This window comes from Exiguobacterium sp. s146, assembly GCF_018618415.1.
Lineage (GTDB): Bacteria > Bacillota > Bacilli > Exiguobacteriales > Exiguobacteriaceae > Exiguobacterium.
The window spans coordinates 1,025,879-1,082,325 of sequence record NZ_JACSMA010000001.1 but is presented as its reverse complement, the minus strand read 5'-3'; the positions used below and the strand labels follow the sequence as shown (position 1 = coordinate 1,082,325).

The 56,447-nt window shown below is 54.5% G+C and carries 62 protein-coding genes (1 of these 62 cut by a window edge); 13 read left to right on the top strand and 49 right to left on the bottom strand.

Annotation, left to right across the window (positions count from 1 at the left end):
* Positions 1-14: 14 nt before the first annotated feature.
* A complete protein-coding gene (locus KNP83_RS15045; RefSeq protein WP_251139191.1) occupies positions 15-161 on the bottom strand; it encodes a hypothetical protein in 147 nt (48 codons plus the stop codon).
* Entirely contained in the window at positions 151-978 is an 828-nt protein-coding gene (locus KNP83_RS05600; RefSeq protein WP_214761271.1) for a hypothetical protein, read from the bottom strand. Before KNP83_RS05600 ends, KNP83_RS15045 begins: the two co-directional genes overlap by 11 nt.
* An 89-nt stretch (positions 979-1,067) precedes the next feature.
* Here KNP83_RS05600 and KNP83_RS05595 point away from each other — a divergent pair, with 89 nt between their 5' ends.
* Together KNP83_RS05595 and KNP83_RS05590 are read left to right on the top strand one after the other, a co-directional pair.
* Complete coding sequence (locus tag KNP83_RS05595; protein ID WP_214761269.1) at positions 1,068-1,616, top strand: DUF4256 domain-containing protein; 549 nt, start codon at positions 1,068-1,070, stop codon at positions 1,614-1,616.
* 60 nt (positions 1,617-1,676) lie between these two features.
* On the top strand, positions 1,677-2,150 hold the full coding sequence (locus KNP83_RS05590; protein ID WP_214761267.1) for a hypothetical protein: 474 nt from the start codon (positions 1,677-1,679) through the stop codon (positions 2,148-2,150).
* 132 nt (positions 2,151-2,282) lie between these two features.
* Here the strand turns inward: KNP83_RS05590 and KNP83_RS05585 are convergent, their stop codons facing one another.
* From KNP83_RS05585 to KNP83_RS05470, 24 genes are all read right to left on the bottom strand, one after another.
* A complete protein-coding gene (locus KNP83_RS05585; protein ID WP_214761265.1) occupies positions 2,283-3,305 on the bottom strand; it encodes a hypothetical protein in 1,023 nt (340 codons plus the stop codon).
* A complete protein-coding gene (locus KNP83_RS05580) occupies positions 3,302-3,820 on the bottom strand; it encodes an RNA polymerase sigma factor (protein ID WP_214761262.1) in 519 nt (172 codons plus the stop codon). The genes KNP83_RS05585 and KNP83_RS05580 overlap by 4 nt, the downstream gene beginning before the upstream one ends.
* A gap of 97 nt (positions 3,821-3,917) precedes the next feature.
* On the bottom strand, positions 3,918-5,099 hold the full coding sequence (locus KNP83_RS05575; protein ID WP_214761260.1) for a glycine C-acetyltransferase: 1,182 nt from the start codon (positions 5,097-5,099) through the stop codon (positions 3,918-3,920).
* Positions 5,100-5,521: 422 nt separating this feature from the next.
* Positions 5,522-6,598 carry an L-threonine 3-dehydrogenase gene (gene tdh / locus KNP83_RS05570; RefSeq protein WP_214761258.1) on the bottom strand — a complete coding sequence of 359 codons (1,077 nt, stop codon included), beginning with the start codon at positions 6,596-6,598 and terminating at the stop codon, positions 5,522-5,524.
* Positions 6,599-6,767: 169 nt separating this feature from the next.
* Positions 6,768-7,028, bottom strand: coding sequence for a stage V sporulation protein S (locus KNP83_RS05565; protein WP_012726477.1), 261 nt, complete (start codon positions 7,026-7,028; stop codon positions 6,768-6,770).
* A gap of 26 nt (positions 7,029-7,054) precedes the next feature.
* A complete protein-coding gene (locus KNP83_RS05560) occupies positions 7,055-7,849 on the bottom strand; it encodes a TIGR00282 family metallophosphoesterase (protein ID WP_214761257.1) in 795 nt (264 codons plus the stop codon).
* A 48-nt stretch (positions 7,850-7,897) separates the two neighbouring features.
* The gene (gene rny / locus KNP83_RS05555; RefSeq protein WP_029595337.1) at positions 7,898-9,460 is read right to left on the bottom strand and encodes a ribonuclease Y; all 1,563 of its coding nucleotides are present in this window, start codon (positions 9,458-9,460) and stop codon (positions 7,898-7,900) included.
* A 186-nt stretch (positions 9,461-9,646) separates the two neighbouring features.
* The gene (recA, locus tag KNP83_RS05550) at positions 9,647-10,696 is read right to left on the bottom strand and encodes a recombinase RecA (protein ID WP_214761254.1); all 1,050 of its coding nucleotides are present in this window, start codon (positions 10,694-10,696) and stop codon (positions 9,647-9,649) included.
* 76 nt (positions 10,697-10,772) lie between these two features.
* Positions 10,773-11,999, bottom strand: a complete 1,227-nt coding sequence (locus KNP83_RS05545; RefSeq protein ID WP_214761252.1) for a competence/damage-inducible protein A — start codon at positions 11,997-11,999, stop codon at positions 10,773-10,775.
* Between the two features lie 69 nt (positions 12,000-12,068).
* Positions 12,069-12,647, bottom strand: a complete 579-nt coding sequence (gene pgsA, locus KNP83_RS05540; RefSeq protein ID WP_021067614.1) for a CDP-diacylglycerol--glycerol-3-phosphate 3-phosphatidyltransferase — start codon at positions 12,645-12,647, stop codon at positions 12,069-12,071.
* A gap of 31 nt (positions 12,648-12,678) precedes the next feature.
* Entirely contained in the window at positions 12,679-13,557 is an 879-nt protein-coding gene (locus tag KNP83_RS05535) for a helix-turn-helix domain-containing protein (RefSeq protein WP_214761250.1), read from the bottom strand.
* A 27-nt stretch (positions 13,558-13,584) separates the two neighbouring features.
* Positions 13,585-14,361, bottom strand: a complete 777-nt coding sequence (locus KNP83_RS05530) for a YmfK family protein (protein ID WP_021067616.1) — start codon at positions 14,359-14,361, stop codon at positions 13,585-13,587.
* Positions 14,362-14,458: 97 nt separating this feature from the next.
* Positions 14,459-15,154: an elongation factor P 5-aminopentanone reductase gene (gene ymfI, locus KNP83_RS05525; protein ID WP_214761248.1), complete on the bottom strand. Its 696-nt coding sequence runs from the start codon at positions 15,152-15,154 to the stop codon at positions 14,459-14,461.
* On the bottom strand, positions 15,151-16,410 hold the full coding sequence (gene yfmH, locus KNP83_RS05520; RefSeq protein WP_214761245.1) for an EF-P 5-aminopentanol modification-associated protein YfmH: 1,260 nt from the start codon (positions 16,408-16,410) through the stop codon (positions 15,151-15,153). Before yfmH ends, ymfI begins: the two co-directional genes overlap by 4 nt.
* Positions 16,407-17,645, bottom strand: coding sequence for an EF-P 5-aminopentanol modification-associated protein YfmF (gene yfmF / locus KNP83_RS05515; RefSeq protein ID WP_214761243.1), 1,239 nt, complete (start codon positions 17,643-17,645; stop codon positions 16,407-16,409). The genes yfmH and yfmF overlap by 4 nt, the downstream gene beginning before the upstream one ends.
* 8 nt (positions 17,646-17,653) lie before the next feature.
* The gene (locus KNP83_RS05510; protein WP_214761240.1) at positions 17,654-18,202 is read right to left on the bottom strand and encodes a cob(I)yrinic acid a,c-diamide adenosyltransferase; all 549 of its coding nucleotides are present in this window, start codon (positions 18,200-18,202) and stop codon (positions 17,654-17,656) included.
* A 53-nt stretch (positions 18,203-18,255) separates the two neighbouring features.
* A complete protein-coding gene (locus KNP83_RS05505; RefSeq protein ID WP_214761237.1) occupies positions 18,256-19,959 on the bottom strand; it encodes a sensor histidine kinase in 1,704 nt (567 codons plus the stop codon).
* Positions 19,959-20,675, bottom strand: coding sequence for a response regulator transcription factor (locus tag KNP83_RS05500; protein WP_021067622.1), 717 nt, complete (start codon positions 20,673-20,675; stop codon positions 19,959-19,961). The genes KNP83_RS05505 and KNP83_RS05500 overlap by 1 nt, the downstream gene beginning before the upstream one ends.
* A gap of 159 nt (positions 20,676-20,834) precedes the next feature.
* A complete protein-coding gene (gene ccsB, locus KNP83_RS05495; protein ID WP_214761235.1) occupies positions 20,835-22,019 on the bottom strand; it encodes a c-type cytochrome biogenesis protein CcsB in 1,185 nt (394 codons plus the stop codon).
* The gene (gene resB, locus KNP83_RS05490; RefSeq protein ID WP_251139190.1) at positions 22,019-23,566 is read right to left on the bottom strand and encodes a cytochrome c biogenesis protein ResB; all 1,548 of its coding nucleotides are present in this window, start codon (positions 23,564-23,566) and stop codon (positions 22,019-22,021) included. The genes ccsB and resB overlap by 1 nt, the downstream gene beginning before the upstream one ends.
* Positions 23,567-23,585: 19 nt before the next feature.
* The gene (locus KNP83_RS05485) at positions 23,586-24,167 is read right to left on the bottom strand and encodes a redoxin domain-containing protein (RefSeq protein WP_214761233.1); all 582 of its coding nucleotides are present in this window, start codon (positions 24,165-24,167) and stop codon (positions 23,586-23,588) included.
* Between the two features lie 137 nt (positions 24,168-24,304).
* Complete coding sequence (locus KNP83_RS05480; protein WP_021067626.1) at positions 24,305-25,063, bottom strand: pseudouridine synthase; 759 nt, start codon at positions 25,061-25,063, stop codon at positions 24,305-24,307.
* Positions 25,064-25,657, bottom strand: a complete 594-nt coding sequence (scpB, locus tag KNP83_RS05475) for an SMC-Scp complex subunit ScpB (RefSeq protein WP_214761231.1) — start codon at positions 25,655-25,657, stop codon at positions 25,064-25,066.
* The gene (locus KNP83_RS05470; RefSeq protein WP_214761229.1) at positions 25,635-26,402 is read right to left on the bottom strand and encodes a segregation and condensation protein A; all 768 of its coding nucleotides are present in this window, start codon (positions 26,400-26,402) and stop codon (positions 25,635-25,637) included. Before KNP83_RS05470 ends, scpB begins: the two co-directional genes overlap by 23 nt.
* Before the next feature lie 78 nt (positions 26,403-26,480).
* Between KNP83_RS05470 and KNP83_RS05465 the strand changes: the two genes are divergently transcribed.
* Positions 26,481-26,951 (top strand): DUF309 domain-containing protein, encoded by a 471-nt coding sequence (locus tag KNP83_RS05465; protein WP_214761227.1) that lies wholly within the window; start codon positions 26,481-26,483, stop codon positions 26,949-26,951.
* 12 nt (positions 26,952-26,963) lie between these two features.
* On the opposite strand, the gene KNP83_RS05460 is transcribed toward KNP83_RS05465, so the two are convergent.
* The 6 genes from KNP83_RS05460 to xerD all read right to left on the bottom strand — a co-directional run bounded on the left by KNP83_RS05460 (position 26,964) and on the right by xerD (position 32,192).
* On the bottom strand, positions 26,964-27,320 hold the full coding sequence (locus KNP83_RS05460; RefSeq protein WP_214761226.1) for a GCN5 family acetyltransferase: 357 nt from the start codon (positions 27,318-27,320) through the stop codon (positions 26,964-26,966).
* Between the two features lie 89 nt (positions 27,321-27,409).
* On the bottom strand, positions 27,410-27,850 hold the full coding sequence (locus KNP83_RS05455; RefSeq protein ID WP_214761223.1) for a peptidylprolyl isomerase: 441 nt from the start codon (positions 27,848-27,850) through the stop codon (positions 27,410-27,412).
* A 114-nt stretch (positions 27,851-27,964) separates the two neighbouring features.
* On the bottom strand, positions 27,965-29,266 hold the full coding sequence (locus KNP83_RS05450; protein WP_214761221.1) for a pyrimidine-nucleoside phosphorylase: 1,302 nt from the start codon (positions 29,264-29,266) through the stop codon (positions 27,965-27,967).
* Between the two features lie 28 nt (positions 29,267-29,294).
* A complete protein-coding gene (locus KNP83_RS05445; RefSeq protein ID WP_214761218.1) occupies positions 29,295-30,104 on the bottom strand; it encodes a purine-nucleoside phosphorylase in 810 nt (269 codons plus the stop codon).
* Positions 30,105-30,117: 13 nt separating this feature from the next.
* The gene (deoB, locus tag KNP83_RS05440) at positions 30,118-31,284 is read right to left on the bottom strand and encodes a phosphopentomutase (protein WP_214761216.1); all 1,167 of its coding nucleotides are present in this window, start codon (positions 31,282-31,284) and stop codon (positions 30,118-30,120) included.
* A gap of 23 nt (positions 31,285-31,307) precedes the next feature.
* Positions 31,308-32,192: a site-specific tyrosine recombinase XerD gene (gene xerD, locus KNP83_RS05435; protein ID WP_021067635.1), complete on the bottom strand. Its 885-nt coding sequence runs from the start codon at positions 32,190-32,192 to the stop codon at positions 31,308-31,310.
* Positions 32,193-32,418: 226 nt separating this feature from the next.
* On the opposite strand from xerD, the gene KNP83_RS05430 reads away from it, so the two are divergent.
* The 4 genes from KNP83_RS05430 to KNP83_RS05415 are packed head-to-tail and all read left to right on the top strand — an operon-like array spanning position 32,419 to position 35,830.
* Positions 32,419-33,411 carry an ROK family transcriptional regulator gene (locus KNP83_RS05430; RefSeq protein ID WP_214761214.1) on the top strand — a complete coding sequence of 331 codons (993 nt, stop codon included), beginning with the start codon at positions 32,419-32,421 and terminating at the stop codon, positions 33,409-33,411.
* Between the two features lie 11 nt (positions 33,412-33,422).
* Positions 33,423-34,604 carry an MFS transporter gene (locus KNP83_RS05425; RefSeq protein WP_214761213.1) on the top strand — a complete coding sequence of 394 codons (1,182 nt, stop codon included), beginning with the start codon at positions 33,423-33,425 and terminating at the stop codon, positions 34,602-34,604.
* Complete coding sequence (locus KNP83_RS05420) at positions 34,601-34,981, top strand: VOC family protein (RefSeq protein ID WP_214761211.1); 381 nt, start codon at positions 34,601-34,603, stop codon at positions 34,979-34,981. The genes KNP83_RS05425 and KNP83_RS05420 overlap by 4 nt, the downstream gene beginning before the upstream one ends.
* A 12-nt stretch (positions 34,982-34,993) precedes the next feature.
* Positions 34,994-35,830, top strand: coding sequence for a Cof-type HAD-IIB family hydrolase (locus KNP83_RS05415; protein WP_214761210.1), 837 nt, complete (start codon positions 34,994-34,996; stop codon positions 35,828-35,830).
* A gap of 48 nt (positions 35,831-35,878) precedes the next feature.
* Here the strand turns inward: KNP83_RS05415 and fur are convergent, their stop codons facing one another.
* Together fur and KNP83_RS05405 are read right to left on the bottom strand one after the other, a co-directional pair.
* Positions 35,879-36,358, bottom strand: coding sequence for a ferric iron uptake transcriptional regulator (gene fur, locus KNP83_RS05410; protein WP_016509373.1), 480 nt, complete (start codon positions 36,356-36,358; stop codon positions 35,879-35,881).
* 112 nt (positions 36,359-36,470) lie between these two features.
* Entirely contained in the window at positions 36,471-37,001 is a 531-nt protein-coding gene (locus KNP83_RS05405) for an NUDIX domain-containing protein (RefSeq protein ID WP_214761207.1), read from the bottom strand.
* Between the two features lie 76 nt (positions 37,002-37,077).
* On the opposite strand from KNP83_RS05405, the gene KNP83_RS05400 reads away from it, so the two are divergent.
* A complete protein-coding gene (locus KNP83_RS05400; RefSeq protein WP_214761205.1) occupies positions 37,078-37,908 on the top strand; it encodes an aldo/keto reductase in 831 nt (276 codons plus the stop codon).
* A gap of 3 nt (positions 37,909-37,911) precedes the next feature.
* Here the strand turns inward: KNP83_RS05400 and KNP83_RS05395 are convergent, their stop codons facing one another.
* Entirely contained in the window at positions 37,912-38,451 is a 540-nt protein-coding gene (locus tag KNP83_RS05395; protein WP_214720426.1) for a PadR family transcriptional regulator, read from the bottom strand.
* Between the two features lie 127 nt (positions 38,452-38,578).
* Here KNP83_RS05395 and KNP83_RS05390 point away from each other — a divergent pair, with 127 nt between their 5' ends.
* Positions 38,579-38,893 carry a thioredoxin family protein gene (locus KNP83_RS05390; protein WP_214761203.1) on the top strand — a complete coding sequence of 105 codons (315 nt, stop codon included), beginning with the start codon at positions 38,579-38,581 and terminating at the stop codon, positions 38,891-38,893.
* Positions 38,894-38,925: 32 nt separating this feature from the next.
* Here KNP83_RS05390 and KNP83_RS05385 read toward each other — a convergent pair whose 3' ends face one another.
* From KNP83_RS05385 to KNP83_RS05345, 9 genes are all read right to left on the bottom strand, one after another.
* Positions 38,926-39,855, bottom strand: coding sequence for an NAD(P)/FAD-dependent oxidoreductase (locus tag KNP83_RS05385; RefSeq protein ID WP_214761201.1), 930 nt, complete (start codon positions 39,853-39,855; stop codon positions 38,926-38,928).
* Positions 39,852-40,433: a CDP-alcohol phosphatidyltransferase family protein gene (locus KNP83_RS05380; RefSeq protein WP_214761199.1), complete on the bottom strand. Its 582-nt coding sequence runs from the start codon at positions 40,431-40,433 to the stop codon at positions 39,852-39,854. Before KNP83_RS05380 ends, KNP83_RS05385 begins: the two co-directional genes overlap by 4 nt.
* A complete protein-coding gene (locus tag KNP83_RS05375) occupies positions 40,433-41,320 on the bottom strand; it encodes an ABC transporter ATP-binding protein (RefSeq protein WP_214761197.1) in 888 nt (295 codons plus the stop codon). Before KNP83_RS05375 ends, KNP83_RS05380 begins: the two co-directional genes overlap by 1 nt.
* On the bottom strand, positions 41,317-42,018 hold the full coding sequence (locus tag KNP83_RS05370) for an ABC transporter permease subunit (protein ID WP_214761196.1): 702 nt from the start codon (positions 42,016-42,018) through the stop codon (positions 41,317-41,319). The genes KNP83_RS05375 and KNP83_RS05370 overlap by 4 nt, the downstream gene beginning before the upstream one ends.
* Positions 42,015-42,788: an ABC transporter permease family protein gene (locus tag KNP83_RS05365; RefSeq protein ID WP_214761194.1), complete on the bottom strand. Its 774-nt coding sequence runs from the start codon at positions 42,786-42,788 to the stop codon at positions 42,015-42,017. Before KNP83_RS05365 ends, KNP83_RS05370 begins: the two co-directional genes overlap by 4 nt.
* Positions 42,775-43,944, bottom strand: a complete 1,170-nt coding sequence (locus KNP83_RS05360) for an ABC transporter substrate-binding protein (protein ID WP_214761191.1) — start codon at positions 43,942-43,944, stop codon at positions 42,775-42,777. Before KNP83_RS05360 ends, KNP83_RS05365 begins: the two co-directional genes overlap by 14 nt.
* 33 nt (positions 43,945-43,977) lie before the next feature.
* Positions 43,978-44,724 (bottom strand): SDR family NAD(P)-dependent oxidoreductase, encoded by a 747-nt coding sequence (locus KNP83_RS05355; protein ID WP_214761189.1) that lies wholly within the window; start codon positions 44,722-44,724, stop codon positions 43,978-43,980.
* A complete protein-coding gene (locus KNP83_RS05350; protein ID WP_214761187.1) occupies positions 44,721-45,698 on the bottom strand; it encodes an MBL fold metallo-hydrolase in 978 nt (325 codons plus the stop codon). The genes KNP83_RS05355 and KNP83_RS05350 overlap by 4 nt, the downstream gene beginning before the upstream one ends.
* Before the next feature lie 101 nt (positions 45,699-45,799).
* Positions 45,800-47,236, bottom strand: a complete 1,437-nt coding sequence (locus tag KNP83_RS05345; RefSeq protein WP_214761675.1) for an NADP-dependent glyceraldehyde-3-phosphate dehydrogenase — start codon at positions 47,234-47,236, stop codon at positions 45,800-45,802.
* A 227-nt stretch (positions 47,237-47,463) separates the two neighbouring features.
* On the opposite strand from KNP83_RS05345, the gene KNP83_RS05340 reads away from it, so the two are divergent.
* The gene (locus KNP83_RS05340; protein WP_214720440.1) at positions 47,464-48,339 is read left to right on the top strand and encodes a chemotaxis protein CheV; all 876 of its coding nucleotides are present in this window, start codon (positions 47,464-47,466) and stop codon (positions 48,337-48,339) included.
* Positions 48,340-48,381: 42 nt separating this feature from the next.
* Here the strand turns inward: KNP83_RS05340 and KNP83_RS05335 are convergent, their stop codons facing one another.
* Positions 48,382-48,759: an Hpt domain-containing protein gene (locus tag KNP83_RS05335; protein ID WP_214761185.1), complete on the bottom strand. Its 378-nt coding sequence runs from the start codon at positions 48,757-48,759 to the stop codon at positions 48,382-48,384.
* Positions 48,760-48,900: 141 nt separating this feature from the next.
* Between KNP83_RS05335 and KNP83_RS05330 the strand changes: the two genes are divergently transcribed.
* The gene (locus KNP83_RS05330; RefSeq protein ID WP_214761183.1) at positions 48,901-49,836 is read left to right on the top strand and encodes a magnesium transporter CorA family protein; all 936 of its coding nucleotides are present in this window, start codon (positions 48,901-48,903) and stop codon (positions 49,834-49,836) included.
* Between the two features lie 38 nt (positions 49,837-49,874).
* On the opposite strand, the gene KNP83_RS05325 is transcribed toward KNP83_RS05330, so the two are convergent.
* The gene (locus KNP83_RS05325; protein ID WP_214761181.1) at positions 49,875-50,987 is read right to left on the bottom strand and encodes a PP2C family protein-serine/threonine phosphatase; all 1,113 of its coding nucleotides are present in this window, start codon (positions 50,985-50,987) and stop codon (positions 49,875-49,877) included.
* A 161-nt stretch (positions 50,988-51,148) separates the two neighbouring features.
* On the opposite strand from KNP83_RS05325, the gene ytzI reads away from it, so the two are divergent.
* The gene (gene ytzI, locus KNP83_RS05320; protein ID WP_021067657.1) at positions 51,149-51,316 is read left to right on the top strand and encodes a YtzI protein; all 168 of its coding nucleotides are present in this window, start codon (positions 51,149-51,151) and stop codon (positions 51,314-51,316) included.
* Positions 51,317-51,340: 24 nt separating this feature from the next.
* Here ytzI and KNP83_RS05315 read toward each other — a convergent pair whose 3' ends face one another.
* Entirely contained in the window at positions 51,341-53,467 is a 2,127-nt protein-coding gene (locus tag KNP83_RS05315; protein ID WP_214761179.1) for a DNA topoisomerase III, read from the bottom strand.
* Between the two features lie 126 nt (positions 53,468-53,593).
* Between KNP83_RS05315 and KNP83_RS05310 the strand changes: the two genes are divergently transcribed.
* Positions 53,594-54,463: a DMT family transporter gene (locus KNP83_RS05310; RefSeq protein WP_214761176.1), complete on the top strand. Its 870-nt coding sequence runs from the start codon at positions 53,594-53,596 to the stop codon at positions 54,461-54,463.
* Here KNP83_RS05310 and KNP83_RS05305 read toward each other — a convergent pair.
* Together KNP83_RS05305 and KNP83_RS05300 are read right to left on the bottom strand one after the other, a co-directional pair.
* Complete coding sequence (locus KNP83_RS05305; protein ID WP_214761173.1) at positions 54,458-55,840, bottom strand: MATE family efflux transporter; 1,383 nt, start codon at positions 55,838-55,840, stop codon at positions 54,458-54,460. The genes KNP83_RS05310 and KNP83_RS05305 overlap by 6 nt on opposite strands.
* Before the next feature lie 81 nt (positions 55,841-55,921).
* Positions 55,922-56,447: the 3' portion of a peptidase U32 family protein gene (locus KNP83_RS05300; protein ID WP_214761171.1), read on the bottom strand. Its footprint extends 728 nt past the window's final position; the window shows 526 of its 1,254 coding nt (coding positions 729-1,254); its start codon lies off the right edge, out of view; the stop codon is at positions 55,922-55,924.

Sequence of the window (56,447 nt, the reverse complement as noted above, 5' to 3'; positions counted from 1 at the left end):
TGAATCCCATTCACCTAGAGCCGCTCACGGAAGGCGGCATTTCGCTTCCTTGGATGGTCGGAGAGCTGTAAATTGAATGTCAGGTGTTTCGAACCGATGTCATAATGAAAACCAAACTCGTGCATCATCCCGTCATACAGGAACAAATCTTCAAATCTCATTGGAAACCAACTCTCCCGAATGTTTATACTGAAACACACCGTACCCATCCCCTTGCGTCAAATCGTCTCCGATGAACAATGAGACGGTTTCTGTCTCGGTCGGGATGAGGAATCGAATGCCTTCCCACTCTTCAGATTGGTTTATTATTGACACAAGCTCATACAAGGCGTGTTCTGAAAGTTGTGAGACATCACAGCTCACCTTATTCGTCTTCGACCACCTCCATTTCCCGATGCGTTCCATCGAATGATCGCATCCCGTCCGTTTCGCCCACGACTCAAAATCCGATAAAAATTCATTCTTTGATGAAACGATGTGAAATGATTGGACTCCAAGCGTAACCAATAAATAAGTCATGAATGAGGTAGGTTCTTTCAACTTCGGTAAATAAAACTCTCTCCATTGGCTATCCCGCAAATTGTCCCACGAAAAATCATAAAGTGATCCCATTTTTGCACAGAACGAATCCGGATAATGAAATGTCTGACTATGTGCTAATAAATAATCGAGAAAGGAAACATCGTGTTTAGATAGCTCGATGGACACAACTTTTTCTGTATATAATTTACGGTGATACGGGTCATACAAAAAGACTAGCTTTTCATCCGAATAGATGCCAATCGGTAACGTCAAATCGATCCATCGAATCTGAAGTAATTCCGGCTTCATCACATGGAAGTGCAGCTCTGAAAAGTCTGTCACGCGGTAAGAACCATGCGGCAGACAATCAGACCAAACCGTTTTGAGTTGAAACAAATCAATCGTTTGGAACGTCTGCGCGTGTAGCTGCTGAACATTCACCTCATCAAAGTTCATCGTACATTCCCCTTTCGCTCAATGAATTATGAATGGATGACAAAAAATATCTTATACTGATAAAAACTGCTGAAACGGAGTGAAGAGACATGATTGAGCTCTCAAGCGAAGACAAAAACAAGTTATTAGCCATCGTTGAATCACGCTTTCACACCCACATGGAGCGACATCCCGATGTCGTCTGGTCAGACGTGTTGACGAGGCTTGAGACGGATTCGAACAAGCTCATCACACTCTCTGACATGGAACGGACCGGCGGCGAACCGGACGTCATTCGACTCCCGAACGGTGACCTCACTTTTTGCGACTGCTCATCGGAAGCCCCGAGCGGACGACGCAGCCTTTGTTACGACGAGCAGGCGCTCGCGGCGCGGAAGAAGAATAAGCCGGACGGGAGCGCCGTCGCGTTGGCTGAAGAGATAGGCATTGAGCTACTCGATGAAGCAACGTATCGTCATCTGCAGACGCTCGGCACGTTCGACTTGAAGACGTCGAGTTGGATTTTAACCCCGGAAGCAATCCGCCAAAAAGGCGGCGCCTTGTTCTGCGACCGCCGCTATGACCATATCTTCGTCTATCATAACGGAGCCGACTCCTATTATGCGGCCCGTGGATTCCGCGGCATGTTCGTCCTCTAAGCAAGGCTACGTGCCTTGCTTTTTTATGTAACAAGCCAGTTGAAGACAATGAGGATATATTTGACGAAGAAGAGGCTTACAAAGAAAATAAAGACGACTTTTACCGGCCAGATGTACCAGTCATTATATTTTCGCGTCAGAAACAGCAGAGCAGCATATGTAATCGCATTCCCAGTGACATCTGGCTCCTCCATACTCTGTGACAGCAATTCTTTCCATCCTGGAAATGGACCGGGCGCAAACGAGGCCGCAAAGTCCGGCGTGATATTGTATTTTATTCGCACATACCAGGCAAACACGTACATCGAAATGAAGAACAGCGACCATATTGTTATAACAGCATTGAACAATCGACCTTTCCAGCTCTTGCTTCGGGAATATATCACGACAACCAAAGCTACAGCACTGAAGATGACGTTTATGATGAACGGCGGTGAAATCGTCAGGATGGAGAATGTTTCTGCGGACAGGGTCACGCCCATCACTAAAAGTGAGGCTTACATCCTCATCGCGCCGCCCTTTCTTTTTATATAATAAATTCGGTAGTTGAAATAATATAAACGTTAATCATTTGCTTCACCTTTTCAAATTCTAGAGTCATTCCCCCTAAATGTCTACCAAAAATTTCAAACTAAAACAGCATACCTGAGTCAGGCATGCTGTTAGTCACTTATTAACGGGGTGAAGCTTTACTTGACCAATGCCTTCTACAATCAGCATCAGTTCTGGACCGGCATCTCGTGACGTGAACGGCACTTGAAACACCAGATTTGTTTTTCCGGCACTGACCGATCGACTATAGCCAGATTCGATGTTGTACACGTTCCCATCCGCATCGCGGAGCTTCACATGGTCGATAAAATAGTTCTCATCGAAATCATCCCCGTTGACGGTAAGCTCGATTCGCATCGATGTTAGGTCGACAACCACATTCCCGACGTCAAGCGGGGAGACGGCATCGGCAGCTTCATAACGAATGGCGGCTTGCATCGTCACCTGTTCAATCGGTAAACGCCAGTCGCCCTCAATCGTATCGGTCTCCCCGTCACGGAACAGCCGAACCGTCTCAATCTCAATCGTCGCGCCTTCAAGTGACGGAATGTCCTCGTCCGCCGCCTCACTCAACACTTCATATACGAGTGACCCGCTCTCATCGACCATCACGTTCACTTGATGGTCACGCATTCCACCGTCTCCCTTCAACGGCAACGTATCCGATACCATCTCGTCGACATACGATCCGTCCGCACTACGAACACGGTAGTCGAGACTCAAATCCGCGACGTCTTTCCATGGTATTTCCTCTGTTGTCAGGACGAAACGGAGCGCGAGTTGATGGCGGTCGGCGATGACCCGCTCTAACTTGATGTGAACGTCTTGATTTGTGACGGTCGCGTCCGGCCGCTCTCCTCCGTTCGTCAACACGACTTGGTCGATGCCACGGTCCCCGAACTTAAACAAACGGTCGATAGCGGCGAATGCTGAACCGTCAAATGCCAGCATGAACGCGAACAGCGTCGCGGCCGCCATCATGACCACCCCGCCGACACGGCGCTGGCGTCTCCGACGCGCCCGGTTCGCCTGTTCTCTGATGCGGGCATAGCCGGCATCGAACGCCTGGCGCGCCCCATTCGATAGATTGGTTTCATTATGTAATTGTGTCAATCGCTTGTCGAACTCTTCATTCATACCGATTCACGCTCCTGTCGATAGTACGTCTGCTTCAACTGTTCTCTCGCCCGCGATAACCTTGCTTTGATTGTGCCTTCCGGCGTGCCGAGCACGTCTGCAATCTCACGGGTCGTCAGTTCCATCACATAGCGCAACGTGACGACTTCGCGATAAATCGGGGCTAGAGCGTGAATCGCCTCGTCGAGTTCAAGGTGATACGCATCATTCACCGCCGTTTCTATGATGGTGTCGTTCACGCTTGTCTCTCGCTCTCGCTTGCGGATGAGGCGATGACATTCATTCAACATGATTCGGTACAACCACGTATGCACAAATTCGGCGTCACGCAACGTGTGCAGTTTCGTATAGGCGAGGAGCACCGTCTCTTGCATCACGTCGGCGACATCTGCTTCATGGCGCAACATACGTAATGCGCCGCCATAGAGCGTCGACTCATAGTGTTGCATCAAGGTGATGAACGCCTCTACATCGCCCTTTTGCGCCCGTTTGACGAGGCGTCTTCGTTGTTCCATCCGGTCGACCCCCTTTTTCTTTGTCATCCATTAGAGTCGACAGCCTCGCGTTTCGTTGCATGAAAAAACTGCAGACGAGTCGTCTGCAGTTTCAAGCTTATGCGTGAAGCGTGACGTTCAGTTCTTCCGCGACCGCCTTGAAGGCGGCGAGCGCGCGTTCGAGGTCGTCACGGGTATGTTCCGCCGTCACGATCGTCCGAATCCGGGCCTTGCCTTTCTCGACCGTCGGGAAGGCGATGCTCTGTGCGAACACGCCGTGGTCTTTCAATTTGTCCGAGAACGTGTGCGCGAGCGTCTCTTCGCCGAGCATGACCGGCGTGATCGGTGTCGTCGCATGGCCGATGTTGAAGCCGAGGTCACGAAGTCCCGATTTGAAGAACTCGGTGTTCGCCCATAGCTTGTCGAACAGTTCCTCTTCTTCTTTCATGACCCGAATCGCCTCACGGTTCGCCGCGACGACCGCTGGCGGATGTGATGTCGAGAACAAGAACGGACGTCCCTTTTGAATCAAGAAGTCACGGATGTCGTTCGAGCAGGCGACGTAGCCGCCGAGGACACCGATTGCTTTCGACAGCGTCCCGACTTGGAGCGCGACCCGGCCGTCGAGTCCGAAGTGGTTGACCGTACCGCGACCGTTCTTGCCGAGCACGCCCGAGGCGTGCGCATCGTCGACCATGACCGCCGCGTCATACTTCTCGGCGAGCTCGACGATTTCTGGGAGCGGCGCGATGTTGCCGTCCATCGAGAAGACGCCGTCCGTGACGACGAGACGCGTCCGGTAGTCCTGCGTCTCTTTCAATGCTGCCTCTAAGTCGGCGAGGTCGGTGTGCTTATAGATGCGGCGGGCCGCTTTCGTCAACCGGATGCCGTCGATAATCGAGGCGTGGTTGAGCGCGTCACTGATGACGACGTCCTCCGGACCGAGCAGTGCCGACAAGACGCCGAGGTTCGTCGCGAAGCCTGACTGGAACACGAGCGCCGCTTCCGTATGTTTGAACTCGGCGAGCTCGCGTTCGAACGCCTCGTGCATCTCGAACGTCCCGGCAATCGTCCGGACCGAGCCTGTGCCGGCCCCGAACTGTTCGACCGCTTCAATCGCCGCTTGTTTCAGGCGTGGATGGTTGGCGAGACCGAGATAGTTGTTTGACGACAGCTGGACGAGCGACTTACCGTCGATCGTGACCTCGTTTCCTTGCGCCGACTCGAGAGGTACGAGCGAGCGGAACGTGCCCGCTTGTTTCATTTCATTGATTGCTTCTGTAATATGTTCAAATGCCATATTGATTTCCCCTTTTATCAAAATTAGGCGAGAATACTCCCACTCCTAAACGACACGGGCGAAGCCCTAGTGAAAGTGGACGATGAATCGCCTTCGAACCGGGCGTGTCTTTCGATACGTCAATGGTTCGACATCGTGTGTGAACTTCCTGAAATCAGGTAAAAATAAAGTGTCACGTTCCTTGAAAACTGAAGATATAGGGTTGTGGCAGGAAGTTCGTCTGTCACGTAAAATCTTCAACGTTCACCTAGCGGATGACCGAAATAGCGAAAACCAAGCAAAGTAGGCATCCGCACTAAAGAAACGGACAAGTTCAACTTCCAACCGTCGGGACGACGGGGTTAGCCTGATTAGGTTCCGACTGATAGGTCGGATAACTCAGGAATCCTCCACTTCTAAGTGAAAACGTAGGTGGGGGTAGTTCAAGGTATTAAGACGACCTTTCCACATTTCCCGGCCCGCATGAGCTCGAAACCTTGCTCGAACTCCTCGAGCTTGAACACGTGCGTGATAATCGGTTCGACGTTCAGCTGACCCGTCGCGAGTAAGGTCGACACTTGGCCCCACGTCTCATACATCTTACGACCGGTGATCCCTTGGACACGCACCCCTTTGAAGACGACGTCGCGCGTCAAGTCGATGGCGACCGGTTTGGCCGGGAGTGACAACACGTTGACGTCCCCGCCTGCCGTGACCATCTTGAACGCCTGGTCGATGGCGACCGGATGTCCGCTCATCTCGCAGACGACATCGATGCCGTCCCCGTCCGTCTGATTCATAATCAGTTCGAGCGGATTTTGCTCGAGGCTATTGATGACGACGTCCGCACCCATGTCCTCGGCGAGCTTCAACCGGTACGGGTTGACGTCAATCGCATAGACGCGGCTCGCACCGGCCGCCTTGGCGACACCGACGGCCATTAGACCAATCGGTCCACAACCGACGATGGCGACCGACTTGGCCGACACGTCACTCGCGAGCACCGTATGGACGGCGTTGCCGAGCGGTTCTTGAATCGAGGCGAGCTTGGCCGGCATCGTTTCCGGGTTGACCCACAAGTTCTCTTCAGGCATGACGACGTACTCGGCGAAACAGCCTTGCGTGTCGACGCCGATGATTTTCGTGTTCTTACAGATGTGATATTGCCCCCGCAAACACTGTTTACACTGGTGACAGACGATATGCGTCTCGGCCGATACGGTCTGGCCGACCTTGATGCGTTTCGTCCCTTCCCCGAGCGCCACGACTTCCCCCGCGAACTCGTGACCGAACACGTACGGCGGCTTGACCCGGCTCTTCGCCCAGTCGTCCCACTCATAAATGTGGACATCGGTCCCGCAAATCGATGTCGCTTTCACTTTGATTAACACTTCCCCAGCGCCTGGTGTCGGGATTGGTGCTTCGACCAATTGGGCCCCGAATCCGGACGTATGTTTTTGAATCGCTTTCATCACAGGTGTCGTTGCTTCCTTCTCTGTCGTTGACACGAGCTGTTCCATTGAAAACGTCCCCCTCTTCATCTCTTAATCGAACTTCACGTTCTCTTTCATCTTGTCATAAAATGACGAACCTGAGAAGATAGAACGTCGATTTTCCACACAAAAAAGAGAAGCCATCCGCGCCGATGGCTTCTCTTACAAGAATAGGACCTATGTCCCGACCGCAAGCTCATCGAGGTTCGATGATGAGCTTGATTGCCGTTCGTTCTTCTCCGTCAATCATAATATCGGTGAACGCAGGAATACAAATCAAATCCAGCCCGCTCGGCGCGACGAAACCACGCGCAATCGCGACCGCTTTAATGGATTGATTGAGCGCCCCGGCGCCGATTGCTTGAATCTCACACGTGCCTTTTTCACGAAGTACGCCAGCGAGTGCACCCGCCACGGAGTTAGGATTCGATTTTGCCGAAACTTTGAGTACGTCCATTCTTGTTTCCCCCTCGGGTAGGTTGTTCAATCAAACCATACGGTCTGATCATCTAGGTGTATGCGTTCGATTTTTGTGGCTCGTTTCGATTGGTCATCGATCGTAATTAAAACTCCATTTAGTTGTTCCCGTCCCTCGGCAACTTCAAACCGGACCGGGAGCTGGGTGATGAACTTTCTCAAGACGACCTCGGCATCCATGCCGAGCACCCCGTCGAGCGGACCCGTCATCCCAACGTCTGTGATGTACGCCGTGCCGTTGTTCAAAATCCGGTTGTCAGCCGTCTGGACGTGCGTATGGGTGCCGACGACGGCTTGGACGCGCCCGTCAAGGTGATACCCCATCGCAATCTTCTCACTCGTCGCCTCGGCGTGCATGTCGACGAAAATCGCGTCGACCTCGCCCCGAATCTCTTCGACGAGGGCGTCGACGGTACGGAACGGGCAGTCGAGCGACGGCAGGAACACCGTGCCCATCGCGTTGATGACTGCGAGCTTCTTCCCGCCTTGTTTCAACACCATCATCCCGACACCCGGCGTGCCGTCAGGATAGTTGGCCGGACGGACGATGCGGTCAGCATCATCGATCCAGTCAAAGATGTCACGGTTGTCCCAAGTATGATTCCCCATCGTCACGCCATGGAACCCAAGCTCAAGAAATTGTTGGTATATTTTTTTTGTGATACCGCGCCCGTTGGCTGCGTTTTCACCGTTGACGAGCATGAACGTCGGGCTGTACTTGCTTTTCAAGCGTCCGATTTGGGCGCTCAAGATGTCGCGACCCGGTTTTCCGACCACGTCGCCGATAAATAAGATTTTCATCGTCTAGTCCTCCTCCAATAGAAAAAGCGGAGAATGTCTCCGCTCTTGTTACTTCGCATAATCGACGGCACGCGTTTCGCGAATGACCGTCACTTTGATTTGGCCTGGATAGTCCAGCTCATCTTCGATCCGTTTACAGATGTCGCGAGCCATCTTGTTCGCCACGACGTCGTCGACGACGTCTGGGCGGACGATGATCCGGACTTCACGTCCCGCTTGGATGGCATATGACTTCTCAACCCCTTCGAACGACTCGCAAATCGCTTCGAGGCGCTCAAGGCGTCGGATATAGCTTTCGAGCGTCTCTTGACGGGCTCCTGGACGCGCCGCTGACAAGGCGTCAGCCGCTGCGACGAGGACCGCAATCGTCGACGTCGCTTCGACGTCCCCATGGTGCGAGGCAATCGAGTTGATGACGACCGGATGCTCTTTGTACTTCGTGGCGAGTTCGACACCAATCTCGACGTGGCTGCCTTCGACTTCATGGTCGATGGCTTTCCCGATATCGTGGAGGAGACCCGCTCGTTTGGCGAGCGTGACGTCTTCCCCGAGTTCGGCGGCCATCATGCCGGCGAGGTGGGCCACTTCGACTGAGTGGGCGAGCACGTTTTGACCGTAACTCGTCCGGTAACGCATTCGACCGAGCGTCTTGACGAGGTCCGGGTGGACACCGTGGATGCCGGCTGAGAATGTCGCTTCTTCCCCGTACTCACGGATCCGCTCGTCGACTTCACGACGTGATTTCTCGACCATCTCTTCAATGCGGGCCGGATGGATCCGACCGTCTTGAACGAGTTTTTCGAGTGTCATCTTGGCGATTTCACGACGGACCGGGTCAAATCCAGACAGGATGACCGCTTCCGGCGTGTCATCGATGATGAGATCGATTCCGGTGAGCGTCTCGAGCGTGCGGATGTTACGTCCTTCACGTCCGATAATGCGTCCCTTCATCTCATCACTCGGCAAGTTGACGACAGAGACCGTCGTCTCAGCGACGTGTTCGGCCGCATAACGTTGCATCGTGAGCGACAAGAGGTGTTTCGCTTTTTTATCAGCTTCTAATTTTGCTTTTTGCTCGATTTCTTTTTGAAGGAGAGCAGCATCGTGAAGCGCTTCCTGCTTCGCTTCGTCCATGATGATGGTCCGTGCTTCTTCTTTCGACAAGGCTGCCACTCGTACGAGTTCCTGGCGTGCCTCCTCATATAATTCCTCCACTTTGCTCTCGAGCGTTTCCGCTTCACGCTTCCGTTTCGCGAGGGCAGCCTCACGTTCATCCAACGCGTCTTCTTTCCGTTCGAGCATGTCTGCTTTCCGGTCGAGAAGCTCTTCTTTTTGGACGAAACGATTTTCTTTCACTTTCTGCTCTTCACGTCGTTCGCGCAATTCTTGTTCGGTTTCATTGCGAAGTTGAATCATCTCTTCTTTTACTTCAAGCCGTGCTTCTTTTTGCATCGCTTCCGATTGTTGTCGCGCTTGCTCTACAATCTTGGTCGCTTCCGTCTCGGCACCTTGAATCTTCGCTTCGGCGATCGATTTACGCACAAAAAAACCTGCAACAAAAGCTATCGGCAAAAGGAGGATCAGAATAAGCTCTAATAGCCATTCCATCATGTTCACCTCCCTTTCGCAAGGTTATTTTATTTTTTCATGAATGAAAACGCGAGCGAGCCCGCGTATAGCTTTATTGTACTTATTTACCTGTTAGAATGCAATGCACGGACAGGATAGAACTACCAATTCGTCAAAAAATTATACTAAAAAAATCTCGCCTGAACCGTGTCAGGCGAGAAACGTTACTTAATCTTCGTCCAAGAGTGAGAGGACGTCATCATCGTCAGCTTCGACTGTGACCGTCTTTTCACCGTTGAGACCGTAATGGTCGCGGATGCGCTCTTCGACCGAAGCGGCCACCGACGGGTTCTCTTTCATATACTGCTTCGCGTTCTCACGGCCTTGACCGAGACGCTCTTCATTGTACGAGTACCATGCGCCGCTCTTTTGAACGATATCGAGGTCGGCCCCGATGTCGATGAGCTCCCCTTCACGCGAGATGCCTTCGCCGTACATGATATCGACTTCCGCCGTTTTGAACGGTGGCGCGATCTTGTTTTTGACGACTTTGATCTTCGTCCGGTTCCCGACCATGTCTTGGCCTTGTTTGAGCGTTTCGGCACGACGGACCTCGAGACGGACCGACGAGTAAAACTTGAGGGCACGACCACCAGGTGTCGTTTCCGGGTTACCGAACATGATCCCGATTTTCTCACGGATTTGGTTGATGAAGATGACGATCGTCTTCGACTTGTTCGTCGCACCAGACAATTTACGGAGCGCTTGGCTCATGAGACGGGCTTGAAGACCGACGTGTGAGTCACCCATCTCTCCTTCAATCTCGGCTTTCGGGACGAGTGCCGCAACCGAGTCGACGACGAGGATATCGACCGCACCAGAGCGAACGAGGGCTTCCGCGATTTCAAGGGCTTGTTCCCCTGTATCCGGTTGTGATAGGAGCAACTCATCGATGTTGACACCCAAGTTTTGTGCGTATTTCGGGTCGAGCGCGTGCTCAGCGTCGACGAAGGCCGCTTGCCCGCCACGTTTTTGGACTTCAGCGATGGCGTGAAGCGCCACCGTCGTTTTACCTGACGATTCAGGGCCGTACACTTCGATGACACGACCACGTGGATAACCACCGGCACCGAGTGCGATGTCGAGGGCGATTGAGCCTGACGGGGTCACCGAAACTTGCTGATCTGTATTTTCACCGAGGCGCATGATTGAGCCTTTACCGAATTGTTTCTCAATTTGGCGTAATGCCATTTCTAACGCTTGTTTACGATCACTCATAGATTAATGAGCCTCCTTTGATTGATACTTTCATTATAAGCGAAGCGAAGACGATACACAAGTTTTTTGCGAACGTTTATTCGCCTTTTTTCATTTGTTGCAGGAGCTCCCACATTCCGTCTTTCGTAGCCCGGGCTTGGATGACATGCCGCTCTTGATGCGGATAATCACGTTCAATCACTTCAATCCCGCCCGGTGACCGGAGGCCGATGAACACTTTCCCGACCGGTTGACCCGAATTTGACGTCGGGCCGGCCTCGCCGGTGAACGCCAGCCCATAATCCGTTCCGGTCTGACGCGTCAAACCGAGGATCATTTCAAAGGCAACTTCTTTTGAGACGACTGAGTGTGACTCAATTGTATCAAGGGACACCCCTAAAAACCTATTTTTTAGCTCGTCGGAGTACGTGACGACCCCGCCCTTGAACACGGAGGACGCCCCAGGCACGGCTGTGAGCATCGCCTGGGCTTGACCGCCCGTGAGCGATTCGGCGATGGACAGCGTCGCCTTGCGCGCTTGTAGCTCGTGAATCAACCGCGCAGCGAGCGTATCGTCGTCCGAACCGAAATAATAATCACCGACCCGCTCCAAAATCTCCTGTTTGACCTGCTCAATCATCTGTCGGGCCACGGTCTCCGTATCGGCCCGGGCGCTGATGCGAAGCCGTGCCTCGCCCGACTCGGCGTACGGGGCGACCGTCGGGTTGGAGCCGGTCATCAAATCGGCGACGGCCGCGTCGAGCGCCGATTCGCCAATCTCATAAAAGCGCAACGATTCTGAGACGATCGTCATGCCGCCGAACTTTTTAGGGAATGTGGCGTCGACGATCGCTTTCATCTCCCACGGGACGCCAGGTAATAACAGCCAGGTCGGTTCGTCTTCAATCCACATCCCGGGCGCGAGACCGACCGGGTTGTCGAGCACCTCGGCCCCGGTCAAGACGTCGGCTTGACGCGCGTCGCCTTCATTCATCGTTCGTCCGCGCGAGGCGACGAATCGATGAATCGTCTCGAGCGAGGCTTCGTCACGGACGAGTGGGCGGCCGAGCACGCCGGCGAGTGTCGTTTTCGTGATATCGTCCGCCGTTGGCCCGAGCCCGCCGGTGACGATGACGAATTCGCTGCGGGCCCGCGCTTGTTCGAGCGTCGCTCGCAACCGTTCCTCGTTATCTCCGACGACTACATGATACAGCACGAACAGGCCATATTTCGACAGCTGTTCCGATAAGTAACGGGCGTTCGTGTTCGTGATTTCCCCTAAGAGCAGTTCAGAGCCTACCGCAATGATTTCGGTTCGTTTCATCCAAATTCCTCCCCCAAAATAAAAAAACGAGTTGTTCGGCCATGCTGAACAACTCGTTTATGCCGATGGTTACATCGACTTTACAATGATCTTATAGTTTTGTGCGAAATATTCGGCTCCTGAGTAAATCGTCAAGACGAGCGCGAGCCACATCGCCCATTCGCCGAACGGGATACCGACATAGCTGAAAATCGGGTTGCCGAACAGCAGGAAGATGATGGCAAAGAGTTGGACCCATGTCTTCGCTTTGCCCGACTTCCCGGCCGCGACGACGATCCCTTCATCGGCCGCCACGAGACGAAGTCCCGTCACCGCGAACTCACGCGAGAGAATGACGACGACGACCCATGCCGCGACGAGATCCATCTCGACGAGCAGGACGAGTGCCGCCGTGACGAGTAATTTGTCAGCGAGCGGATCCATGAACTTCCCGAAATTGGTGACCAAGTTGTGCTTCCGGGCGAGATGCCCGTCCAACCAGTCGGTGATAGCGGCAATCGTAAAGATGACCGCGGCGATGAATTGATGGAGCGGTACATCCGCCCCGAGGAAAGCGATGTCTCCCCAATCAAAATCTACGGCAAGTAAGACGACGAACACGGGGATGAGCAATACCCGTAACATCGTCAAACGGTTAGGTAGGTTCATCGAGAACTCCTCCTCTAGAAGGAGAGTCAACTTATTCTGCGTCGACTCTCTTTACAAATATATTTTGTGTGACCGGCGAGTCGGCTAATTCAAGCTCCCGGCCATTGACAACAATTTTCTCGACCCCACCGATTAAACCGATTCGGATGCGAAGCGTGTCCGTCTCCGCGTCCTCGATGACAATCGGGTTTTGTTTCGATTGGTTCGGATATTCCGGAGCGAGGAACGGTCCCTCGAGTGAAGTGTCCCGAACACCGACATATGTCGCCGGCGACTCTTTCACATGAATCTCCGTCGTCAATTTATCGGCCGTTGCAATCTCATACGTGAGGTCTGCCCCGTTCGTCGACGCGACCGCAATCGGTCCCGTCTCTTCAGCCGGCTCTTCTTCGACCGGCGGTTCTTCCTCGACCGGCGGTTCTTCCTCGACCGGCTCTTCTTCCGGCACGTCCTTGTTTTGATCAATCGTTACACCCGAGTTCGTCTGTTCAGCCGGTGACGCGTTTTGGTCGCCGAAATCAAGGTTGCGGACGACATAATAAACGGCCGTCATCAACAGGAACGCGACGAGCACGAGCATCACTTTCGGTACCCAACGCGAGACACGGCTCGACGTCTCGGACGCTTTCGAATAGGTTTGCTTGCGTGATAGTTGAACGGTCGGTTGCGGCTCGATTTTCGGCAAGTCTTTCGCATACGTCTCGTACAGTTCATCGACATCGAGCCCTAACGATTCCGCATACGTCTTGATGAACGCCCGTGCATAAAACGAGCCAGGGAGATTTTTGTAATCACCTTCCTCGATTGCGATGATATAGCGTTTTTGAATCTTCGTCGTCTGCTGGATTTGGTCGAGCGTCAAACCGCTCGCCTCACGCCTTTGTTTCAAAAAAGTCCCTAGTTCTGTCACAGGGGTCCACACCTTCCATTCAAGTAGTTATTCAAACCATTCTGCCTCACGATGTGTCTCTTGAGGAATGATAATCTCCTCATCTTGTGAGTTCCTCAGTTCGATGATGTAATCAAAGTCTTCGAACACGCAATCGGTGTTGCGCACGTAAAGGTCCGGATGCTCGATGACTTTCACGGACGGCAACCGCATGACTTCTCGAATCAGTTGACGATGGCGTTCATCCATCGTCCGCGTCGAGACGGCCCCGTCGATGATATAGACGTGGTCCCCTTCGCGTTCTTCTTCGAACAGCGACGTCCGCACCGTTTGCTTCATGAGCGTCGATGACAGGAACAGCCAGCGCTTGTTCGCACAGACGCTCGCTGCCACGATCGACTCGGTCTTCCCGACACGCGGATTGCCCCGTACGCCAATCAACAAGTGCCGCTCTTCTTTCATCAGTTCGGCGACGAAGTCGACGAGGACACCTAAGTCCTCGCGGACGAATTTGAACGTCTTCTTGTCATCATTGTCGTGCTCGATGTAGCGGCCATGTCGAATCGCGATCCGGTCCCGAAGCTTCGGACGCCGGAGCTTGATGACGACGATGGCTTCCATCTTGCGCAAAATATGTTCCAGACGATGGACGTGATCCGCGGCCGGCGCCTTTAACAGCATGCCGCGACGCTGGAGATCGACGCCGTTAATCGTCACGATTGAGATTTGAAGCATCCCCATCAGTGAAGCGATATCCCCTAGGATACCGGGCCGATTCTGGCAAAGTTCATATTCGAGATACCATTCTTCGAACTTATGATCCATCTCGTCCACCCTCTCTGATGTGTGCTCGCTACCTTGTCCATTCTAAATTATTTTAGAAGAATTGAAAAGAACTCGTTTCAGTCGCGGCGACAAAGTTTTATACCCAACCGCCATCGATCCGAAGCACGGCACCGGTCATATAGGCGGCGGCCGGGGAGCAGAGGAAACGAATCGTCTCCGCCACGTCCTCAGGTCCACCTAACCGGCCGAGCGGAATCTCCTCACGGGCCGTTTGTTTCGTCTCTTCTACCGTATCATTCATCGGGGTGTCAATCCACCCCGGCGTGACCGCATTGATGCGGACGTGAAACGGTCCCGCCTCGCGGGCGAACGCCTTGACGAATCCGAGCTGGGCGGCCTTGACGGTCGAGTAGAGGACTTCCCCGGCTGCACCGACCTCACCCCAGACGCTCGAGACGACGACGATATCGAGCGGCCGGTCGTATGCTTTCTGCCCGACGACGTGTTGTACGAGTCGGACCATTGAGCGGACGTGAATCCGGTATAACCGATCGAGCTCGAGCAGCGACTGATCGACGAGCAACCCGTAGGCATGATTGCCGGCGACATGGACGATGCGGTCGACCGGTCCGAGTGTGTCGAGCCAAGCCTCGAGTCCGGCATCGTCATCGAGGTCACACGTGACGACCTCGGCCGACAGTCCTTCGTTCGCGACGAACGCGCGGAGCGACTCCGCCTGCGTATGGGCCTGCAAGATGAGGGCATCGTCCCGGAACGACAGGGCGACGGCACGGCCGATCACCCCGCTCGCTCCCGTGATAAGCGTCGTCACGGTTTCTTGACGATGCAGACGGTCCGATGATCGGCTTGGAAAAGACGGTCATACGTGGCGTACAGATCGTCGAGAGAAATCGCATCGAGCAAATCAGGGATGTCGAACATGTTCCCGCCGCTGAGCGCGTAGCGTGAGAATTGGTTGGCGATGAACTCCGGTGAGTTGAGCGCCTTCAAAAATTGCCCTTTCATCATGCGCTTCTTGCGGTCGAGCGTCTCGGCACCGAGTTCGAGCGGACGCTCGAGGGCGGACGTGATGCGGTCGACGAACGACTCGACGTGCGGCGTCTCCATCGATAGGACGGCGAAGGCGAACGTCTCTTCTGACGTGTAATCGAACGAGAACGCGTCATCGATCAACCCTTCGGCATACAGTTCCGCATAGAGCGGTGCCGTCGTGTCGAACAAGGCGTGCATGAGGAGCTCGACGATGAGCTCTTGCTTCATGCCATCCTTGCCGGCAAGCGGCGTATCCTTATACCCGATCATCACTTTCGGGACGGAGACGTCCATCTCGATGATGCGTTCGGCCAGATGCACCGTCTCCGGCTCTTCGATGGCTTCGCGCGCGGTCAACAGCGGCTCAGGGAACGTCTTCGCCGCCTGGTTGGCGGTGATTTCGGCGAGAATCGCGTCCGGGTCGATGTTCCCGACGACGAACAAAACCATGTTGCTCGGATGATAGAACGCCTGGTGGCAGCGATACAAATCGTCGGCCGTGATGGCACTAATCGAGTCGATCGTCCCGGCGATGTCAATTTTGACCGGATGTTCGGCGTACATCGCCTCAATCAAACCGAAATAGAGCCGCCAGCCCGGATTGTCCTGATACATCTGAATCTCTTGTCCGATGATGCCTTTCTCTTTTTCGACCGACGCTTCCGTAAAGTACGGTGCTTGGACGAAGTCGATTAACGTCTTCAAGTTCTCACTGACGTTCGACGTCGCGCCGAACAAGTATGCCGTCCGCGTGAACGATGTGAACGCGTTCGCCGACGCGCCGAGACGTCCGAATTGTTGGAACACGTCACCGTCCTCTTTCTCGAACATCTTATGCTCGAGGAAGTGGGCAATCCCGTCCGGTACGTCGACCCAGTCGTCTAGCTTGAACCGACGGTCGATTGACCCGTATTTGGTCGTGAATGTGGCGTACGTTTTCTCATAGCCGGTCTTTTTCAATAAGTAAACCGTCAAGCCGTTGTCGAGGACGGTGTGATGAAGCGTCTCTCCGACGTTTGGAAAATCGAGTCTCATGCGGTTCCCCCCTTTAAACAATAGACGGCCTGTAGCGTCAATCGGTTCGCGAGAGCGGACACGTCTTGACGCGACGTCCGTTCGATAATCGCCATCTCTTCATCGAGCGAGAACGGACGGATATCCGAACCGCTCATCCAAGCGATCAGTTGGCGCGGATTGTCACCGAGTTGACGACGCTGATGATACAGCATCGCTTTCGTCTGTTCGAGCGTCTCATCCTCGAACGTGCCAGCTTGAAGGTCGGCGAGCTGGTCGGCGATAATCGCTTCGGTCTTCGCCTGGTTCGAGGCATCGATTCCGGCGTAAACGAAGAGCATCCGGCTGAGCGAGCTATACTGCGAGGCCGCGTAATAGGCCAAGCTCTCTTTTTCCCGGACGTTCATGAACAGTTTCGAGTGCGGGAATCCACCGAAAAGGCCGTTGACGACTTGCATCCGGACGGCGTCCTCACTTCTCGGGTCGATGTCGACCTGATAGGCGAGATGCAACTTGCTCTGATTGATGGCCTGATGTTCCTCAAGTCGTTGAAACTCACGGTCGACCGGCTGGGGATATTCCCGAACGAGGCGTTCTCCGAGCCCTTCGAGCGGGGCGAACGCGTCCGTCACTTGTTCACGGTTGACGTCACCGACGACATAGACGTCGACGCGGTCGTGGCGAATCATCGATTCATACGCCTCGAACAGCGTCCGCGGTGTCACATGCTCCAACTGGTCGAGTGTCCCGAGCGACGGGATGGCGAGCTCTCCACCGAGCAACTCTTGGAGACGTTGTTGGGCAAAGCGCATCTTGTCATCATAGACCGATTCGATCCGTTGACGTTGAAGGCGGGCCTCTTGCTCGACGATGAGCGGTTGGAACGCCCCATCATAGGCGTTCGGACGAAGCAACACTTCCTCGAGCAGTTTGATGGCCTCGGCGAGTACCGGTTCGCCGACGAGCTCGTCGTTCACGACTTCGAGCTGGAACTGGATGATATGTTCTTTGCCGACTTTCGAGGCCCCGGCGTACAGGCTCGCGTCATAAAGTTGTTCGAGCGGCGTGTGGAACAGCTCGATTGACGGATACGCTTCCGTCGCCTTCTCCATCACATACGGCAACAAGGCGCGGGCCGCGATCGTCTCAGGCGACAATGGCGCCGCGAACGAGACGAGACATGTCGTCGTCTTGAATTTTTGGGTCGGGTAGACCGAATAGTGCAATCGCTGTTGGAATTGTTCGATTCCTTTCATAACTGGATCTACTCCTTCTTCTTCGTTTTAAAGACATCGGCACCGCGGGCGTACTCTTGGTCAGGCACCCCGGCTACGACGTTGGCGTAACGCGCCGCAGTGAACAAATAATCACTCAATCGGTTGTAGTACGGGAGTTGACGGACGGCCGCATCGACATTGACGAGCTCGCGTTCGACACGGCGACAGACGGTGCGCGCCACGTGTAGGCTTGCCGCTCCGACACTGCCGCCCGGCAAAATGAAACGGACGAGCTCCGGACATTTGGTCTCCAGCTCGTCAATCCACGTCTCGAGCTCGGTGACGATCACTAAATCGACTTGTTGCGGCGGGTCTTGTTTATACATCAGCTCCGAGCCAAGGTCGAACAAGTCGTGCTGGATTCGCGTCAATTGGGTCCGGAGCGTCTCGTCCGTCTGATGGGCGAGCGCGAGACCGATATGACTGTTCAGCTCGTCCAACAGCCCCATCGCCTGGATGTGGGGATGGACTTTCAGGACGCGCCCGCCGATGAGCGACGTCTCACCTTTGTCTCCGCCTCGTGTATACAGTTTCATGTCTTTTCCTCCTTTATGCCACAAATGGTGACCCATAGGAGTCACCATTGTCGTTATGCCTGCGGTTGCGTGTAAGGGAGACGGATTGTGAACGTCGTCCCTTCTCCGAGCGCGCTATAAACGTCGACCGTGCCGTGATGGGCATCGATGACGTTCTTGACGATGGCGAGACCGATTCCGGTACCTGCCTTGCCGCCGCTCGTCCGTGCTTTATCCGCTTTGTAGAACCGTTCGAACACGAACGGTAAATCTTCTTTCGGGATGCCGCTGCCCGTGTCGGACAGACGGATCACGAAGCCGGTCTCGTCTTCGCTCGCCTCAAGTCGAATCGAGCCGGACTCGGTATGCGCGATGGCATTGCCGATCAAGTTCGTGAACACTTGTTCCAATCGGTCCCCGTCCGCCTCAATCGGGTGACGCGGTGCTTCCGTCGAGAGGGCGATGCCTTTCTCGTTCGCCATCTGGTTGAACTTGCGCATGACGCGCGGTAAAAACTCACCGAGGTCGAACGTCGCAAATTGCATCGTCTCTTTGCCTGATTCAATCCGTGCCAAATCGAGTAAGTCGTTGACGAGACGGGCGAGCCGGAGTGACTCGTCATAGATGATCGACGCGAATTCTTTCGTCGCGTCATCGCTTTCGGTCATACCGTCGATAATCGCCTCGGAATACCCTTGAAGCGTCACGAGCGGTGTCCGGAGCTCATGGCTGATATTGGCGACGAAATCGGTCCGCATCTTGTCGAGGCGATGACCCTCCGTCGTGTCACGGATGACGACGACGGCACCTTCGAAATCGTCCTCGCCGAGGAGCGGCGTCACGGTCAACGTATAGTAATGGTCGTGCTGTTTCACTTCAATCGTCTTCTCCGGAGCCCCGGCGACGACGTCCTCATAGAGCGACACCACGACTTCGTGCGGTTGATCGTCAATCAGGAGCGGCTGGGCTTGCGGATTCGTCACGATGACGTTCCCGTGGCGGTCGAGCGTGATGACCCCATCGGCCATCGATCGTAAAATTGAGGCCAATTGCAGCCGTTCCCGATCGAGCGCGTTCACGTACGTCGACAGCTGGCTGCTCATCGCATTGAACGAACCGGCCAGTTCGCCGATCTCATCGTTCGACTTTTGCACGAGGCGCAAGTCGAACTGTCCTTCCCCGGTCTTGTTGACGGCGTCGCGCATCTCCCGGAGCGGTGCCGTGATTCGCGTCGATAAGAAGAAGGCGAACACGGTCGTGACGATGATGGCCGAGGCGACCGTCCAAAAGATGATCGTCCGGGCCCCTTCATTCGCGCTCGAGATCGCATCGAGCGGTTCAATCAAATAAAGCGTATACTCGCCCGTCTCGAGTGAGAACGTCGTCCGGTATGCGAGCGCGGCCTGGTCGTCAAACGACGAGAAGTTCCCAATCGATGTCTCCCCGACGGCTTGATACGTTTCCCAGTCTTGGCGCCCGAGTTCGGTCATGAGCCCATCGACTTCGGTCCCGAAATTCGAACGGACCGTTCCGTTCTCCAATATATAGTTGGCGCCGTACACTTCGATGATTTGATCGACCGTCCGCGACGCGTCCCCTTCTTGAAGTAAGACGGATTGGACTTGCCCGCCGAGTTTGGCCAGATGGCCCCGCTCTTGATCGATATGGAACGAGTTGAAAAACTCGAGCATGAGCACGGAGACGATGAACAGGATGAGACTGACCAACACGAGAATCGTCAACCATAGCTTCGTGACGATGCTATTGCGGCGAATCATCACTCACTGACGACTTCGAACTTGTAACCGACACCCCATACCGTCGTGATCATGTGAGCGGCTTCTGGAGAGACCCGGTTCAACTTTTCCCGGAGTCGCTTCACGTGTGTGTCGACCGTTCGAAGGTCTCCAAAGAATTCATAGTTCCACACTTCTTTCAACAACTGTTCCCGTGAGAACACTTTGTCGACTTGCTTGGCCAAGAAGAACAACAATTCATATTCTTTCGGCGTGAGCGCGATCTCTTCCCCGTCAACCGTGACACGGTGCGCGTCGTTGTCGATCGTCAAATGCGGGAAGACGATCAAGTCTTTCGACTTTTCAGCCGTACGTAAATATTTCGTCGAGCCTGAACGGCGAAGGAGCGCCTTGACGCGCAAGACGACCTCACGCGGGCTGAACGGTTTGACGATATAATCGTCGGCCCCGACCTCGAACCCTTGGACACGGTCGACCTCTTCCCCTTTGGCCGTCAACATGATGACCGGTGTCGCCTTCGACTTGCGTAGTTCGGTACATACTTCGACACCGTCCATTTTCGGCATCATCAAATCGAGCAGGATGACATCAAAGTTATGCTCGAGGGCGAGCTGTAACGCCTCTTCCCCGTTCGTCGCTTCGACGATGACGTACTGTTCCCGCTCCAAATACATTTTTAATAGGCGGCGAATTCTTTCCTCGTCGTCGACCACTAAAATTTTAGTTTTATTAGCCATCCACAAAACCTCCTAATCGAACCTTCACAAGATGTAGCGATTGTTGCACAATTGTGAACATTTCGCTCTCTTTCATAACTATACCACTCTATTATTTGGCTTCACAACGGTCAGTTGATAGCGCCATGAAAAAAGAAGCCACCGAAGTGACTTCTTTGTTTATGCGTACGAATGCAAACCGGCGATGACGAGGTTGACGAAGACGAGGTTGAACATGATGACGGCGAATCCACCGACACAGAGCCAAGCCGCTTTCGTTCCTGTCCAGCCACGCTGAATCCGCATATGCAAGTAATAGATATAGATGAGCATCGTGATGAGCGCCCACACTTCTTTCGGGTCCCAGCCCCAGAAACGGTTCCAAGCGATTTGGGCCCAAATCATGGCGAAGATGAGACCACCGAGAATGAATACCGGCAAGCCGATGGCGATCGACCGGTAACTGATTTCGTCAGCGAGGTCGAGGTCGACCTTCTTCGCGAGCGGCTGTAACGCCTCCGCGATGCGCTTGCGCAAGATGACGAAACGGAGCAACACATAAATCACGACGCCGGCGATGACCGACCAGATGAGTGTGTTCAATTTCAACGTGTTGATGAACGTCGGCAACTCGAGTGACAAGCCGCTGGCACCAGAAATGAGCTGCGCCCCTTCCGGTACGAATAGCATCGGCATGAAGTACTCATACGACTCTTGCGTCCCGCGGTCGTTCGTGAACTCGACGACGCCACCGGCACCAATCGCCTTGAAGAGCATCGAGACGAGAATGAAGCCGAGCGTACACATGAGCACGAACATCGTGACTTCGAGCCACGTCCGTGATTTCGACTGCTCGCGCATCGACGTCTCGTTCAGCAAGAAGATGAGACCGGACGCGAAACTGATGGCGAGAATTCCTTGGCCGAGCGCGGCGGTCGTGACGTGAATCTTCAACCAGACGCTATTCAACGCCGGGATGAGCGGTGCCACTTCGCTCGAGAACATCGAGGCGAAAGCGATGACGAGTAACGCCACCGGCATGGCGAACAAGCCGAGCACATCATTTTTATAAATCCCGTACACGACGAGGAAGCCGAGCACCATCATCATTCCGAAGAACGTCGTGTATTCGTACAGGTTCGATACCGGCGCATAGCCGACCCCGACCCACCGTAAAATAAAGTATCCCATTTGGGCGATAAAGCCGATGACCGCGAGCACGAACGCATACTTGCCGTAGGCGATGCGGTTGACGTTGCGGTCTTTGCGCATCCCGCTGACCGCGATCGTGAACAACACGGTCGCGATTGCGTACAGGATGAACGCGATGAAGAGCAAACGACTGCTCCACTGAATCCATTCCATTATGATTCCCCTCTTTCATTGGTTGAGTTGTCGTCTGTCTTTTTTTCGAACCGTGCCTGATCTTCCCAGATCGGCAGGCCATGTTTCTCTAGGAGCGGTGTGATTTCGCGGTTGAGCGAAGATGGGTTCTTGTTCGTGAAACCGGCGATGAGCACGTCCGTCTCGCCGTGACGGCGAATCCAAATGCGACGATGCGGCCAATACATACCCATCACGATTCCGATCATGAAGATGATGCCTCCGACGATCAGCACCGGATACGTCGAGTCACTCTTGACGCGCAGACCGCTCGTGCTCGCCATCTCCGTCCCCGCGAATTGGACCGCATAGCGGTTCTCCTCGTCGGCGACGTTCAAGCGAATCCCGATCAAGTTCGATTCGGTCGTGCCGTCCGGTGTGTCAATCGCCATGAAGAAAGCCGGGTTGAGCGCCCGTGGCGATTTCGTGTTCGGCTGGCCGTCCTTGACCTCGAAATCTGGATACAAGTCGTTCAGTTTGACCGTGACATCACCGAGGTCGTACGTCGTCTCCGGGTTCGTCAAGTCGACCGTGAACGGTCCGTATACATCGCCTGTCTCTTTATCGGCGACGTTGAATGACATCGACAAGAATTCCGGTCGACTCGAATACTGCTCTTGATATACTTCGTATTTTTCAAACTTGAACGGGTGGTTGACTTTCGTCGAACCGGTATCGACTTCCTCGAGTTGCGGCGATCCGTCCTCGTTCGTCCCGGTCTTCTTGAACAGCGTCAATTCCGTCTCATAGTTTTTCGGGACAGCGCCCGCTTTCTCGATCGCCTCAGCAAACTTCGCATCTTCGGCGTTGTTTTCCGGGTCATACATCTCTAAGATGAATTGGTCGTTGCGCAAATAATATTCATCATCCGTCGCTTCGAGCGGGACCGTATCGCCTTCACGCACCCATTCGAGCGTGTCCGTATGGAATGCCGGGAAGACGCGTAACATCGCCCCGATGAAGAAGATGACGAGCCCGATGTGGTTGACGTAAGGGCCCCAACGACCGAAACGATACTTCTCGGCGAGCAGGGCGTCGCCGTCCCGCTTCACTTGATAGCGCTTCGCTTTTAAGGCGTCACCGAACGCATCGATTTGGTCGTCCGAGCCTTTGCCTTCACCAATCAAACGTTGTCCGCGCATGAAGCGGTCGGTACGTCGGACCGGCTGGTATTTCAACGCCTTATACAGCGGGAAGAACCGGTCGATTGACACGACGATGAGCGATAACGTCAGCATGACGATCAACGTGATGTACCACCACGAGGTATAAAGGTTATGGAATCCTAACGTGTAATAAATCGTTCCCGGTGTCCCGTATTCGTCCGTGTAATACTGACTCGCCGGCAATTGCTGCGGAATGTACATCTCTTGCGGGAAAATCGTTCCGATCGCCGAACCGACGATGATGAGACCGATGAGCCATAGACCGACCTTGACTGATGCAAAAAAGCTCCAGACCCGGTCAATCCACGACCGTGGACGACGCTTCGATCGTAAATCGGCGCCGTCGTATTTCATATCTAGCATATGTGCGCCCCCCGTTCGCTTACAATGACTTCTCGGCCAACTCCATCAGTTTCTCTTTCGTGAGTTCACCTTCATACTTTTCAATCACTTTGCCGTCGGCGTCGATGACGAACGTGACCGGCAAGTTATAAATCCCATACGCCTTCTCGACTTCGCTGCGCGTGTCCATCAAAATCGGATAGTCGAGCTCGACGCCGAGGTCGTTCACGAAGTTATCGACCCGGAGCGGTGTCTCACCGACATTGACCGCCCAAAAATCGACGCCCATGTCTTGAAGGGCCGCATAGTTTTCCTGGACGACCGGCATCTCTTTCTCACACGGCTCACAGAACGTGCCCCAGAAGTTCACGAGCAGCCCTTTGCCGTCGTATGTCTCGCGCTCGACCATCGTCGTCCCGTCCAAACTGACGAGTTTGAAGTTCGGCGCATCGTCACCGGCCTCGACCCGTCCGTCGTTACCGGCTTGTTCAATCAATTGCATGATGACGACCGCTCCTGCGAACAGGACCATCGTCATAATCATGAGCCGCCAAAATGACCGTTTTTTCTTATGGGCCATCGCCTGGTTCATGCGATCACCCGACTTTGTTTCTTTCGTCATGAGTTCACACCATCCTTCAGTTGTTATTGTACTGAAAAAACGCCAAAAACGCACATTAACAGACTTTTTTCATCTTTTTGTCACACAATCTCCACAAACTAAAAAAATCATCCTATCTCAGGACGATTTTTTAGTTGTTATTTTTTCTTTTTCTTGCCTCGTTGTACAGGGGGTACGGTCGGGTTGGCAAGTTCACGCAACTTCGATACTTCTTTGCGTGACAGTTCACGCCATTCGCCCGTCGTGAGACCGTCTAGCGTCAAGAAACCGAACTGTTCGCGCTTCAGTTTGATGACTTCCGATCCAACCGCTTCGAGCATGCGGCGGATTTGACGGTTATGGCCTTCCGAGATGACGATTTCAAGAATGGCCGAGTTTTTCTTATGGTCGACCGTCTTCATCTTCACTTGGGCGCTGCCCGTCTTATAGCCGTCATCGAGCTCAACGCCCGATTCGAGTTGCTTCATCGCGATATATGAAGGAATGTTCTTCACTTTTGCCACATAGCGTTTCGGAATCTTGAACTTCGGATGGGTCATCATGTTCGAGAATTCTCCGTCGTTCGTCAAGATGATGAGTCCCGTCGTGTTATAGTCGAGACGACCGACCGGGAAGACACGCGACCCAGGCGGGACGAGATCAGTGATGACTTTCCGTCCTTTGTCGTCTTCGACCGTCGAGACGTAACCGCTCGGCTTGTAGAGGACATAGTAGACATGCTCTTCTTGCTCGATTTTCACACCGTCGACCTCGACTTCAGACTTCGGTCCGACTTTCGTACCGAGTTCGCGTACGACTTTCCCGTTGACGCGGACCCGTCCATCTAAAATCATTTCTTCGGCTTTGCGCCGTGAGGCGACACCGGCTTGGGCAATCACTTTTTGTAAACGTTCCATTTATTCATTCTCCAATCTATCTTGCATAATCGCAGACGGCTGGCCGAAGAACAAATCGCCTTCGTCCGAGAGCTCGTCTTCAAACGTTAATGGGGGCAATTCCTCAAGAGAATTAAACCCGAAATGGTCCAGGAAATGCTCGGTCGTCCGGTACAACTTGGCCCGTCCGATCGTCTTGGCCCGTCCGGCCGACTCAATCAACCCTTTTGATAACAGCGTATGGATGACGCGTTCGACTTTGACGCCCCGAACTTCCTCGATATCGGCCCGGGTGACCGGTTGTTTATACGCGATGATGACGAGCGTCTCCATCGCTGCCCGAGATAACGCTTGTTCGGCCATCGTGCCAACGTAACGTTGAATATACTCGGATACCTCTGGGACCGTCACGAGCTTGTACACGCCCGCCGACTCGATCAATTGGAACGGGCGACCGGAGTCTTTAAACGATGCTTCTAGCTTACTCAACTGTTCGCGGGCGGCGGCTTCGGAAATGTCGAGCGTATCCGCGAGGGCACGCACTTCCATCCCTTCTTCGCCGACGACGAACAGCAGACTCTCAATAATCGTTTCATAAGACAACAACGGCTTCATTCCTTTCCTTTGACGATTCGACGAACGAGATTTGAATGTCCCGTTCTTCTTGTTTGGTCGTGACGACACGTAACTTGATCAACTCGAGCAACGCCATGAACGTGACGACGAGGTCGGAGACGTCGGGCCGCTCTTCGAAAAACGAGAAGAACGACGTCGTTCCTTCTGCCGAGACGTGCTCGTGCAACCGCGTCATCTGCTCCTCGAGCGTCCGTTCTTCGCGTTTGATCGTCTTCTTACGGCGTTCTTTCCACCGCTTGCGTTCGACCATCTTCGAATAGGCGTGCAGCAAGTCCGAGAAGTTGAGCGGTCCGTCGTACGGTTGGACGAGGTCGGACATATAGCGTGTCAAATCTTCGCCGGGACGGCTATATAGCTCGAGCCGAGACTCTTCTTGCTCACGCATGAACACGACCGCTTCTTTATAGGCCTTATATTCAATCAACTGTCGAATCAACCCTTCACGGGTCGGTTCTTCGCCGAAGTCAGGAATGTCATCCTCTTCGACCGGTACCGGTGGCAACAGCTGCTTGCTCTTCAATTGGAGCAACGTCGCCGCCATGACCAAATACTCACTGGCCACATCGAGCTCAAATTTTTGCATCGTCCGGATAAAGGCGACATACTGGTCCGTGACCTCGGAGACAGAGATGTCCGCGATGTCGAGCTCCATCTTGCCAATCAAGTGGAGCAACAGGTCAAGCGGACCTTCGAACGTATCGATTTTGACGTTGTACGCTTCCATAGAGACACCTGCCATTTACATTTTTGCGCTTTAGTATAACATGTTTTGTAGTACCGTGACCACGAAAGGAGAAATTTGATGTCAACGCCTTTACTCCAGTATACGCTCTTGTTTGAATGCCATGCCGATTATTTCGAATGCCATGAAGTGCTCGAGGAAGCCTGGCAAGATGGAGGCCGGCAAGATTTAGGTTACGCCGTCTTGATTCAGTACGCCGTCGCCCATTACCATGCCCGTCGCGGCAATATGGCCGGGGCGAAAAAGAGCATCGCGGCGCTCCAGCAGAAGCTCGGGTTGGCCGCGACCGAGCTCGAGGGGCACGGCATCGACGTGGAGACGTTCGCCCGAGACTTGAATCGTTGGCCGCTCCCCGAGACACTCCCGCTCGACCCGCCGACGCGCCAACGGATTGAGCGCTTGAAACCGACTTTCGAACCGACCGCGCTCACGTTTGACGAGCTCGTCCATAAACATATGTACCGCGACCGGACACCGGTCGTCACCGAGCGGCTCCGGGCGCTCGAGGCACGCAAAAAAGCTAGGCGCTGAGCCTAGCTTTTTTTAGATGACGACTTGATTCCATTTATCGAGCAAGTCCCCGGTCTTGCCTTGACCGACGAGCGTCAAGTCGAGCGGCAATAAGTTCCGGGTCTCATCGAGCAGTTCATAGGAACGTTTCTCGCCGCGGAACGACGGAGACAGCGCGATATGATGGATCAACATCGTCGTCTCTTGTTGCTCCATCCCGATGATTCCGACGAAGTCTTCCCCGACTCTCCAAAGATAAAGGAATTTGGCAGGGTCGTCTTCATAGGACCGGACGAGGTCGAGTAAGGCGAGTGGCGATTTGTCGCTACATGAGAACGCGAGCAATCCCATCGCCGTCTTTTCGTACGATTGTTTATATTTCACCAGCATCGCTGGTTTCACCACCTTTAGTCGTTCATGTTTCACTAAGTGAACACGTGAGAGACATGGCTCATTGTGCCATAACGTTCAGGCAGAAATCAATTCTCGTCCCAAACTTTGACTTCGGCCATCTTCGTGCCTTGACGGAGTTTGACCGCGTGCTCGAGGCCAGACGTCACTTTTCCGAAGACCGTGTGGACGCCATCGAGGTGCGGCTGTGGCTCATGGACGATGAAGAACTGTGACGAGCCCGTGTTGCGACCCGCGTGCGCCATTGAGAGCGAACCCGCTTCGTGCTTGTACGGGAACGACGTCGACGTCTCACATGGAATCGTGTAGCCTGCGCCGCCCATGCCTGTACCTTGTGGGCAGCCGCCTTGGCTGACGAAGCCTGGGATGACCCGGTGGAACGTCAATCCGTTATAGAAACCGCTGTTCGCGAGCTTCTCGAAGTTTTCAACCGTGATTGGTGCCGCATCGTGGAACAAATCGAATTCGATCATTTCGCCGTTCTCTAATTGCATTGATCCTTTTTTCATATCAAGTTACCCCTTTAAGTTCATATAGTCTTTCTCACTCACACATTGCCCATTCTATCAAAAAAAAACGTCTGTCTCCACTATTTTGTGGAAACAGACGTTCTGACTTGTTACTTACTGGATGACAGCATGGACGAGCGGACGCGCCTTCGGCTCTGTCGCACCGATCGTATACGCGTGGTCCATCCGCTCGAGCGCAGACGTCACGTCTTCTTTGTTCGAACGGAGCACGGCGATCACGTCACCGGCCTCGACCTTGTCGCCGACTTTCTTCTCGAGCGTGATCCCAGCCGCGAAGTCGAGTTGATCCTCTTTCGTCGCCCGGCCTGCGCCGAGGAGCATCGCTGCCACGCCGACTTCGTCGGCGATGATTGACTCGACGTAACCTGCCTGCTTCGCGACGAACGTCGTCTCATATTTCGCTTGTGGAAGTTTCGACAAATCATCGACGAGCGATGCGTCGCCACCTTGGGCGGCTACGAACTGACGGAACACCTCGAGGGCATGACCGTCCGCCATCCGTTTCTCAAGGTCAGCGTACGCCTCGTCGAACGTCGGATAGAACTCACCGAGTACCGCCATATGGCCGGCAATCGTGAGCGCAATCGTCTTCAAGTCGTTCACGTCTTTGCCCGAGAGGACTTCGATCGCTTCCTTCACTTCGTTCGCGTTCCCGATTTCGAAACCGAGCGGTTGGTCCATGTCCGTGATGACGGCGACCGTTTGACGGCCAACGTTCTTCCCGATGGCCACCATCTCTTCGGCGAGCGCCTTCGCGTCATCGAACGACTTCATGAACGCGCCTGAACCCGTCTTGACGTCGAGGACGATGCTATCGGCACCGGCCGCGATTTTCTTAGACATGATCGAGCTCGCGATAAGTGGAATCGAATCGACCGTCGCCGTCACGTCACGAAGGGCGTACAGACGTTTGTCGGCAGGCGTCAAGTTGCCCGTCTGACCGATGATGGACATCTTGATATCGTTCACTTGCTTCGTGAACTGCTCTTCCGTCAACTCGACGTTGAAACCAGGGAACGATTCAAGCTTATCGATCGTACCGCCCGTGTGGCCGAGACCGCGACCGCTCATCTTCGCGACCGGAATCCCGATCGATGCGACGAGCGGGGCGACGATTAAACTGATTTTGTCACCGACACCGCCGGTCGAGTGCTTATCGACTTTTTTCCCTTGGATGTTCGACAAATCGATCACGTCACCAGACTTGACCATCTCCATCGTCAAGGCCGCTGTCTCTCTCTCTGTCATGCCGTTGAAGAAAATCGCCATCGAGAGAGCCGACATCTGATAATCCGGAATCGTCTCGTTCGTGAAGCCTTCGATGATGAAGCGAATTTCCTCTTCGTTCAATTCGCCACCGTTACGTTTTTTCAAAATCAAATCGACCATGCGCATAAGTTTCGTCCTCCTAGTTGGGTAGTGGTTACATGCTTTGAATCGTGCCGCGTACGAGTGAAAGGAAGTCTTGGCGGACGCGTTCTGTCGTCTCGATGACTTCTTCGTGGTTGAGCGGTTGATCTAAAATCCCGGCTGCCATGTTCGACACGCACGAGATACCGAGCACACGCATATCCGAGTGGCGGGCCACGATGACTTCTGGCACCGTCGACATGCCGACGACATCGCCGCCGAGGAGACGAGCCATCTTCACTTCGGCTGGTGTCTCATAGGTCGGACCCGTGTTCCCGAAATAGACGCCTTTTTGAATCGAGAGGCCGAGCTTCGTCGCCACATCTTCTGTCAACTTGACGAGCTCTTTATCGTACGCTTCTGACATATCCGGGAAACGTGTCCCGAAGTCGCTTGCGTTCTTGCCGATGAGCGGGCTCGTGCCGAAGAAGTTGATGTGATCCGTGATGATCATCAAATCGCCCGGGTTGAACGACTCGTTGCAAGCACCGGCCGCATTCGTGACGATTAGCGTCTCGACACCGATCAATTTGAGGACGCGTACCGGGAACGTGACTTGTTCCATCGAATAGCCTTCATAGAAATGGAATCGTCCTTGCATCGCGACGACGCGTTTGCCTTCGAGGTCACCGAAGACGAGTTGTCCAGCGTGTCCTTCGACGGTCGATACCGGGAAGTGCGGGATGTCCTCGTAAGGGATTTTGACCGCGTTCTCAATCTCGTCAGCGAGGACGCCGAGTCCTGAGCCGAGGATGAGTCCGATTTCTGGTGTTCCGTTCATGCGTTCCTGTAAAAATGCCTTTGTTTCGTTCCAATTTACCATGAGTGGTGCCTCCTCAAATTTCGTTTAAGAAACTCTTTCCGTGTGCTGGTGCATCGACATCGAAGTTATCTGCGACCGTGGCGCCGATGTCGGCGAACGTTCCCCGAATCCCGAGGTCGACTGCCGTCGCGCCGTGATGATGGACGATGAGCGGCACGTATTCACGCGTGTGGTCCGTGCCTGGTGCCGTCGGGTCGTTCCCGTGGTCGGCCGTGATGATGAGCAAGTCGTCTTCACGCAACTTCTCCATCACTTCCGGTAGACGGGCGTCGTACTCTTCCAGCGCGACCGCATAGCCTTCCGGGTCACGGCGGTGCCCGAAGAGCGCATCGAAGTCGACGAGGTTCAAGAAGCAGAGTCCTTCGAAGTCCTCATCGAGCGATTCGACAAGTTTGTCCATCCCGTCCATGTTCGACTTCGTCCGAATCGCTTTCGTGACCCCTTCACCATCGTAAATATCGCTGATTTTCCCGAGGGCGATGACGTCTTTCCCAGCCGTCTCGAGCGTGTTCATGACCGTCTTGCCGAACGGTTTGAGCGCATAGTCGTGTCGGTTTGACGTCCGGACCCAAGCGCCAGGTGTTCCGAGGAACGGACGGGCGATGATGCGTCCGAGCATGTACGGGTCTTCGCGCGTGATCTCACGGGCGTATTCGCAGATGCGATACAACTCGTCGAGCGGGACGACTTCTTCGTGTGCCGCGATTTGAAGCACCGAGTCAGCCGACGTGTAGACGATCAAGGCACCCGTGTTGACATGTTCTTCAGCGAGCTCATCCAAAATCTCGGTCCCTGAAGCCGGCTTGTTGCCGATGATGTCGCGTCCGCTGAACTCTTTGAGACGATTGATCAAGTCATCCGGGAACTCTTCAAAGACGCGGAACGGCGTATCGATATGAAGGCCCATGATCTCCCAATGGCCGGTCATCGTGTCTTTCCCGGCTGAAATCTCTTCCATCCGTCCGTAGGCGCTTGGCGTCTCCGACGGTTTGATTCCTTCAATCGGTTTAATGTTTGACAAACCGAGACGGCCCATGTGCGGCATGTTCAAGCCACCGTGTGCACGGGCGATGTGGCCGAGCGTGTCCGAACCGACGTCACCGAACTGATCGGCATCTGGGGATTCCCCGATTCCGACCGAGTCCATGACGACCAAGAAAATACGCTTAAATTTCTTCACAAATAGTTCCTCCTTTAGTGTCGTTACGCACGCGGGTGATGTTTTCGATAGACATCATGGAGTCGTGCCTTATTGACATGTGTGTAAATTTGAGTCGTGGAGAGGTCTGCATGCCCGAGCATCTGTTGGATGGCCCGAAGGTCGGCACCGTTCTCGAGCAAGTGCGTCGCGAACGAATGTCGGAGCACGTGCGGCGTGATCTCTTTCTGAATGCCGGCCTCTTTGGCCCGTCGTTTAATCATCTTCCAGAATCCTTGACGACTGAGCCGGCCGCCACGTCCGTTCAAGAACAACGCCTCGGTCTCCCGACCGCCGAGCCCGTTCCGCGCCTGCTGGATATAGCGTTCGACAAAACTTTGGGCGACCGATGACACCGGGATGATTCGGGCGCTCTCGCCTTTGCCTTCACACTGTAGATACCCCAATTCAAACTGTAAATCATCCAAATCGAGCCCAAGAAGTTCACTGACGCGCATGCCCGTGCCATAGAGCAGTTCCAGCATGGCCCGATCGCGCAGCGCCAGCGGGTCCGACGTCGGAACGCTGTCGAGCAACCGCTCGACTTCATCTTGCGACCACGTGTCCGGTAGATGGCGCTCTGCTTTCGGCGTCTCTAAATAGAGCGCCGGGTCGGTCGTCGCCCCACCCGTCATCTTTAAATGATGATGGAACGTCCGAATCGAACTGACGGCCCGCCGCAATGACGAGGCGGCTCGACCCGCTTGCGATAACTCTTCCATATGCTTGACGATATGTGCCCGCGTGACTTCATTCCATTCCGTCACCCCGAGTTGGGTCAGTGTCGATAAGTACTGGGTCAAATCGCTCGCATAGGCTTGTCTCGTGTTCGTCGACATCCGTTTTTCTACCGTCATGTACTGCAAAAATGACTCGACTTGCGAACGCATGACATCCCCCTCCTTCCTCGTTACACCTGAATACGCTTACATCATATCACTTATGTAAACCGTTGTGAAGACGTCTGACCTCATTTTTTTTTAAAGCTTTTTTGTGACAGATTTCGGTGAGGTTTTCACGCATATATTTCGATTAAGGGCTTACAAATCCCATCATGATTTGGTACACTCAAGTCGACTTATTAAAATGATTTAAAAAGTTTGAAAGGAGTCTTCTATGGACCAGACCACTACAAATCTGACGGTCGCCGTCAGACGCCAACTCGTCTTAGGTGGGCACTCGACCATCGCCGCCATCGCAGAAGCGACCCGGCTCAGCTTTCCGACCGTCAAGAAACAGGTGGAACAGTTGATGGAAGCAGGTGAAGTGTTCGAACAAGGTTTTGAGGACTCACGCGGTGGCCGTCCAGCCAAACGTTACATCTATAATGAGCGGTTCAGGCACGGATTGACGCTATACGTCGAGAGGTCGGTCGTCCGCTATCGTCTCATCGATAGCATCGGTACGACGCTTGACGACGGGACGCAGGCGATTCTAGATGGGGACCATCTCGGTGCGCTCGGCTCGGTGCTCGACCGACAGTTGGACCGAACCCCCGACGTGAGCGCGATCTCCATCGGTGTCGCGGCGGCCGTCGCGGACGGGACGGTCATCTTCGCCCCGGACTATCCGACGTTCGCACACCTCGACTTGAAACGTTGGGTCGAGTCACGTACCGACCGCCCCGCCGTCATCGAGAACGATATGAACGCCGCCGTCTATGGATATGGGCATACGCACGAACTCGCCGACGACCAGTCCATCGTCTACATCTATTTAGGAAAGAACGGACCCGGTGCCGGGATTCTCATCAACGGACGGCTCATCCGCGGCAAGACCGGGTTCAGCGGAGAAATCTCGTTTTTGCCGCTCTATGACGACGCGACGTTCCATGATCGGATGGAGAGTGAGCGATCGGCCCCGCTTTCGGATCTCGCTTTCGATGCGCTCGGTCGGCTTGTCGCGACGTTCACCGCGACGCTCAATCCGAACGCCATCATTTTTTCGGATGTCGACCTCATCGATGTTGAGTTGGAGGGGATCAGGAATGCTTGCCAGCGTCACATTGCGGTGGCTCACATCCCGGACCTGTTGATCGGCACATGGGAGGAAGATTATTTCGCAGGCTTGGCTCGACGTGGCGTCGGGTTGATGCTTGAATCGATTTGAAGAGGTGGAATATGACAGGATTTTTATTATTGACGGTGATTTACGTTGCCTTTATCAGTCTCGGCCTGCCCGACGCCTTGCTCGGTGTCGGTTGGCCGTTGATGCACGTCGAGTTCAACGCCCCGATTTCAATGGCCGGATGGATTTTTATGACCATCGCCGCAGGAACGATTTTATCGAGCCTGTTCAGCGGCCGGTTGCTCGAACGGTTTGATACGAAGCAAGTCACGTTCGGTTCCGGGCTCGTGACGGCTCTATGCCTGCTCGGTTTTTACGCGGCCCCGTCCTTGGTTTGGCTATTCGTCCTCTCGATCCCACTCGGACTTGGCGCCGGGGCGGTCGATGCCGCGCTCAACCATTACGTGGCGGAAAACTATAAGGCGCACCATATGAATTGGCTCCATTGTTTCTGGGGCGTCGGAGCGACGGGCGGACCGCTCGTCATGGCCGGCGTCTTGAAGGAGAACGGTTGGCGCGACGGCTATTTGATCGTCGCATTGATTCAATTCGCCCTCGCCTTCATCTTGCTCCTGTCGTTCCCGCTCTGGAAGCGTGAAGTAAAACCGGAGCCATCGTCGCACGAACGACAAGAGACGGCCGTGACCGCGCTCGATCGAAAATTGCCGAAAGGCGTCTCGTATGCGCTGGCGACGTTCCTACTCTATTGCGGGATTGAAGCGCTCATCGGGCTATGGGCCAGCAGTTACCTCGTCCAGATGAAACAGTTCTCGGTCGCGACGGCCGCGACGTGGGTGTCTATCTATTACGGCAGTATCACGCTCGGGCGTTTCTTGAGCGGGTTCCTCTCGTTCCGCTTCACGAATCGACAGATGATCCGTCTCGGGCAATCCCTCGCCCTCATCGGTAGCCTCGTGTTTCTCATTCCGGCGATCGAAGCGATGTTGCTCGGCTTGATTTGTATCGGGCTCGGCTTAGCTCCGATTTACCCGAGCATGCTTCATGAGACGCCGCAACGGTTCGGTGCGGAACGGGCAAAACGATTGATGGGCTTCCAGATGGCGTTCGCCTACACGGGTAGCACGTTCCTGCCCCCGCTATTCGGGCTCGTCGTGTCCCAGACATCGCTCGGCCTATTCCCACTCGTGGCCGTTTTGATAATGGTCGGGATGCTCTTGAACACGGAACGCTTGAACATCATCATGCAACAACAATCAAAGGAGGAACCTTCATGAAGATTGAACACGTCGCCCTCTGGGTGAACGACCTTGAACACATGCGCCGCTTTTACGAGACGTATCTCGGGGCAACGGCGAACGACAAGTATACGAACGAACGGAAACAGTTCGAATCCTATTTCCTGACGTTCCCTGATTCGACGTGCCGACTCGAGTTGATGCGCCGCCCGGACATCCACGGCACACTTCGCGAGGCGGTCGGTTACGCGCACATCGCGTTCGCCCTCGGCAGTAAAGCTGCGGTCGATGCGTTGACAGACCGGTTGAAGGCCGACGGCTATGCACTCGTCGACGGTCCGCGGACGACCGGGGACGGCTACTACGAGAGCGTCTTCTTCGATTCGGAACAAAACAAACTCGAATTGACCATATAAGGAGACGACACCATGATCAAAGCCATCTTGTTAGACCTCGACGGAACGTTATTGAACGATCAAAAACTCATCTCGCCCCAAACGAAACAGACACTCCTCGACCTGCAGGCCGAGGGTGTCAAAGTCGTGCTCGCCTCGGGACGACCGAAACGGGGCATCGAACCGTTCGCCGAAGAGCTCCGGCTTCACGAGTACGGCGGTCTCCTCGTCTCCTCGAACGGGGCATGTGTGACCGATGCCAGAACAAACGAGACGCTGTTCGAGCAGGCCATCGATCAGGACGACGCGATTGCCATCTTGGATCATTTGACCGGATTCGATGTCATCCCGATGATCAATGATGAGACGTATATGTACGTCAATGACGTGTTCAGCGGCATGCTCGAGTTAAATGGCAAGCCGTTCAATATCATCGAATATGAGTCGCGCGGCGGACGGTTTCAATTGCGAGAAGAGCCAAGACTCGCCGATGCCATCGCGTTCCCGATTTATAAGATTCTCGTCGCCGGACAGCCGGACTATCTACAGGAGCACGCCGACTTGCTCGCCGGACCGTTCACGGACCGCGTGACAGGCATGTTCACGGCCGCCATGTACTATGAATTCACGGATCTCGGGATTGATAAGGCCCGGGCCCTCGATCACGTGTTCCGGGAGATCGGAATTGACCGCGAGCATGTCATCGCGTTCGGGGACGGCCATAACGACCGGTCGATCATCGAGTATGCCGGCATCGGTGTCGCGATGGACAACGCCGTCGAAGACATCAAAGCCATCGCGAACGAAATCACACTGTCGAACAATCACGATGGCATCGCCACCGTCTTGTCCCGTTATTTGGCGACGTGACGACATACAAAAAACAGGCAGCCCCTTTAAGAGGCTGCCTGTCTTGCATTATCCATTGATGACTGCTTTGTGACCTTCGAGCGTGACGCCTTTGGCTTGGCAGACTTTACAGATGCCGTGAAACGTCAAGCGATGGTCTTTGATTAAAAATTCATATTTGCTTTCGACTTTCTTCTCGACGTCGACGAGCAAGTCTTCCATGATCTCTTCGACCGAACCGCACTCGACACAGACGAGATGGTGGTGCGAATGGTTCGCGCCTTCCGGTCTGAGGTCGAAACGTGCGACGCCGTCACCGAAATTGACTTTGTCGACGACACCGAGCTCCGTCAACAGCTCGAGCGTCCGATAGACGGTCGCGAGCCCGATTTCCGGTGCAATGCTTTTGACGAGCATGAACACGTTCTCCGCGCTCAAATGGTCCGTCTCATTCTCAAGTAGAATCCGGACAGTTGATTCTCGTTGCGGTGTCAATTTATATCCTTTGGCGCTCAATTGCTGTTTGATCCGTTCAATTCGCGTTTCCATAAGGCGCCCCCTCTTAGCATAATTCACTATTCAAAGCATACCGAAGTTCGTCCGGTTTTTCAAATTAAAATGATTCCTATGTAAGTGTAACATAACTCACTCTAGTTTAGAATCATTTCAATTTAGATAATTGCCACCATTGAATCGCCATAATCGTCTTCGCGTCCGTGATGCGTCCACTCGCCAGCAAGTCGACCGCCTCGTCGAACGTGAAACGTTGGACTTGTAAAAACTCATCCTCATCGAGGTTCATCGGACCGGCCGTCAAGCCGTGGGCGACATAGACGTCGACCCGCTCGCTACAAAAACCGGGCGCCCCATAAAATGAGAAGATTTTTTCGAGCGTCTCGGCCGTATAACCCGTCTCTTCTTCGAGTTCGCGTTTCGCGCTCGCGAGCGGTTCCTCGCCGACTTCTAGTTTTCCGGCCGGAATCTCGAGTGACATCGATTCGAACGCTTTCCGGTACTGTTCGACGAGGACGATGCGGTCGTCTTCATCGACGACGAGAACGGCGACGGCTCCGTTATGGTAGACGAGTTCGCGGACCGAGGTGCCTCCGTTTGGGAGCGAGACGACGTGTTTCTCGACGTTAAAGATCTTTCCTTCGTAAATGACTTCCCGTTCAATCGTTTTCTCTTCCATTTGTATGTACCCCTCACTTTTCCTATATACTGTGATTATGATTCATATCGTCAGACGGAACAAGGAGGAATTATCAATGGCAGAGTTAGGGTTAGGAACCATGTCGATTTTAAAGCACGGGGAAGCGGAAGGTCGTCGAATTTTAGAGGCAGCCTTTGACGCCGGGATTCGGCATTTTGATACGGCCGACGTCTACGATCATTTCGAAGTGGAACGGCTTGTCGGTTCGACATTCGCCGGACGCCGGGACGAACTGTTCTTGACGAGCAAGGGTGGGAACGTGCGAACCGAGGACGGGATGCGCTGGGATCCGAGTGCCGCGTATTTGGAACAGGCGCTGGCCGGTTCGCTCGAACGTCTCCAGACCGACTATTTGGACTTATATTACGTCCATGGCGGCACAATCGAGGACGACCTCGATGAGACGATCGCCTTCATGCGCCGTCAAAAACAAACCGGGGTCATCCGACAAATCGGATTGTCCTCGATTCGTCCGAACGTCATTCGCTATTGGCTCGAACACGGTGAGCTGGACGTCTTGATGACGCCTTATTCGTTGCTCGATCGTCGTATCGAATCGCTCGACCTCGACATTCCGATCGTCGGGCGTGGCCCGCTCGCCAAAGGGCTATTGACCGCCGCGTGGTCAGAACGCTTGTCGGACAAAGGTTTCGAGGCATGGTCTGCATCCGAGTTGCGGGACGTGTTGCCGACGATGCCGACACCGATTCAAGCGTATGCCCTCGCCGCCGCGAAACGGACGTGTGCCGTCGTCCTGCCAGGTGCCTCTTCGGTCGATCAATTGAACGACTTGGTCGTCGCCAATCAGGCCGACGTCGACTCGGACGAACTGGACGAGCTGTTGACACGGTTGCCGGTCCATCCCTACACAAAACATGCGACCTGAACGTCAGGTCGCATCGGTATCACGTTGTTTCATTTGTTCGATGGCCCAATCGGCCCAACCCGCATAATTTTCCATCATCCGAATCGCATACTCGCTCGTCAGTAAATACCCGAGCGTATCGGCCTCAGATTGATGGGCCGCTTGAAACGCCCGGATTTGATGGGCGACTTGCTCGTGATGCGCTTTCGTCTCCTCGACGTAGCGAATCGCCTCGTCGAGCGGGAGCAACTGTAACAGGCTGACCCGGAGCAAGTTCTCGTCTTTCATCTTCGGTTGGTACGAGGTCGGTTGTCGGAGCCAGTCAATCAATTCTTGACGTCCCGTCTCGGTAATCGAGTATATCTTCTTGTCCGGTAAATCATGTTGGGCCACGTGCTCAGAGGAGACGAGAGCTTCGTCTTCCATTTTTAACAGTTCACGATAAATCTGTGTATGATGGGCGTGCCAAAAATGAATCATTTGCGCTTTGAACGTCGCGTTCAAGGCATAGCCGGTAGCGGGTTGATGGGTCAATAACCCGAGTAGTGCATGACGTAACGCCATAACCATCACCTATCCCTTGCGGTTCTATTTTTATTAGTGTATCACATATTGCGGCGCGACCGAGAATGCCAATCGGTTGACGCCCATTGCGATTACTTAGACAATATACGTGAAGGGAGAGATTTTTATGAAACCGATTCAATCCGATCAGCAATTCCAAGAAGCCATTCAAGATAAAGGCATGGTCGTCTTCACGACGTCATGGTGCCCGGACTGCCGTCGACTCGATATGTACGTCGACGAACTCGTCAAAGACTACCCACAGTTCAACTGGTACGTCGTAGACCGCGACGAGTTGCCAGAGCTGTCGGACGCCCAAGAAGTGCGCGGCATCCCGTCGCTTCTCTTCTATAAAGAAGGCGTCAAGCAAGAACACCTCCACTCGGCGAACGCCAAGACGGAGATGCAAATCCGCTCGTTCCTCGATACGTTGAACGCATGAAAAAGACGACCCTCGCGGTCGTCTTTTTTTATTCAGTTGAATCGCTCGATGTAACGTCGGTCAATCGTCCGTTTCAAATGGTACGGCAACCGTCCGTGCCACGTCCACTTCCCATACGTCAAGAGCGCCCGTCCCGGAGTCGTCAATAAGATATTGAGCGACGTCCGCGCTTTGAATGGCCGCGGTGTGCCGAGCAAGAGGCGTGCGACATGCCGCCCCGAACGGACGGCATCGACGCCGCCGTTCAACCGGGCCGCCATATCGCCGGTGACAAAGATGTCGCGATAGACCGGGTGCCGCAAATCGTCCTCGGTCTCGATGAACGCCGTTGCTTCGGCCAGCCCGGCCGTTGACCACCAGTCGTCGGCGACGACACCGGTCGCATCCAAGACGAGTCCGTCCTCTTGTCCGGGTTGGAACGGGGACATGATGAGCGTCACGCCGCTCCGGACGAGACGACGTGCCATGCGCTGCGCGACACGACGCGGGAGTTCCGGCAACAGACGACGCGCATACAATGTCACGCGCCGCCGATTCCGGATGCAGGCGAAGGCGAGCTCGACCCCGGCCTTGCCGCCGCCGACGATCGTGATGGCCCCGCTGTCCCTAATCTCATGTATGACATGCGGCGTCATCGGCTTTAACTTCGTCCCAATCCCGCGACTTTTCGCACCGGTCGCGAGCACGAGAACGTCGTAGCCGACTTGTCCGCGGTCGGTCTCGACGATTCGGGCATCCGGATCGAGGCCGACGAGGCGTTGGGCGACCGGCGTGACGTCTTGTCGCAACCGTGTCGTTGCCGATTCCATCTCCCCGGCAATCACTTGCGGGAACGCACCCGTATAAATCGTTTCACGTTCCCCGATGTATTGGACGTCATATCGTTCCCGGAGCGCGTCGAGCTGCTCGAGAATCTCGAGCTGTCCATGTCCGAGCCCGACGAGAACGAGACGCGGCTTCATCGTAAAATCCGCCGCGCTTCGAACAAGCGCTGCAAAATGGTCGCCACTTCAAGGACGAGGAAAATCGTAGCGATGACGCCGATCCACGTCGGGAATAAAATCATGAGCGTGAACAAGAGGAAACATTCCGTCCGCTCCAAAATCCCAGGTTGATAATAAAATGATTTCTCCGACCGACGGGAGCTGCTCGCGCCGACGGCGAGAAACAACGTCATCGCCACGACGAACGAACCGAGCAACAGCAGAAAGATCGGCATATGTTCTGGATGACGTAAGGCGAGCGCGATGACGACGGCAATCTCGACGATCCGATCGAACACGAGGTCGAGCACCGTCCCGAAGCCCGTCTTCTGCGAACGTCGCGCCATCGTCCCATCGAGGACGTCGAACAGACCCGACACCCACAAAAGCAAGACGGCCGTCCACAGCATGTCGTTATAAATGAACAGGCCGACTGAAACGCCGATGATGCCCCCGAGGATGGTCACTTCATTCGGGGTGAACTTCCATTTCAAGAGCCGATCGGCCCCGCGCTCGATGACGGGACGAACGAACCGGCTACCGTATGTGTCTAACATCAAATTCCTCCTTGTCTCTTCCGTAAATAATACGTTTCACCGTCCCGGAACGATTCATGACGCGGCAAGATGACGTATTCTCCGTGCGTGCGGCGATACTCTCCGAGACGATGCCCAAATCGCGTGAACGACCGGACGAGCTCGACCGGATCGTCCGTCGGGGCGTCCGTCACCTCGATGTGAATCGAGGCGGTCAAATCCGAGCCCAGTTTGATAAAATCGCCGAACGTCGATTCCGTCTCGCCTAACGCTTGCGGGGTGCCGCTCGCACGGATATGTCCTGCTTCGAGCAACGTCACCCGGTCAGCGACCAGCATCGCTTCTTCCCGGTCATGCGTCACGAGCAACGCCGTCAACCCGAGTTCACGGACGAGGTCTCGAATCAGGCGCTGCAACTCGTATTTGAGTTCGGGATCCAGGTTCGTGAACGGTTCATCGAGCAGAATGAGCCGCGGTGAAGCCGCGAGTGCCCGGGCAAAGCTCACCCGTTGTTGTTCTCCGCCCGAAAGCTCGTGAATCTCAGCGTCATAGCGACCTGCCAGTCGGACGCGGGCGAGCCACGTCTCCGCTTCTTGACGCGACCGGTTCGGCGTGGCCAACGTCACGTTCTCGCCGACCGTCAAATGCGGGAACAAGAGTGGGGATTGTGACAGCATCGTGATTCGGCGCAAGTGAGGCGGCACTCCGTCGAGCGACGTTTCGTCCCACCTCACCGTGCCCGCGTCTAGCGTCTCAAGACCGGCGACGATGCGGAGCAACGTCGACTTTCCGGACCCGCTCACCCCGACGAGGGCATGAATCTCGCCGCTTGGGATATCTAAATCGATGCCGCGTAGCACGTCGCGGTCTTTAAAGCGTTTGTGGACGCCTGATAACACTAAACTCATTGTAACCGCCCTTTCACCAATCTAATCCAGATGCCGAACAATCCACCGATTCCAAGATAGAGCAGGACCGGCACGAGGATGAGCACCCATGTGTTTTGTAACGCCAACGCGAAGTCATTGCCAGCATAGGCCTGGTAGAGCCGGGTCGTGACCGTCGGGATGAGTCCGGCCCCCATCAATTGGACGAGCACGAATTGACTCAACACGATGACGGTCGAGAACAAGACGATCGTCCGAATCGTCTCTTTCAAGAGCGGGAACAACACGAGGCCGAACCGGCTCCACGGGGCGAGCGTCAACGTCTGTTCGAGGAGCGGTCGACCAATCACGTACATGGCGTTATACGCCAACCGAATCGAATACGGCAGCGTCGTGACGAGTAACACGAGCCCGACGCCGATGTGGGTGCCAACCAAACCGAGTTGCGCCAAGGCGATATACATCCCGAACATGGTCGCTAGGACCGGGATGAAAAGCGGGAGGAACGTGAACCATTCGACTGCAGTCTTCCATCTCGATTCAGTGAACATGAGCCACCATGCCGTCCCGATGCCGAGCCAGACGTTGACGAATCCGAGTACGAGGACATAAACGACCGTATTACCGATCGCCTCATCCCAGTTGAACGTGGCCGGGAACGCCAAAAACAGCCCGACGAACGGGAACAGAATCAGACCCGCGGTAAGAAATCGACTCATCGTCTCATCCCCCGCTCGATCCGCCGTCGTCGTTTAGCCGTCAGCGTATAGGAGCCGATGACACCGATAAAGATGAACAGCGTCCAGACGAGCGCAACGGCGTACGACTCGAACGCATTTAAAAACAGCCCGGTCGTCAACCGTTCATACGCGAGCACCCCGAGCAGTTCGGGGAATGTGACCCCCAATAAGGCCGGCACTTCATAAGCGAACGAAATGAACGCGACGAGCACCCAAAACGAGTCGAGGAGCGGTTTGACGAGGAACGGCCATTCGGCCACTTTAAATTGTTCGAACGGCGTCAGTTGAAGCGTCTTCGCCATGTCGACGTAACCCCGGTTCAGTTGGGCATACGTCCCGATCACCATCAAAAACACGAACGGCACTTCTTTCCAAACGTACGTCAAGATGACGACGAGGTGGTGACGTTCGTTCGCCTCCACCACCCCATAGAACGGGAAGCCACCCGAGAACAAGACATAAAATAAATACGCGGCCGCGACGTGCGGAACGAACATCGGCCATCTGAGCAGTGACGCGAGCCATGTCGACCGGCGCCGGTACACCGACCGGGCGAGCCATGTCCCGATGACAAGGGACACGGCCGTCGCGACGAGTGTCACATACAGCGTCACGGCGAGACTGGCGCGCCAGGCCGCATCGTTCAACTCAGACCAGTCGAAGCCGACGGTCTCGTAAATCAAGAAGGCGACACCGGTGAACGGCAAGGCCAGAACGAACAGACTGATCCATAGACTACTGCGCGACACGTTCCCACTCCTCGCGAATCGCGTCAATCACGGCCGGCCCATAGTCGGGAATCGAGCGGTCGGCGAGACGTTCCGGGTCGGGATAGGTGACCCCTTCATCGAGCTTCAAGAAGGCGTCACGGTCTGACGCATCGAGTTTCGTCAAATCGAGCGACGTCCCGTCTCCCCAGTACGTCGCGTCTTGTTTGGCGAGCTGGGCTTCGGGAGATAGTAACTCGTTGATGACGACGAGTGCACCGTTCGGATTGGTCGCGTTGAACGGGACGGCGAGAAAGTGTGTCGAGGCGATCGAATGTTCGAGCACGAGCGCCCGTGTCCCGTTCGGAAACACGCCGTCGTTGCGTTCCGCCTCGGCGCGCCGCTCATTGAAGCCCATCGTCATCCAGACGTCACCCGCGGCATACAACTGGTCGAGCTGGGCGAGCGATTTCGGATACGTCGACCCTTGTTTCCATAGGTGCGGCGACCACGTCGCAAGCTTCTCCCAGAATTCGTCTGGAATCTCACCATCGCCGGCCGCAGCACCATACTCGGCGTACAACAGATGCCGGACGAACGCGTTTCCGGTGAAGTCTGTCACTTCAGGATACGTGAAACGGCCCGGATTTTCTTCGGTCCAACGATGTAATTCGTCGAACGTCGTCGGTGGATTTTTCACGTTGTCGGCATCGTAATGCAATACGAACTGGACGTTGCCCCATGCGACCTCGAGCCCGTTCGTCGGAGTGCCCGCATCGGTCGCTTGCGCTTCCTCGTTCAACAGTGCGGCATTCGGGATCTTATCGAGCAGGTCGCCCTGCAACAAGTCCGCCTCGGCGGCGTTACGGAAATTGTCCCCGTTGATCCACATCAGGTCGATGGTGCCTTCTTCTCGGTTCGCCCGCTTGTCGAGCGACAATTGGCGCACAAATTCGGCCGTGTCCATCGGGACGCGGTTCAACTCCACGTCATACGTCTCTTTCAGACGGGGCGCGACATATTCATCAATATAGCGATTGATGCCGTCATCGCCTCCCCACATATAAAAATTGACCGTCGACTGTTTCGCTTCTTCTGCTGCTTGTTCGAACGTCGGTGCGATTTCGGCGCGCGTCGTCCCGCAGGCAGCGAGGAAGATGAGTGACAGTATCAAGCCAAATTGTTTCAATCGGCGCATCATAGCTCCCCCTTTTTCTCTGTGTTGACACATTTACTTTCTGTCAAATCCCCGTTTTGCGAGCTGTTCGAACATGACCGGGCACATTGCGTACAGTTTGGCACCAAGGTCCATCCACCACGGGGCATTCACTTCACGTTTCGATGCCTCACACGCCGCGACGACGCGTTTCGCGAGACGATCGGGATCGAGCATAATCGATTTCACGCTCGCCTCGTAACGTCCGCTCTTGTCGGCCCGCAGAAAGAACGGCGTCGCAATCGGTCCCGGATTGACGGTCAACACATGAATCCCAGCCGGCTTCAGTTCTAACCGGAGCGCGTTCGAGAACTGGAGCAGCGCCGCCTTCGATCCGGCATAGACGGCCGATTTCGGGGTCGGAACTTTCGCCGCTTGCGAGCAGACGTTGATGATTGTACTGCCACGGCGCATCGTCCGCGCACAGTCACGTGCCAGCAACATCGGGGCGGTCGCGTTCAAGCGCATCGTCTCCTCGATGACGTCGGTCGTTTGATCGACGACCCGGTCGAACTCCCCAATCCCGGCATTGTTCACCCAGACGTCAATCGCTCCATATGTACGTTCGACTTGTGCCACGAGCGTACCATAGTCGGTACAGACGTCGGCCACCATCCAATCGGCCGATAATTTCTGTCCGAGTTCGCGCAATCGCTCCTCATTTCGTGCAATCAACGTCAATCGGGCACCCGACTCATAAAAAGAATGCGCCAACGCGGCCCCAAAGCCGCTCGACGCACCCGTGATGACAATATGTCTCATTCTACGATTTCCTCCGCTCTCACATAAATCCATTTTCCGTCCGCCAACTGTTTGACGATACGCCCCCGTTCCTCGAGCAATGTCAAACGGGCGAACACTTCACTGAAGACGAGCGGCATCGCCCGCCGCATCTTGCGCCCGTACAGGCGCATCGACCAATCGAACACGCTCAAACCGTCGACCCAGTCGTTAAGGAGCAAGTCGCTCCGCTCATAGCGTTGGCTGATCCGGGCCTCAATCAACGGAAGCGGCTTGTGAATCGGTTCCCCGTGCCCGCTCACGACGAGCTTCAAATCGACCGCTTGCAGTTTCCGTAACGAATCGAGATAGAGGACGACCGGCGAGGCGAACCCTTCACCTTCGTACGGTTGTTCGATGAGCGGATTCGGTTCGACCGCATCGATCAAATGGTCGCCCGCAATCAACACGCCTCCCGGACCGAGCAGTCCGAGCTGGTCACTCGCATGTCCGGGCAGATGAATCGTCTTCCAAGCCCCGTCGGTCGTCACATCCTGCCCGTCCTCGAACGTCATCGTGACGGTCGTCGGACCAATCCAGCGCAACGCCTCCCGATAATCGGGCAGTTTGTTGACAATCGCCTCCGGTGTCCCGAACCAGTGCGCCAAGTCGTGTAAGAACTGATTGCCCCGTTTGATGAAGTTCGGGGTCTGTTCCAAGTAGCGAACGAGTTTCTCATGCCCGTAGACGGGAATCGAGGCGTCCCGCAGACGCCACGCCTGTCCCGCATGGTCGGCATGATGGTGCGTCAAAAATAAAAAATCAATATCTGCGAGCGTCAGTTCGAGCTCGGCCAATTGCGTCGTCAATGACGTCCACGCCTCTTCCGTGTCCGGTCCGCAATCGACCATAAAGAAACGGTTCATATGTTCGACGACATAGACGTTCACATTGCCGACCTCGAACGGCGTCGGTATATCGAGTCTTGCCAGTTGGCTTGAAATCCAGTTCGCCACGTCCCCACAACCCCTTCCACCTATCTTCACTCATTATACCTGTCCGAAAGAAGGGATTTCAATCACACAAAAAAAGGAGAGGATTTCTCCTCTCCGATGTCTTATAGGTTGATGACGGTGACTTTATCACGTGTCATCGTCTCGAGGCTGCGTCCAATCCCTTGAACGCCGAGGCCTGACTGCTTCACGCCGATGAACGGGAAGTGGTCTGGGCCACGTTCCGTGCGACCGTTCACTTGGACCGTACCGACTTCAAGCTTGTCAGCGACCGTGAAGGCACTGTTCACGTTTTGTGTGAACACGCTCGCTTGAAGACCGAACTCAGACTCGTTCGTGAGTTCAATCATCTCGTCGAGCGAGTTGACGCGGATGACCGGCAAGACCGGTCCGAACGGCTCTTCCCAGGCGACACGCATGTCACGCGTGACATGGTCGAGAAGCGTCGGGTGCAAGAGATTGCCGTCGCGCTCGTTTCCGTGGACGACCGTCGCTTGTTTGTTGATGGCATCGTCAATCAAGCCTTGGACGTAATCCGCCGATTTCTTGTCGATGAGCGGGACAATGAAGCTGTTATCGACCGGTGAACCGACCGTGAGCTTCTCGACACGCTCTTTCAACATGCCGACGAGTTCGTCTGCTTGGTGCTCGAGCACAAAGACGCGCTTGATAGCCGTACAGCGTTGTCCTGAATACGAGAACGCCCCGCTGACAATTTGATCAGCCGCAAGCGTGAGGTCTGCGTCTTCGAGGACGAGCGCCGGGTCTTTTCCGCCAAGTTCGAGCACGACAGGTACCATCGATGCCTGTTGTGACAAGTGTTGACCCGTCCCCGTACCGCCTGTGAACGTAATCATGTCGATTCCAGGATGCGACGTCAAGTAGTCACCGATGACCGACCCGCGTCCTGTGACGAGGTTCAAGAGACCGCTCGGAAGACCAGCGTCTTGGAGAGCCTCAACCATCTTCACACCACTGATGGCACCTTGTGTCGCCGGTTTGAAGACGACCGCGTTGCCGGTGATGAGCGCCGGGGCGATTTTGGCTGCTGCCAAGTTGACCGGGTAGTTGAACGGTGAAATCGCGAGGACGACACCGAGCGCTTCTTTCTTGATGATTGCCATCTTGTTTTTCGAGCCGCCAGGGAATGAGTCCCCTTGCATAAAGCCGCCCGTGAAACGAAGACCTTCTTCAGCCGTATAACGGATGATTTCTGCTGTCCGAACGACTTCTTTTTTCGCGTCGCTCAAGTTCTTCCCGACTTCACGCATGATGATTTGACCAATCTCATCGACACGTTCTTCGAGTTTATCTGCCCAAGCGTACAACAGTTCGGCACGCTTGTTGACCGGAAGCGCCGCCCATTCCTGTTGTGCGCTTTTCGCGCCGTGAATCGCCTCGTCGACTTCGTCGCGAGACATCGCCTGGACGTGCCCGACGACTTCATCTGTATAAGGTGAAACGAGTTCGATTGTTTCGTTCGTTGTTGATTCCTGCCATTGTCCATTAATTAAATATGGATACGTGTTCATACTCATAATCTCTATCTGCCTCCTGAGTAAGCTTTGATATCTCGTTGCCACCCCCATTGTATGCAAAATCAAATCGGTTGAACAACTATAAAGATTCAGTTTATGTAATGTAAACGGTTACGCGTCAATTTTTTGTCAATTCCGCCTCGACTTTGCCACTTTCAACTGAAGATGTTCATCAAATCGACCGATAGAAGAGATGAGAGTACGTGAACTAGGAGGGACCACCAGTGAGCATGGATCATAATATTTTACTTGAGGCAGGCACGAACGAATTAGAGATTGTCATTTTCCAGTCAGGCCCGTTCATTTTCGGGATTAACGTCATGAAGGTACGTGAGATTATCACGATGCTTCCCCTCACTCCGCTCCCGGGCACTCCGGAAGCGATCATGGGATTGATCGAGCTCCGCGGTGAAGTCATGACCGTCATCGATTTACCGATGGTCATCGGACATCCACGTGACGTCGGGGACAATGATCGCTTGATTGTCTGTGAGTTCAACGGAGAGAAATCGGTGCTCCGCGTCGATCAAGTGACGGAGATTAAACGCATCTCTTGGGAACAGATTGACACGCCGTCCGATCTCGCGCGCGGCATGCAAGGTATCACGAACGGGGTTGTCAAGACCGGCGACCAAATGATTATCCTCCTCGATTACGAGCGCATCGCCCTCGAGCTGTCCCGTAAGGACATTATGGCCCGCGAGTCGGTCAAACGCCTCGGTGCCCGGGAGCGCTCGAACAAACATGTCTGGATCGCCGAGGACTCGGAGATGCTTCGGACGCTTATCATCGATACGCTCGATGACGCCGGCTATTTCAACACGACCATCTTCAACAACGGGAAGGAAGCGCTCGATGCGTTCGAACAAAGCGACGTCCAGTGTGACTTGCTCATCACCGATATCGAGATGCCGCAAATGGACGGGCTGCATTTGACGAAACGACTCCGCGACATGGATCGTTTCGCCGACTTGCCGATTGTCATCTTCTCGTCGCTCATCTCGGACGATTTGAAACATAAAGGCGACGCGGTCGGGGCAAACGCTCAAATCACGAAGCCGGAGATCGGCATCTTGATTGCCACCCTCGACGAATTTTTAGCCTAAACCAAAAAAACGGGACGTCGCCTCATGGCGAAATCCCGTTTTTTATGAAAATTTATTTAATCGCGCATCCCATTCCTCATCGAAGCGTCGCATATCGGCCTCGATGTCGTCGAGAATCGGTTCGAGGTTTTCGGTCTCGTTCGTCTCCCCTGCCACTTCGAGCTGATGGTAACGTGCGGCCGTCTCATCGAGTCCGACCGAATAAGAGGCCCCTTTCAACAAGTGGGCGAGCTGTTCGATTTGTTCATGGTTCCGTTGCGTCACCATACGTCTCAATTCAGGGAACTTCGCCTCGAATTGACGGATATATGTCTCGGCAATCTTTTTCAAGAAATCTTTATTTCCGCTAGCGATTTGATGGAGCTCCGCCAACTTTTCTTCGTTAAACAGAGCATTATGGGGCGTTTGTGACAACTCCATCCCTCCTTTACCTCAATCCTACTAACATTCCTACCCACTGTAGCATGTTTTCGAGAAAAAACAAAAAAACTCCTCTTTTTCCGATTGCACTCTCTCATTCGCCTACCTATAATTAGGTTGAGCTAAGGTAGGAGGAACATTATGCTAACGATTTACCGTACCGACGCATCTGGGCGTGTCGACGAAATCGAAGACTTTGACAAAGGGAGCTGGATTCAACTCGTCAATCCGACGAAAGACGAGGCCGATCAAGTCATCGCTGCCTCCGGCATTCCTGAAGATTTCGTTTATGACCCGCTTGATATTGAAGAAAAACCACGATTTGAAAAAGATGATGAGGGTCTCCTCATGATCATCGACGTCCCTTACGTTAAAGAAGACGACACGGGACGCACTTATAATACGATTCCACTCGGGATTATCGTCACCGGACGCCATTTCATCACCGTCTGTTCGCGTGACCTCGACGTGCTCAATTTGTTCGCCAACGGAAAAGCCCGTCTGTTCCGGACGAACTATCGGAGCCGGTTCGTCTTTCAGATTTTGCACCGAGTCAGCATGACGTACTTGCGCTTCCTTCGCCAAATCGATCGGCGCATGGACGAGCTCGAGCAAGAATTGCAACGTTCGATGCGAAATCAGGAAATCTTTCAACTGATGAACTTACAGAAGTCGCTCGTTTACTTCATGACGTCGCTCAAAGCGAACGACAGCGTCCTTGACCGCATCGTCAAAACACCGAGTCTCGAGAAGCACGAGGAAGACGAGGAACTGCTCGAGGACGTATTCGTCGAGCACCGCCAGGCGATGGAGATGGCGTCGATTTATAACGACATCATCAGCATCAAAATGGACGCCTTTGGTTCGATTATCTCGAACAACGTCAACTTCGTCATGAAGTTCTTGGCTTCCATCACGATCGTCCTCAGTATCCCGACAATGATTTCCGGGATCTTCGGGATGAACGTCCAAGTGCCGTGGGAAGGCCAACCGATCGGCTTCGTGTTCGCCATTACGATGATGATCGGTTTCTCAAGCCTCGCCTTTTACATTTTGTGGCGCAAGCGATATTTCTAAAAAAAGATGGTGTTGCCCGTTCCGGCGACACCATCTTTTTACATCACTTTGACCGTGACGAGACACAGGTCATCGTCAATCTCGATTTTCGGGACGAGCTGTTCGGCGACGTGACGCGCGTAGTCAAGCCCGTAAGAAACGACGTCCTTCTCGAGCCAGCGGATCCCGTCATCGATGTCTTTGCTGTAGCATTCCATCAATCCATCCGTATACATATGCATCGTCATACCCGGTTCGATCTCGATGACGTTCGACTCAAAATTCGGCTCCTCGAACATGCCGACCGGAACACCGGTCGTCTCGAGACGCGTCACACCCGAGTCCGACGTCACAATGACCGGCGGGTGACCGGCGTTGACGTACTCGATTTGCCGTTTCGTCGTGTCGATATAACAATAGACGGCCGTGAAATAACTTTGCATGTCCTCTCCTGAGAACAAGAACGTCATCTGACGGTTCAACTCACTCATCACATCGACCGGGTATTGGACGTTGCTGACGAGGCCGGGCAAAATCGAGCGAATGCCCATCGTGATCAACGCTGACGAGACACCATGCCCCATCACATCGAAGATGATGACCCCGTAGCGGTCAGGGGCGACCTGGAACCAGGCGTACATGTCCCCGGCCAATTTTTTGGACGGCAAATATAGCGCCCGGACGTCAATCTCGTCGTTACTAATCGGCGGGGTCAACGCGCTCTGTTGAATCTTTTGCGCGAGATCGAGGTCGTATTGGAGCCGCGCCTCATATTTCTTCCGTTCGTCGACGGCCGCTTTGTAACGGAGGGCGGAGCGGATTCGCGCGAGCAGCTCCGTGATTTTAATCGGTTTCGTCGTATAGTCGGACGCTTCGGCGTCGAGACCTTCCGCGATCTGTTTTTCCTCGGTGCGACCCGAGACCATGATGACGGGAAGTTCCTCATAGCCGCTCATTTGGCGAATCCGTTTGCACGTCTCGATTCCAGAGATGCCTGGCATCTCGACATCAAGCAGGACAAGGTCGTATAGCGACGGGGCTTGCGGGTCCATCAGGAGCGCGAGCGCATCTTCACCACTCGAGACCGAAATCGTCTCATAATCATGTTGATGCAATAATTGTTCGAGAACCATCGTATTGACCGGTTCGTCGTCCACAATCAAAATCGCCATAGTCATCCCTACTTTCTCTGTCAGTATTCTTCTATACATTATTGTATCATATCTAATCGCTCCGTTAGGTATTTCAATGCTGTGACAGTTCGACGTGATTCAAAGATGGAGAATCTCGTCTGTTTTTGGCATACTGAAAGTACGAAAGCGAGGAATGCCGTATGGGATGGATATTCGCTGTGAGCGGTTTGATTATCTTGCTCGTCTTGATCGCGTCGATCGTCGTCATTCAAAAAGGATATGCCTATAAAGACAACAAGGACGACATCGTGCTCGATTACGATGAGATCAATCGCCGCATCACGGAAGAAGAACAGCAGAAAAAATAGAGCCATCGGCCGATGGCTCTATTTTTATTTGAATTCGAAGCGGAGCGCTCCTTTGTCTAGATAAAGCGCGGCATCGAACGTTTTGTCCCCTTTTTTGAACGTATGCACGTTCGATTGCCCGCCGTTGATCATCTGTTTCAGCTCATCTTTCGCAATCCCGACACCGAGCACTTGCTTCGACATCGTGAACTTGCAGCCTTCGCGGTAGCCGCTGCAGCCGATGAACTTCGGATGTTCGACGAGCCCCTTGCCGCAACTCGGACAGACGCCGAACGAGGCTTTCGGCCGGGACGCCGATTTTTTACCGAAGCGTCGTGCCTCGATCGTGTAGCCTTCCGGGTTCGCCGTCTCGACGCGCGCTTTTGCCTCTTCGACGATATGAATCGACATCTTTTTCGCCTGATCGATGAATTCGGCGGCCGAGGCTGAGGCCTGCCCAATCTCATTGAGGCGTTTCTCCCATTTGGCGGTCATGGCCGGCGAGGCGAGGATGCTGTCGCCGAGCACGTCAATCAATAGACGTCCCTTGTCGGTCGGGACGAGCTCTTTCTTTTGCAGGTCGACATAGCCCCGCTTTTTCAAACCATCGATGATATTGGCTCGTGTCGCCTCCGTGCCGAGCCCTTCGACTTCTTTCATGATGTGAATCAATTCCTCGTCGTCGAGCTGTTTCCCGGCCACTTTCATCGCCATGATGAGCGCGCCTTCCGTATACCGTTTCGGCGGCTCCGTCTGTTTCGACAGCACTTCGACTTTCTTTTCCGTCAACGGTTCGCCGAGTGTGAGCGCCGGGAGTTCGACGTCTTTGGACTTCATCTCGACGACTTGACGATACCCGGGACTGACGACGACCGTCCCTTTGGCCCGGTACAAGTTGTCCCCATCCATGAGATCGACCGTCGTTTTCTCCAATTTGGCCGGCGGGGCGAACGCCGCCAAAAAACGTCGATTGATTAAATCGTACAGCTTCGCCTCGTCCCCGCTAAGTCGGGCCACATCCCCGCACGCCTCGGTCGGGATGATCGCATAGTGATCACTGACCTTTTTCGCGTTGACGTAGCGGCTGTTCCGGGACGGGTTCTCGGTCAACACGTCCTTCAGTCCGGCGTAGGCCGCGGACTTCAATAGGCGCGCTTTCGTCTGCGGGAACAGCGTCGCCTCATCAGGTGTGACGAAACTCGAGTCGGTCCGAGGATAGCTGATCCAGCCTTTCGTATATAGCTTTTGGGCGATATCGAGCGTCTTCTTCGCCCCGAAGCCGAACCGCTTGCCGGCCTCGGCCTGCAGACCCGATAAGCTGAACCAAAACGGCGGTTGCTCCGTTTTCTCTTCCTTGTCAATGGCATGCACGATTGCCGTCCCCGTCGCCCGATTGACGACCGCGTCGGCTTGAGCGCGTGTCTTCAGTTTCGTCGTCTTGCCGATCGTGTATTTCGCCTTGAACGTGCCACGCCCTTTTTGGAGCGTCGCCTCGACCTCGAAATACGGTTCTGGCACGAACTGCTTAATCTCGCGTTCGCGATTGACGATCAAGGCGAGCGTCGGTGTTTGGACACGACCGAGCGAGAATACGTCCTCGATGCCGATCGTCTTCAATAACGTCGTATACGCGCGAGAGGCGTTCATGCCGACAAGCCAGTCGGCGCAGGCGCGACTCATCGCCTCGTGATAGTATGGGACGGTCTGATCGCCCGGCAAGAGCGCGGCGAAGCCGCGATCGACCGCCTGCTCGGTCAAACTCGAAATCCACAGGCGCGACAACGGTTTTTGATTGCCGGCGAGTCTTAAAATGAGTCGGACGATGGCCTCCCCTTCCCGCTCGGCATCGGACGCGATGATGACGTCGGTGATGGATCGGTCATGCAACCACTTTTTGATCGTCTGGAACGGTTTTGACTTGCCTTTCGAGATGCGATAGTCGAATCGGTCCGGGACAATTGGGAGTGACTCATATTTCCACGATTTCCATTCCGGCTTATAATGGGACGGTTCTTGAAGTTCGCATAAATGACCGACTGCCCAGACGACGATGGCACCTTCCGGGAAACGGGCACACGAGGCGATCTCAATCTCGTCTTTTTTCTTTTTTGATGGATACGGCGCAGCCAGCTTTTGAGCTTGCGACGGTTTCTCCGCAATGATTAATCTCATAGGATCCCTACTTTCAAAGTCATCCGAAATCTCTTGTCGGAACGACACTTTCGAGAAAGAATGTATTTTCTAATCTATTCTATAATATCATTAGAAGAGTATGTACAACATAAAGGGGGATGTCTCTTGTCTTATCTTATTTTATTCGCCGCCGTCTTTTTCTTATCGACGAGCGTCTTGTTCGTCAAATGGACGTCCGCACCGGCCGAGACGGCCGCGTTTTACCGGATGCTCATCACTTGTCTGATGTTATTGCCTTTCGTCGACTTCAAGTCACTCCTCGGGACACGGCTCATGACGCGTTACGCCTTGCTGCTCAGCGGGACGTTGCTCGCGTTTCATTTTTGGCTTTGGTTTTTATCGCTCGATTATACAACGGTCGCCAGCTCGACACTGTTCGTCACCTCGAGTCCGATTTTTGTCTTAATCGGAAACGCCTTGATCTTTAAACGAAATCCGACTCGGAAAGGTTTGGCCTTCGCGCTCATCGCTGTCTTAGGAGGCATGCTCGTCGCGGCCGGAGACATTCAACTCGGACGTGAAGCGTTGTTCGGGGACTTGCTCGCCTTAATCGCCGCGCTGCTCATCGCCGGTTATTGGCTCGTCGGTCAACACGTCCGGACCCAGATGAACACGAATACATACTCGTTCAGCGTCTATCTCGTCGCGACGGTCGTCCTCTGCTTCATGCTTCTCGTCCGGGGGACGACGTTCACCGCGTTCGAATCGGTCAACTGGTGGTATTTCCTCGCCCTCGCCTTTTTCCCGACGATTTTAGGGCATAACTTGTTCAACTATGCGCTCGCCCGCGTCAGTGCGACCGTGGTCAGTATCACGATTCTTGGGGAAGCGTTATGGGGCATGCTGTTCGGCTATGTCTTCTTCGAGGAACGCCTCGGCGTCATGCAGTGGATCGGCGCGACCGTCCTCCTCGGCGGAATCTACTTGTTCCTAAAAGAAGACGCCCGCTCTACCAGAACGGACGTCACTTCATAAATTGGTTGCTTTTGCTTCGATTTCATCTTCCGATGGTCGGAATAAGAGCTTGCGGTCCCACACGGCCATGCCGACCGCCGTCAAGAACGTCATCGCGTCGGCAATCGGGAACGCGAGCCAGACGCCGAACACGCCGAGGAAGTTCGGCAAGATGAAGACGAGCGGAATCGTATAGAGCGTCTGACGCGACAGCGACAAGAACATCGCCACCCTGGCCTTCCCGAGTGATTGATAGATGCCGTTGACAAGCATTTGCACACTCGGGAGGAACGAGACGGCGAATAGAACATGAATCGCCGTCACACCGCCGGCGATCAAGTTGGCGTCGGTCGTGAACATGCGCATCAACTGTTCCGGGATCAATTGGAGCGTCAACCAGATGATGACGGCAATCGCAATCCCGGCCCGCATCGCCGTCCAAATCGTTTCCCGCATCCGATCGAATTGTTTGGCCCCGAAATTGTAGCCGACGATCGGCTGCATGCCTTGGACGATGCCCATAATCGGCATGCCGACGAGCGCCATGAATTTGTTGATGATCGCGAAGATGGCAAGTTCCTCGGTCCCCCCATACGTCCCGAGCATGACGTTGACCGCGACGAACAAAATCGACTGCGACACCATCATGATGAACGAAGACGAACCAATCGCCATAATCTCCTTCAATTCGCCGAACCGTAATCGAAACTTCCGCCACTGGAAATCGAGATCGGTGCGGCGATTTTTTGCGAAAAAGAAACGGAGCATGAGCACCGACCCGACGACTTGAGCGAGCGCCGTCGACCAAGCCGCCCCGTATATGCCCCACCCAAACGTGAAGATGAACAACGGCGTCGTCACCAAGTTGACGACGACGGTCGTGAGCATCACTTTCATCTGATAGGGCGCCTGCCCTTCGGCGCGCACCATCGCGCTCGCCGCCAGGGTGAACATGAAGAACGGAGAGCTGATCAGCACGACCGATAAGTATTGTCGGCTCAATTCCATGATGGCCGATGTCGCCCCGAACACTTTCAAAATATCATCCAGCATGAAGAAGGCGGAACTGACCGCGAAGGCAGCGAACACGCCGACGAGGACGAGGACATTCAAAAACGTGACGGCGGCACCGGCATCGTCGCCTTTCCCGAGTTTCCGTGAACTAATGGACGCCCCGCCCAATCCGACCGCACTCGAGACGGCCATAAGAATCATTTGAATCGGGAACGCGATTCCGATGGCAGCCACGGCAGTTGCCCCGATGCCTCGGGCGACGAAAATCGTATCAATGATATTGTACAGTGCCGTCACCAGCATCCCGATCATCGCCGGCAGCGACAGCTTGAACAGCAGGCGGCCAATCGGGTCGGTCCGGAGCTGCTCCGTATTTTGATTCATGCTTCCATCCCCTTTGTCGTCTATGTTAACAGGGTAGCAAGATTGGATGGAACGGTCGACTATGTTGTCTTGCCGGATGTGTCAGACGTGACTCGGTTCGGGTGTGTTCACGACACCGGCTTTTCGCTTGCGCATGATGAAGTCGGTCGCGACCGGTCGCTCGACCTTGACGCGTACCGTCATCATCGCCTGGTTCGCCGTCTCGAGTCTTTTCCCGGATTCATCGTACAGTTCCTCGATTCGTTGCGAGAAACGGACGAAGCCGGGACCGAAAAACTCGACTTCTTCCCCGCGTCGGAAATGATTCCGTTGCTCAAGTGTCGCCAGCTGTGTCGACGCATCGTACGAGATGACGCGGGCCGCGAACGCATATTGCGGGATGGCGCGCGGTTTGCCAAACAGCTGCTCGTTCTCGGTCGGGACGCCGTAATAGAATCCGGTCGCGAGTTCACGTTGCGCCGCTTTCCAAATTTCTTCTTCCCAGGCCGGATCGAACACGAAGCCATCAGGATCGTCACAGTACGCATCGATGACTTGCCGATAGACGTTACAGACCGTCGCCACGTAATGAATCGATTTCATCCGGCCCTCGATTTTCAAGCTATCG

Coding starts and splice junctions, on each gene's coding strand:
- KNP83_RS15045 (WP_251139191.1), bottom strand. CDS start 161: ATGAGATTTGAAGATTTGTTCCTGTATGACGGGATGATGCACGAGTTT.
- KNP83_RS05600 (WP_214761271.1), bottom strand. CDS start 978: ATGAACTTTGATGAGGTGAATGTTCAGCAGCTACACGCGCAGACGTTC.
- KNP83_RS05595 (WP_214761269.1), top strand. CDS start 1,068: ATGATTGAGCTCTCAAGCGAAGACAAAAACAAGTTATTAGCCATCGTT.
- KNP83_RS05585 (WP_214761265.1), bottom strand. CDS start 3,305: ATGAATGAAGAGTTCGACAAGCGATTGACACAATTACATAATGAAACC.
- KNP83_RS05580 (WP_214761262.1), bottom strand. CDS start 3,820: ATGGAACAACGAAGACGCCTCGTCAAACGGGCGCAAAAGGGCGATGTA.
- KNP83_RS05575 (WP_214761260.1), bottom strand. CDS start 5,099: ATGGCATTTGAACATATTACAGAAGCAATCAATGAAATGAAACAAGCG.
- tdh (WP_214761258.1), bottom strand. CDS start 6,598: ATGGAACAGCTCGTGTCAACGACAGAGAAGGAAGCAACGACACCTGTG.
- KNP83_RS05565 (WP_012726477.1), bottom strand. CDS start 7,028: ATGGACGTACTCAAAGTTTCGGCAAAATCGAATCCTAACTCCGTGGCG.
- KNP83_RS05560 (WP_214761257.1), bottom strand. CDS start 7,849: ATGAAAATCTTATTTATCGGCGACGTGGTCGGAAAACCGGGTCGCGAC.
- rny (WP_029595337.1), bottom strand. CDS start 9,460: ATGATGGAATGGCTATTAGAGCTTATTCTGATCCTCCTTTTGCCGATA.
- recA (WP_214761254.1), bottom strand. CDS start 10,696: ATGAGTGATCGTAAACAAGCGTTAGAAATGGCATTACGCCAAATTGAG.
- KNP83_RS05545 (WP_214761252.1), bottom strand. CDS start 11,999: ATGAAACGAACCGAAATCATTGCGGTAGGCTCTGAACTGCTCTTAGGG.
- pgsA (WP_021067614.1), bottom strand. CDS start 12,647: ATGAACCTACCTAACCGTTTGACGATGTTACGGGTATTGCTCATCCCC.
- KNP83_RS05530 (WP_021067616.1), bottom strand. CDS start 14,361: ATGGATCATAAGTTCGAAGAATGGTATCTCGAATATGAACTTTGCCAG.
- yfmH (WP_214761245.1), bottom strand. CDS start 16,410: ATGAGACTCGATTTTCCAAACGTCGGAGAGACGCTTCATCACACCGTC.
- yfmF (WP_214761243.1), bottom strand. CDS start 17,645: ATGAAAGGAATCGAACAATTCCAACAGCGATTGCACTATTCGGTCTAC.
- KNP83_RS05510 (WP_214761240.1), bottom strand. CDS start 18,202: ATGAAACTGTATACACGAGGCGGAGACAAAGGTGAGACGTCGCTCATC.
- KNP83_RS05505 (WP_214761237.1), bottom strand. CDS start 19,959: ATGATTCGCCGCAATAGCATCGTCACGAAGCTATGGTTGACGATTCTC.
- KNP83_RS05500 (WP_021067622.1), bottom strand. CDS start 20,675: ATGGCTAATAAAACTAAAATTTTAGTGGTCGACGACGAGGAAAGAATT.
- ccsB (WP_214761235.1), bottom strand. CDS start 22,019: ATGGAATGGATTCAGTGGAGCAGTCGTTTGCTCTTCATCGCGTTCATC.
- resB (WP_251139190.1), bottom strand. CDS start 23,566: ATGCTAGATATGAAATACGACGGCGCCGATTTACGATCGAAGCGTCGT.
- KNP83_RS05485 (WP_214761233.1), bottom strand. CDS start 24,167: ATGACGAAAGAAACAAAGTCGGGTGATCGCATGAACCAGGCGATGGCC.
- KNP83_RS05480 (WP_021067626.1), bottom strand. CDS start 25,063: ATGGAACGTTTACAAAAAGTGATTGCCCAAGCCGGTGTCGCCTCACGG.
- scpB (WP_214761231.1), bottom strand. CDS start 25,657: ATGAAGCCGTTGTTGTCTTATGAAACGATTATTGAGAGTCTGCTGTTC.
- KNP83_RS05470 (WP_214761229.1), bottom strand. CDS start 26,402: ATGGAAGCGTACAACGTCAAAATCGATACGTTCGAAGGTCCGCTTGAC.
- KNP83_RS05465 (WP_214761227.1), top strand. CDS start 26,481: ATGTCAACGCCTTTACTCCAGTATACGCTCTTGTTTGAATGCCATGCC.
- KNP83_RS05460 (WP_214761226.1), bottom strand. CDS start 27,320: ATGCTGGTGAAATATAAACAATCGTACGAAAAGACGGCGATGGGATTG.
- KNP83_RS05455 (WP_214761223.1), bottom strand. CDS start 27,850: ATGAAAAAAGGATCAATGCAATTAGAGAACGGCGAAATGATCGAATTC.
- KNP83_RS05450 (WP_214761221.1), bottom strand. CDS start 29,266: ATGCGCATGGTCGATTTGATTTTGAAAAAACGTAACGGTGGCGAATTG.
- KNP83_RS05445 (WP_214761218.1), bottom strand. CDS start 30,104: ATGGTAAATTGGAACGAAACAAAGGCATTTTTACAGGAACGCATGAAC.
- xerD (WP_021067635.1), bottom strand. CDS start 32,192: ATGCGTTCGCAAGTCGAGTCATTTTTGCAGTACATGACGGTAGAAAAA.
- KNP83_RS05430 (WP_214761214.1), top strand. CDS start 32,419: ATGGACCAGACCACTACAAATCTGACGGTCGCCGTCAGACGCCAACTC.
- KNP83_RS05425 (WP_214761213.1), top strand. CDS start 33,423: ATGACAGGATTTTTATTATTGACGGTGATTTACGTTGCCTTTATCAGT.
- KNP83_RS05420 (WP_214761211.1), top strand. CDS start 34,601: ATGAAGATTGAACACGTCGCCCTCTGGGTGAACGACCTTGAACACATG.
- KNP83_RS05415 (WP_214761210.1), top strand. CDS start 34,994: ATGATCAAAGCCATCTTGTTAGACCTCGACGGAACGTTATTGAACGAT.
- fur (WP_016509373.1), bottom strand. CDS start 36,358: ATGGAAACGCGAATTGAACGGATCAAACAGCAATTGAGCGCCAAAGGA.
- KNP83_RS05405 (WP_214761207.1), bottom strand. CDS start 37,001: ATGGAAGAGAAAACGATTGAACGGGAAGTCATTTACGAAGGAAAGATC.
- KNP83_RS05400 (WP_214761205.1), top strand. CDS start 37,078: ATGGCAGAGTTAGGGTTAGGAACCATGTCGATTTTAAAGCACGGGGAA.
- KNP83_RS05395 (WP_214720426.1), bottom strand. CDS start 38,451: ATGGCGTTACGTCATGCACTACTCGGGTTATTGACCCATCAACCCGCT.
- KNP83_RS05390 (WP_214761203.1), top strand. CDS start 38,579: ATGAAACCGATTCAATCCGATCAGCAATTCCAAGAAGCCATTCAAGAT.
- KNP83_RS05385 (WP_214761201.1), bottom strand. CDS start 39,855: ATGAAGCCGCGTCTCGTTCTCGTCGGGCTCGGACATGGACAGCTCGAG.
- KNP83_RS05380 (WP_214761199.1), bottom strand. CDS start 40,433: ATGTTAGACACATACGGTAGCCGGTTCGTTCGTCCCGTCATCGAGCGC.
- KNP83_RS05375 (WP_214761197.1), bottom strand. CDS start 41,320: ATGAGTTTAGTGTTATCAGGCGTCCACAAACGCTTTAAAGACCGCGAC.
- KNP83_RS05370 (WP_214761196.1), bottom strand. CDS start 42,018: ATGAGTCGATTTCTTACCGCGGGTCTGATTCTGTTCCCGTTCGTCGGG.
- KNP83_RS05360 (WP_214761191.1), bottom strand. CDS start 43,944: ATGCGCCGATTGAAACAATTTGGCTTGATACTGTCACTCATCTTCCTC.
- KNP83_RS05355 (WP_214761189.1), bottom strand. CDS start 44,724: ATGAGACATATTGTCATCACGGGTGCGTCGAGCGGCTTTGGGGCCGCG.
- KNP83_RS05340 (WP_214720440.1), top strand. CDS start 47,464: ATGGATCATAATATTTTACTTGAGGCAGGCACGAACGAATTAGAGATT.
- KNP83_RS05335 (WP_214761185.1), bottom strand. CDS start 48,759: ATGGAGTTGTCACAAACGCCCCATAATGCTCTGTTTAACGAAGAAAAG.
- KNP83_RS05330 (WP_214761183.1), top strand. CDS start 48,901: ATGCTAACGATTTACCGTACCGACGCATCTGGGCGTGTCGACGAAATC.
- KNP83_RS05325 (WP_214761181.1), bottom strand. CDS start 50,987: ATGGCGATTTTGATTGTGGACGACGAACCGGTCAATACGATGGTTCTC.
- ytzI (WP_021067657.1), top strand. CDS start 51,149: ATGGGATGGATATTCGCTGTGAGCGGTTTGATTATCTTGCTCGTCTTG.
- KNP83_RS05315 (WP_214761179.1), bottom strand. CDS start 53,467: ATGAGATTAATCATTGCGGAGAAACCGTCGCAAGCTCAAAAGCTGGCT.
- KNP83_RS05305 (WP_214761173.1), bottom strand. CDS start 55,840: ATGAATCAAAATACGGAGCAGCTCCGGACCGACCCGATTGGCCGCCTG.